Source organism: Aurantibacter sp. (genome assembly GCF_042094015.1).
Lineage (GTDB): Bacteria > Bacteroidota > Bacteroidia > Flavobacteriales > Flavobacteriaceae > Aurantibacter.
This window is the reverse complement of sequence record NZ_JBELDZ010000012.1, coordinates 1-43,509: the sequence shown is the minus strand read 5'-3', so window position 1 is coordinate 43,509 and position 43,509 is coordinate 1. Positions and strand designations below refer to the sequence as shown.

At 31.0% G+C, this 43,509-nt stretch carries 38 protein-coding genes and 1 pseudogene; 15 read left to right on the top strand and 24 right to left on the bottom strand.

The annotated features are described in order from the left end of the window. Nucleotides 1-42: 42 nt before the first annotated feature. Together dxs and fbp are read right to left on the bottom strand one after the other, a co-directional pair. Nucleotides 43-1,809 carry a 1-deoxy-D-xylulose-5-phosphate synthase gene (gene dxs, locus ACFDSN_RS03340; protein WP_375238409.1) on the bottom strand — a complete coding sequence of 589 codons (1,767 nt, stop codon included), beginning with the start codon at nucleotides 1,807-1,809 and terminating at the stop codon, nucleotides 43-45. Between the two features lie 34 nt (nucleotides 1,810-1,843). Then, nucleotides 1,844-2,839 carry a class 1 fructose-bisphosphatase gene (fbp, locus tag ACFDSN_RS03335; RefSeq protein ID WP_375238408.1) on the bottom strand — a complete coding sequence of 332 codons (996 nt, stop codon included), beginning with the start codon at nucleotides 2,837-2,839 and terminating at the stop codon, nucleotides 1,844-1,846. A gap of 119 nt (nucleotides 2,840-2,958) precedes the next feature. On the opposite strand from fbp, the gene ACFDSN_RS03330 reads away from it, so the two are divergent. Genes ACFDSN_RS03330 through ACFDSN_RS03315 form a run of 4 tightly spaced genes read left to right on the top strand, consistent with a single transcriptional unit; the run spans nucleotide 2,959 to nucleotide 7,537 of the window. Continuing rightward, entirely contained in the window at nucleotides 2,959-3,438 is a 480-nt protein-coding gene (locus ACFDSN_RS03330) for a GNAT family N-acetyltransferase (protein ID WP_375238407.1), read from the top strand. A gap of 2 nt (nucleotides 3,439-3,440) precedes the next feature. After that, nucleotides 3,441-4,691 carry an aspartate kinase gene (locus ACFDSN_RS03325; protein ID WP_375238406.1) on the top strand — a complete coding sequence of 417 codons (1,251 nt, stop codon included), beginning with the start codon at nucleotides 3,441-3,443 and terminating at the stop codon, nucleotides 4,689-4,691. Nucleotides 4,692-4,698: 7 nt separating this feature from the next. Beyond that, nucleotides 4,699-6,510 (top strand): GNAT family N-acyltransferase, encoded by a 1,812-nt coding sequence (locus ACFDSN_RS03320; protein ID WP_375238405.1) that lies wholly within the window; start codon nucleotides 4,699-4,701, stop codon nucleotides 6,508-6,510. After that, nucleotides 6,500-7,537, top strand: a complete 1,038-nt coding sequence (locus ACFDSN_RS03315; RefSeq protein WP_375238404.1) for a carboxypeptidase-like regulatory domain-containing protein — start codon at nucleotides 6,500-6,502, stop codon at nucleotides 7,535-7,537. Before ACFDSN_RS03320 ends, ACFDSN_RS03315 begins: the two co-directional genes overlap by 11 nt. Before the next feature lie 18 nt (nucleotides 7,538-7,555). Here the strand turns inward: ACFDSN_RS03315 and ACFDSN_RS03310 are convergent, their stop codons facing one another. The 11 genes from ACFDSN_RS03310 to ACFDSN_RS03260 form a co-directional block, all read right to left on the bottom strand. Next, nucleotides 7,556-7,969 carry a TM2 domain-containing protein gene (locus ACFDSN_RS03310; protein WP_375238403.1) on the bottom strand — a complete coding sequence of 138 codons (414 nt, stop codon included), beginning with the start codon at nucleotides 7,967-7,969 and terminating at the stop codon, nucleotides 7,556-7,558. A gap of 35 nt (nucleotides 7,970-8,004) precedes the next feature. Then, nucleotides 8,005-8,391 (bottom strand): VOC family protein, encoded by a 387-nt coding sequence (locus ACFDSN_RS03305; protein ID WP_375238402.1) that lies wholly within the window; start codon nucleotides 8,389-8,391, stop codon nucleotides 8,005-8,007. Between the two features lie 6 nt (nucleotides 8,392-8,397). Continuing rightward, entirely contained in the window at nucleotides 8,398-8,853 is a 456-nt protein-coding gene (locus ACFDSN_RS03300) for a DUF1801 domain-containing protein (protein ID WP_375238401.1), read from the bottom strand. A 26-nt stretch (nucleotides 8,854-8,879) separates the two neighbouring features. Further along, nucleotides 8,880-9,818 (bottom strand): 2-hydroxyacid dehydrogenase, encoded by a 939-nt coding sequence (locus tag ACFDSN_RS03295; RefSeq protein ID WP_375238400.1) that lies wholly within the window; start codon nucleotides 9,816-9,818, stop codon nucleotides 8,880-8,882. Between the two features lie 79 nt (nucleotides 9,819-9,897). Beyond that, nucleotides 9,898-11,268, bottom strand: a complete 1,371-nt coding sequence (gene mgtE / locus ACFDSN_RS03290; RefSeq protein WP_375238399.1) for a magnesium transporter — start codon at nucleotides 11,266-11,268, stop codon at nucleotides 9,898-9,900. A 3-nt stretch (nucleotides 11,269-11,271) separates the two neighbouring features. Then, complete coding sequence (gene rsmA / locus ACFDSN_RS03285) at nucleotides 11,272-12,108, bottom strand: 16S rRNA (adenine(1518)-N(6)/adenine(1519)-N(6))-dimethyltransferase RsmA (protein WP_375238398.1); 837 nt, start codon at nucleotides 12,106-12,108, stop codon at nucleotides 11,272-11,274. A gap of 40 nt (nucleotides 12,109-12,148) precedes the next feature. Continuing rightward, nucleotides 12,149-12,475 (bottom strand): DUF4286 family protein, encoded by a 327-nt coding sequence (locus tag ACFDSN_RS03280; RefSeq protein ID WP_375238397.1) that lies wholly within the window; start codon nucleotides 12,473-12,475, stop codon nucleotides 12,149-12,151. 100 nt (nucleotides 12,476-12,575) lie between these two features. Continuing rightward, nucleotides 12,576-14,372 (bottom strand): tetratricopeptide repeat protein, encoded by a 1,797-nt coding sequence (locus tag ACFDSN_RS03275; protein WP_375238396.1) that lies wholly within the window; start codon nucleotides 14,370-14,372, stop codon nucleotides 12,576-12,578. 124 nt (nucleotides 14,373-14,496) lie between these two features. Next, nucleotides 14,497-15,768, bottom strand: coding sequence for a serine--tRNA ligase (gene serS, locus ACFDSN_RS03270; RefSeq protein WP_375238395.1), 1,272 nt, complete (start codon nucleotides 15,766-15,768; stop codon nucleotides 14,497-14,499). A gap of 186 nt (nucleotides 15,769-15,954) precedes the next feature. Continuing rightward, complete coding sequence (locus tag ACFDSN_RS03265; protein WP_375238394.1) at nucleotides 15,955-17,271, bottom strand: HTTM domain-containing protein; 1,317 nt, start codon at nucleotides 17,269-17,271, stop codon at nucleotides 15,955-15,957. Beyond that, a complete protein-coding gene (locus ACFDSN_RS03260; protein ID WP_375238393.1) occupies nucleotides 17,261-18,178 on the bottom strand; it encodes a bifunctional riboflavin kinase/FAD synthetase in 918 nt (305 codons plus the stop codon). Before ACFDSN_RS03260 ends, ACFDSN_RS03265 begins: the two co-directional genes overlap by 11 nt. 121 nt (nucleotides 18,179-18,299) lie before the next feature. Here ACFDSN_RS03260 and ACFDSN_RS03255 point away from each other — a divergent pair, with 121 nt between their 5' ends. After that, nucleotides 18,300-21,338 carry a reprolysin-like metallopeptidase gene (locus ACFDSN_RS03255; RefSeq protein ID WP_375238392.1) on the top strand — a complete coding sequence of 1,013 codons (3,039 nt, stop codon included), beginning with the start codon at nucleotides 18,300-18,302 and terminating at the stop codon, nucleotides 21,336-21,338. A 51-nt stretch (nucleotides 21,339-21,389) separates the two neighbouring features. On the opposite strand, the gene ACFDSN_RS03250 is transcribed toward ACFDSN_RS03255, so the two are convergent. After that, on the bottom strand, nucleotides 21,390-21,839 hold the full coding sequence (locus ACFDSN_RS03250) for a hypothetical protein (protein ID WP_375238391.1): 450 nt from the start codon (nucleotides 21,837-21,839) through the stop codon (nucleotides 21,390-21,392). 138 nt (nucleotides 21,840-21,977) lie between these two features. Between ACFDSN_RS03250 and greA the strand changes: the two genes are divergently transcribed. Next, nucleotides 21,978-22,451 (top strand): transcription elongation factor GreA, encoded by a 474-nt coding sequence (gene greA / locus ACFDSN_RS03245; protein WP_375238390.1) that lies wholly within the window; start codon nucleotides 21,978-21,980, stop codon nucleotides 22,449-22,451. Nucleotides 22,452-22,483: 32 nt separating this feature from the next. Beyond that, on the top strand, nucleotides 22,484-22,873 hold the full coding sequence (locus ACFDSN_RS03240) for an HIT family protein (RefSeq protein WP_375238389.1): 390 nt from the start codon (nucleotides 22,484-22,486) through the stop codon (nucleotides 22,871-22,873). On the opposite strand, the gene ACFDSN_RS03235 is transcribed toward ACFDSN_RS03240, so the two are convergent. Continuing rightward, a complete protein-coding gene (locus tag ACFDSN_RS03235; RefSeq protein ID WP_375238388.1) occupies nucleotides 22,857-24,041 on the bottom strand; it encodes a sensor histidine kinase in 1,185 nt (394 codons plus the stop codon). The genes ACFDSN_RS03240 and ACFDSN_RS03235 overlap by 17 nt on opposite strands. A 119-nt stretch (nucleotides 24,042-24,160) precedes the next feature. Here ACFDSN_RS03235 and ACFDSN_RS03230 point away from each other — a divergent pair, with 119 nt between their 5' ends. The 3 genes from ACFDSN_RS03230 to aat all read left to right on the top strand — a co-directional run bounded on the left by ACFDSN_RS03230 (nucleotide 24,161) and on the right by aat (nucleotide 26,123). Then, nucleotides 24,161-25,003 (top strand): flavin reductase family protein, encoded by an 843-nt coding sequence (locus ACFDSN_RS03230; RefSeq protein WP_375238387.1) that lies wholly within the window; start codon nucleotides 24,161-24,163, stop codon nucleotides 25,001-25,003. A gap of 29 nt (nucleotides 25,004-25,032) precedes the next feature. Then, nucleotides 25,033-25,407: a DUF3127 domain-containing protein gene (locus ACFDSN_RS03225; RefSeq protein ID WP_375238386.1), complete on the top strand. Its 375-nt coding sequence runs from the start codon at nucleotides 25,033-25,035 to the stop codon at nucleotides 25,405-25,407. 89 nt (nucleotides 25,408-25,496) lie between these two features. Further along, nucleotides 25,497-26,123 carry a leucyl/phenylalanyl-tRNA--protein transferase gene (gene aat, locus ACFDSN_RS03220; protein ID WP_375238385.1) on the top strand — a complete coding sequence of 209 codons (627 nt, stop codon included), beginning with the start codon at nucleotides 25,497-25,499 and terminating at the stop codon, nucleotides 26,121-26,123. A gap of 12 nt (nucleotides 26,124-26,135) precedes the next feature. On the opposite strand, the gene ACFDSN_RS03215 is transcribed toward aat, so the two are convergent. Next, the gene (locus ACFDSN_RS03215) at nucleotides 26,136-26,699 is read right to left on the bottom strand and encodes a DNA-3-methyladenine glycosylase I (protein WP_375238384.1); all 564 of its coding nucleotides are present in this window, start codon (nucleotides 26,697-26,699) and stop codon (nucleotides 26,136-26,138) included. An 82-nt stretch (nucleotides 26,700-26,781) separates the two neighbouring features. Here ACFDSN_RS03215 and ACFDSN_RS03210 point away from each other — a divergent pair, with 82 nt between their 5' ends. Further along, entirely contained in the window at nucleotides 26,782-27,399 is a 618-nt protein-coding gene (locus ACFDSN_RS03210) for a thioredoxin family protein (RefSeq protein WP_375238383.1), read from the top strand. Nucleotides 27,400-27,418: 19 nt separating this feature from the next. Here ACFDSN_RS03210 and ACFDSN_RS03205 read toward each other — a convergent pair whose 3' ends face one another. From ACFDSN_RS03205 to ACFDSN_RS03180, 6 genes are all read right to left on the bottom strand, one after another. Then, nucleotides 27,419-28,099 carry an energy transducer TonB gene (locus tag ACFDSN_RS03205; protein ID WP_375238382.1) on the bottom strand — a complete coding sequence of 227 codons (681 nt, stop codon included), beginning with the start codon at nucleotides 28,097-28,099 and terminating at the stop codon, nucleotides 27,419-27,421. 37 nt (nucleotides 28,100-28,136) lie between these two features. After that, nucleotides 28,137-28,838 carry a tRNA pseudouridine(55) synthase TruB gene (truB, locus tag ACFDSN_RS03200; protein WP_375238381.1) on the bottom strand — a complete coding sequence of 234 codons (702 nt, stop codon included), beginning with the start codon at nucleotides 28,836-28,838 and terminating at the stop codon, nucleotides 28,137-28,139. 6 nt (nucleotides 28,839-28,844) lie between these two features. Next, nucleotides 28,845-29,639, bottom strand: a complete 795-nt coding sequence (locus ACFDSN_RS03195) for an undecaprenyl-diphosphate phosphatase (protein ID WP_375238380.1) — start codon at nucleotides 29,637-29,639, stop codon at nucleotides 28,845-28,847. A gap of 54 nt (nucleotides 29,640-29,693) precedes the next feature. Next, a complete protein-coding gene (locus ACFDSN_RS03190) occupies nucleotides 29,694-29,945 on the bottom strand; it encodes a DUF3098 domain-containing protein (protein ID WP_375238379.1) in 252 nt (83 codons plus the stop codon). A 69-nt stretch (nucleotides 29,946-30,014) separates the two neighbouring features. Further along, nucleotides 30,015-30,149, bottom strand: a complete 135-nt coding sequence (locus ACFDSN_RS03185; protein ID WP_375238378.1) for a hypothetical protein — start codon at nucleotides 30,147-30,149, stop codon at nucleotides 30,015-30,017. 108 nt (nucleotides 30,150-30,257) lie between these two features. After that, nucleotides 30,258-31,133 carry a cell division protein FtsX gene (locus ACFDSN_RS03180; protein ID WP_375238377.1) on the bottom strand — a complete coding sequence of 292 codons (876 nt, stop codon included), beginning with the start codon at nucleotides 31,131-31,133 and terminating at the stop codon, nucleotides 30,258-30,260. Between the two features lie 125 nt (nucleotides 31,134-31,258). On the opposite strand from ACFDSN_RS03180, the gene leuS reads away from it, so the two are divergent. The 4 genes and pseudogenes from leuS to ACFDSN_RS03160 all read left to right on the top strand — a co-directional run bounded on the left by leuS (nucleotide 31,259) and on the right by ACFDSN_RS03160 (nucleotide 36,241). Next, nucleotides 31,259-34,090: a leucine--tRNA ligase gene (gene leuS, locus ACFDSN_RS03175; protein WP_375238376.1), complete on the top strand. Its 2,832-nt coding sequence runs from the start codon at nucleotides 31,259-31,261 to the stop codon at nucleotides 34,088-34,090. A gap of 112 nt (nucleotides 34,091-34,202) precedes the next feature. Then, nucleotides 34,203-34,721, top strand: coding sequence for a hypothetical protein (locus tag ACFDSN_RS03170; RefSeq protein WP_375238375.1), 519 nt, complete (start codon nucleotides 34,203-34,205; stop codon nucleotides 34,719-34,721). Nucleotides 34,722-34,810: 89 nt separating this feature from the next. Then, nucleotides 34,811-35,509, top strand: a complete 699-nt coding sequence (locus ACFDSN_RS03165) for a zinc metallopeptidase (RefSeq protein ID WP_375238410.1) — start codon at nucleotides 34,811-34,813, stop codon at nucleotides 35,507-35,509. Nucleotides 35,510-35,528: 19 nt separating this feature from the next. Further along, nucleotides 35,529-36,241 (top strand): annotated as a pseudogene (locus ACFDSN_RS03160) (Bax inhibitor-1 family protein). A gap of 386 nt (nucleotides 36,242-36,627) precedes the next feature. Here ACFDSN_RS03160 and ACFDSN_RS03155 read toward each other — a convergent pair. Both ACFDSN_RS03155 and ACFDSN_RS03150 read right to left on the bottom strand, forming a co-directional pair. Beyond that, complete coding sequence (locus ACFDSN_RS03155; protein WP_375238374.1) at nucleotides 36,628-38,274, bottom strand: hypothetical protein; 1,647 nt, start codon at nucleotides 38,272-38,274, stop codon at nucleotides 36,628-36,630. Nucleotides 38,275-38,497: 223 nt separating this feature from the next. Then, nucleotides 38,498-43,509, bottom strand: a 5,012-nt coding sequence (locus tag ACFDSN_RS03150) for a GEVED domain-containing protein (protein ID WP_375238373.1), incomplete at its 5' end; no start/stop codon positions are given.

Here is a 43,509-nt window from a genome sequence, read left to right as displayed (position 1 = left end):
TCTGTATACTAAAAAAGCAACCCTAATATTAGGGTTGCTTTTTTAGTATACAGATTTAATTTTAGCAGCTATTTTTTCTGGGGATAATCCAATAAGATTCTGTAACTCTTCATTAGTTCCATGTTCAATAAAATCATCTGGGATTCCTAGTGAATGAATTATGTTTTTGTAATTGTTTTTACTCGCAAAAGAACTAATAGAAGTTGCTAATCCTCCAATTATTGAATTATCTTCTATAGTGATAATACTTTTAAAATCTTTAAATATTAGATGAAGTATGTCTTCGTCTAGAGGCTTTAAAAACTTTATGTCAAAATGCGCAATTTCAGATTGTCTGTTAGTTAAAATAATTGCATCATTCACATTTTTAGCAATTGTACCAATAGAGATTACAGCTATTTTGGAGCCTTTAGTTAGTTGTTCTCCTTTTCCAATGTGAATAGATTTGAAAGGCTGTTTCCAATCTAAAATCCTGCCTCTACCTCTTGGATATCTTATAGCAATTGGTTGGTTTAAACCTAATTGAGCTGTGTAGATTATATTTCTTAATTCAATCTCATCTCTAGGAGCAAAAATTATTAAGTTTGGAATACAATTAAGATAACTTAAATCGAATGCACCATGGTGTGTTGGTCCATCTTCACCTACCAATCCAGCACGATCAACACAGAAAATTACTGGTAGTTTTTGTAAAGCTACATCGTGAATAATCTGATCGAATGCACGTTGTAAAAAGGTAGAATAAATAGTACAAAAAGGAATTAAACCTTGAGAAGCCATTCCAGCAGATAAAGTAACAGCATGTTGCTCTGCAATTCCAACATCGAAAGCACGATTTGGAAAAGCATCCATCATATATTTTAAGGAGCTTCCAGTAGGCATTGCAGGAGTAATACCTACTATTTTTTCATTATGGTTAGCTAGCTCTAAAAGTGTTAATCCAAATACATCCTGAAATTTAGGCGGTAATTTTGCTGAGTTTTTTTTATCAATATCACCTGTTTTTGGATTGAACTTACCAGGAGCGTGATATGTAATTTGATTTTCTTCTGCTTGTTTTAATCCTTTTCCTTTTGTAGTAACTATATGAAGGAATTTAGGGCCTTTAATTTTTTTTAGTTTTTTTAAAGTAGAAATAACTAATTTTAAATTATGACCATCAATAGGACCAAAATATTTAAAATTAAGAGCTTCAAATATATTGTCTCTATCTGAACATTTATTTTTTACGTTAGTAAGATATTCTTTAAGCGCTCCAACACTTGGGTCTATACCGATAGCATTATCATTAAGTATTACAGTAATATTATTATCTGTTGCTCCAGCATGGTTTAAAGCTTCAAAAGCCATTCCGCTAGCAATAGATGCATCTCCAATTATTGCAATATGTTCTTTGATTTCTTTTTTTATTCTTGAAGCTATAGCCATTCCTAAAATGGCAGATATTGAGGTAGAAGAATGTCCAGTACCAAAGCTATCGTATTCTGATTCACTTATTTTAGGAAAACCACTAATACCACCAAACTGTCTGTTGGTATTAAAAATAGATTTTCTACCGGTTAAAATTTTATGAACATAGGCTTGATGGCCAACATCCCATAAAAGTATATCTTTAGGTGTATTATAGACATAGTGGAGCGCAATAGTAAGTTCTATTACACCTAAACTAGAACCTAAATGTCCAGTTTTTGTTGCAACAATATTTATTATAAAATGCCTAAGCTCTTTACTGAGTTGTATTAATTCTTCAGAATTACATTTTTTTAAATCCGAAGGAAATTCAATGGTATTTAAAATTTTGTAATTCATATTTTAAGTAATAGAATTTCTAATTATGTAATTTCTACATAAAAGTCTCTGCTTTTTCTACCATGTTTTTACTGCCACAGAAAAAAGGAACGCGCTCATGTAATTCTGTTGGTTTAATATCCATAATTCTCTGTTTTCCATTACTAGCTTTTCCGTTGGCTTGCTCTGCAATAAAAGCCATTGGGTTACATTCATAAAGCAATCTAAGTTTTCCGTTTTTATCTTTAGATGTTTGTGGATAAAAATAGATTCCACCTTTAATCATATTTCTATGAAAATCTGAAACTAAGCTACCAATATATCTAGATGTATATGGCCTATCTCCTTCTTCTTCTTGACAATATTTAATGTAATTTTTTACTCCTTGTGGAAAATGTGTATAATTACCTTCGTTTACAGAATAAATATTTCCATTTTCAGGAAACTCCATATTTGGGTGAGATAAATAGAACGTTCCAATTGCAGGATTTAAGGTAAATCCATTTACGCCATGTCCTGTAGTGTAAACAATCATAGTAGAAGTTCCATAAACCACATAACCAGCAGCAACTTGTTCGCTTCCTTTTTGTAAAAAATCATTTATTGTTACAGGTGTTCCAACTGGAGTAACTCTTCTATAAATAGAAAATATTGTTCCTACTGATACGTTTACATCTATATTGCTAGACCCATCCAATGGATCAATTAAAACTACATATTTATTTTGGTTATTTTTATCCTGACTGTTTATAGAAATAAAATCGTCCTCTTCCTCGCTTGCTATTCCACAAACTATATTTCGTTTTGTAAGAGTTTGAATAAATTTTTCGTTGGCATAGACGTCTAGTTTTTGCTGATCTTCGCCTTGAATATTAGTGTCTCCAGCATTTCCAATAATATCTACTAATCCTGCCTTATTAACTTCATGATTAACAACTTTTGCCGCTAAACGAATTGAATTAATTAAACGAGATAATTCTCCAGAAGTATATTTAAAAGATGATTGATTTTCTATAATAAATTCACCTAAGGTTTTTGGAGTAGAAGTCATAAATATTAATATTTCTTACAAATATCGTATAAATTTTGGCTTACTATATTGTTTTCATGAAATAATCTGTTTAAGAAACACTAACTTTAAATTATATTTGAAAAATTAAAGTACAACACATGGATTTTGAAATTAGAATGGCTTCTAAAAATGATATGCCTCAAGTTTTGGATTTAATTCAAGAATTAGCAGAATTTGAAAAAGAACCTAATGCCGTTTTTGTTTCTGTAGAAGAGTTACAACATAACGGATTTGGAGCTAATCCTATTTTTAAATGTTTTGTAGCAACATATAAAAAAAATATAATTGGAATTGCTTTAACTTATATTAGATACTCTACATGGAAAGGGAAAACACTTCATTTAGAAGATTTAGTTGTAAAAGAGGCGTATAGAGGTTCTGGTTTAGGTTCTAAATTATTAGATGAAGTTGTTAAATTAGGAAAACAATTAAAAGTAAGACGTGTAAGTTGGGAAGTTTTAGACTGGAATGCACCAGCAATTAATTTTTATAAAAGCAGAGGTGCTAAAATTTTAGAAGATTGGCATTTAGTGCAATTAGATGAACAAGGAATACAGAAATATTTAGAGAAGCTGTAGTTATGAGAATTTTTAAATTTGGTGGAGCTTCTGTAAAAGATGCAAATGGTATTAAGAATTTAGTTAAAGTGTTGCAATATGCGGGATATAAAAACACGTTAATTGTTGTTTCTGCAATGGGTAAAACCACTAATGATTTAGAACAAGTTATAGATTCTTATTTTAATAATAAAGTAGAATTATCTGCTGCTATTACTAAAGTAGAAAATTACCATTATTCAATTTTGTTAGATTTATTTAAAACAGATTCTCATGATGTTTTTAAAACAGTCAAATCTATTTTTAAAGATTTAAATCTATTTTTAAAAACTAACAAATCTCCCGACTATAATTTTGTTTATGATCAAATTATTGGATTTGGAGAGTTATTATCTACAAAGGTAATTAGCACTTATTTAAATACAGTTGATATAAATAATATATGGTTAGATGTTAGGTCGCTAATAAAAACAGATAATTATTATAGAAAAGCAAATGTTAATTGGGGAAAAACACAAGAACAAATTAAAACTGCAATTTCTAAAAACACATTATATATAACACAAGGGTTTTTAGGAAGCGATGCCAATAATTTCACTACTACTTTAGGTCGAGAAGGAAGCGATTACACTGCGGCCATTTTTGGGTACACATTAAATGCAGAAAGTGTAACAATCTGGAAAGATGTGCCAGGCGTTTTAAACGCAGATCCTAGATATTTTGAACAAACTAAACTGTTAGAAAACATATCTTATACAGAAGCTATTGAATTAGCTTTTTATGGTGCATCTGTAATACATCCAAAAACACTTCAACCACTACAACAAAAAGAAATTCCGTTACACGTAAAGTCTTTTTTAAATCCAGAAAACAATGGAACTATTGTAAATAAAACACAAGTAATATCTCCTTTAATGCCTTGTTTTATTTTAAAGAGGAATCAAATTTTAATTTCAATATCTACAATAGATTTTTCTTATATAGTTGAAGAAAATATTAGTGAAATTTTTACGTTATTAGCAACATATAAAATGAAAGTTGATGTTATTCAAAACTCAGCTATTAGTTTCTCAGTTTGCGTAGAAAATGTTTTTAATAATCTAGAGGCATTATTATTACACTTAAAAGCCAAATTTAAAGTAACTTGTCATCCAAATGTCAATTTATATACCATTCGTCATTTTAATGAGAATGTTATAAAAGATTTAGAATTAAATAAAAAGGTTTTATTGAAACAACAATTTCAAGAGACTGTACAAATTGTGACCAAATAAAGAACCAATGGGATTAGTATCAGCTAAAGAAGTTGCAAAAGCCATAAATCTAGGTAAATACGGATTTATAGGTACTTTCGTAGGTTGGTTACTTATGAAGGTTTTAAAAATATCTACATTAAATAAAGTCTACAACAAACATAAACACTTAAAAAACCTTACTTTTTTGAATAGTTTGTTGGATGAGTTTGAAATTAAATTTGAAATTCCAGACGAAGACTTAAAACGTTTACCAAAAGATGGAGCTTATGTTACAATTTCTAATCATCCGTTAGGAGGAATTGATGGCATATTGTTATTAAAATTAATGCTAGAACAACGAGAAGACTTTAAAATAATAGCTAATTTTTTATTACATAGAATAGAGCCTTTAAAGCCTTATATAATGCCGGTAAATCCTTTTGAAGAACATAAGGATGCAAAATCTAGTATTACAGGTTTTAAAAACGCAATTTTACATTTAAGAAATGGACATCCATTAGGGATTTTTCCAGCCGGAGAAGTATCAACTTATCGCGACGGAAAATTAGTAGTTGATAAACCTTGGGAAGAAGCCGCAATGAAATTAGTTCAAAAAGCAAAAGTTCCCGTAGTACCTATATACTTTCACGCTAAAAACAGTTCTCTTTTTTACAAGTTATCTAAAATCAGTGATATATTTAGAACAGCAAAAATACCTTCTGAACTTTTAACTCAAAAAAGGCGTGTTATTAAGGTTAGAATAGGGAAACCTATTTCTGTTAAGGCTCAAGATGAACATGGGAAACTAGCAGATTTTACAGAGTTTTTACGTAAAAAAACATACATGTTAGCTAATGCTTTTGAGCCTAAAGAAAAAATTATTTCCACACTATCACAAAGTTTAAAAACAGTAAAACCGCCTAAAAAAATTGTAACTCCAGTAAAAACGGAGGATATGATTAAAGAGGTAGAATTGTTAAAACAAAAAGATTGTAAATTACTAACAAGTAAAAATTACGATGTTTATTTAGCAGCAGCAGATGATATTCCCAAGATATTACATGAAATTGGTCGTTTACGTGAAATCACCTTTCGCGAGGTTGGAGAAGGAACAAACGAGGCAATAGATTTAGATAAGTTTGATAGTTATTATCACCATATGTTTTTATGGGACAACCAAGCTAATAAATTAGCTGGAGCATACAGAATGGGTTTAGGTGCTCAAATATTTAAACGTTTTGGAATAGATGGTTTTTATTTACAAGATTTATTTAGGTTTGAGCCAGAACTGTATAAAATGATGAGTGAGTCTTTAGAACTTGGTCGTGCATTTATTACTAAAGAATATCAGCAAAAACCAATGCCTTTATTTTTAATGTGGAAAGGTATTGTACACACTACATTACGTTATCCAGAACATAAATATTTAATTGGAGGCGTAAGTATAAGTAATCAGTTCTCTAATTTTTCTAAATCGTTAATGATTGAGTTTATGAAATCTCATTATTATGATCCATACATAGCACAATACGTTCATCCTAAAAAAGAATTTAAAGTTAAACTTAACGATGCAGATAAAGATTTTGTTTTTGATGCAACAGAAGCCGATTTAAATAAATTTGATAAAGTTATAGACGAAATAGAGCCAGGCGCATTAAGATTGCCTGTACTTCTTAAAAAGTATATTAAACAAAACTGTAGATTAGTTGGGTTTAATGTAGATCCATTATTTAATAATGCTGTAGACGGCTTAATGTATATTAAAGTAACAGACTTGCCAGAAAGTACAGTAAGACCAGTTATGGAAGAGTTTCAAGCGGAATTAGAGCGTAAATTTTCAGGGCAAAGTGAAGACTAGAGTTTTTGTATTTTTTTTAATTTTATTAAGTCAGTTTATTCAATCTCAGACCTATCAAGGTAAAGTTTTAGATGCAATTACAAGTGAGCCTTTAGAAACAGTTTCTGTATATTTTGATGGTACTACTATTGGAACAATAACAAATAGTGAAGGTTTTTTTTCGATAGAACTTCCAGATAATAAAAACACTAAAAGTTTATTAGTTATTAGTTTTGTGGGATACCAAACCCTAACTATAAATAGTACTTCTCTTAAACAAAATACTACATATAATTTAATTGAAAAAGAAACATCTTTAGATGAAGTTGTCTTATTTGATGATTGGTCTAGACAGAAAAAATTAAATATTTTTAGAAGACAATTTTTAGGTTCTGATAAAGCCACTTTAAAATGTGAAATTAAGAATGAAGATGTTATAAAACTAGTATATAGTAAATCTAACAATCAATTATATGCATCTACAAACGAACCAATAATTATTATAAATAAAGCTTTAGGATATAAAGTTTATTATGATTTAGTTGATTTTGAAGTAACATTTACAAACTGTTTAAATTGTTTTCGAGGCGTAAAAACTGTTTTTTATTCAGGAACTTCAAGGTTTGAAGAGCTTAGTGTTAAAAAAGTGAAATCTAAATATATAAAAGCAAGAGAGAAAAGTTATTTTGGATCGTTACTTCACTTTATGAGAGTATTATCTACAAATGAAACAGATAAATTTGGTTTTAAGTTTTTTATAAAAGCACCTGCAAGAGATTCTGAATTATATTTTAATACTAATGTAGAAACTGTTTTTGAAATTATAAAAAATGAAGATCTGGTTAAGGTTAAATTACTTCAAGAGAATAAAGTAGTGATTAGGTATAATATAATTGAGCAGTCCGCATTATTAATACAAGATGAAGATAAAACGTTTTTTATAGACGATTTTGGAATACATTCTCCTGTAGATAAAATTATTTTTGGAGGTAGATTTGGTAACAGTAGATTGTCTACAATGTTACCAAATAACTACTATCCTAACTAAGTCTTATAATAGAAAAGTTTAAAACCAGGCTTTTTTTCCTACTTGGTAGGTATTGTAAAACTCTTCATCTGATTTTGTTAAATATATAATGCCTTCAATTAATCCAATTAGTCCAGATAACGCAGAAGTTATTCCACAAGTTAAAAAGCCTAAAATGCATAAAATCACTAAAATTATACCTTCTTTGTTATAACCTAAAACAAACTTGTGAATTCCTAATCCACCAAATAAAATTCCTAAAACACCTGTTAAAACTTTTTTGTTTTCGGTAGAATTAAATGTTTCTTGTGCGCTTTTAGAAAACTCACTAGCTGATTCTTTTGCTTCGTTAGCAAATTCTGTAGCTTTATTTGCCGCTTTTTTTGCAGATTCTTTTGCATCTCCTAACATATCGTTAAGATCATCGCTTAAATTCTTATTATCGTTTGACATTTTGTTGTTTTTTATTTGTTTAAAAGTAAAGAATTTTATTTAAAAACTTTATCTATTGGTTCCCAAAGTTCTATTTTATTGCCTTCATTATCTAAAATCCATCCAAACTTACCGTAATCATATTCTTCCATTTTCCCCACAATAGTTACACCTTCATTCTTTAGTGTTTCTAATAGTTCTACTAAATTCTCTACACGATAATTAAACATAAATTCTTTTTTAGAAGGCTCAAAATATGTTGTGTCATCTTTAAAAGGGCTCCATTGTGTAGAGCAATCTTTGTCTTCTTTATCTTTCCACCAAAAGGTAGAGCCATAATCGTCTGTATTAAAACCTAAATGTTTGTTATACCATTCTTTTGATGCTTTTGGATCTTCGCTCTTAAAAAATAGTCCACCAATTCCTGTTACTCTTTTTTTCATAATGTATTATTTTTTTAAGGTCTTTTCATAAGTTTCAATCCAATCTTGAATAGATAGTTTTTGGCACAATTCAACTATCAATTCAAATGGGATTTCTTCTGGCTTTTTAAATCTAATACAACTTTTCCCCATATCTGGTTTGCGTTTGCAGTGTTTTGGGTATTCTGTAATAAACCAATCGTGAATTTCTGGAATAGCATAAATACCAGAATGATATAAATTTATTGAGTTTTTCTGAGATGCAAAACTCATAAATGGCAATGGCATTTCTGGATTACAATGGTAGCCGTCTGGATAAATACTATGAGGAACAACATAACCAATCATTCCGTATTGCATACATTCTTGGAAACCTTTTGGCAAGTTATTTTTTATAGTATTACGAAGCTTATTTAAAAAGAATTGTCTTTCTTGAGGCGCTTCTTTTATATAATCTTCTGGAGACGTTGCTTTAGATGTCATTTTGCTAGTTTTTAATAGCTATAAAGTTAACAAAATTCTGCTTTAATTTTATCTACTATAGTTTGTGCTAGTTTTTCTTTACTTTCTGAAGTCCAACCTGCAACATGAGGGGATAATAAGATGTTTTCTGCTTCTATTAAATATTTGAAAGCTTCTGGTATTTTATTAGTAACAAACAGGTTTTCAAACGAAGCTTGTTCATATTCTAAAACATCTAATCCTGCACCAAGAATTTTTTCTTTTTTTAAGGCCGAAACTAAATCTTTAGTTACTACACTTTTTCCACGAGCTGTATTTATTAACCAGAATGGTTTTTTAAATCCGTTAATAAAATCTTGATTTACCATATTTATGGTTAATTCAGTTTGTGGAGTATGTAGGCTTAAAATATCAACTTTTTCTTGCAGTTCTTTTAAAGAAACTTGTTTACAGTTAACATCGCTCATATTTGACTTTAAATCGTAACACAAAACCTCTACGTCGAAACCTCTTAGTTTTTTAGCAAAAGCTTTTCCCATATTGCCATAACCAATTAAACCGACTGTTTTTCCGTCTAATTCTATACCACGATTATTTTCGCGTAACCATTTTCCATTTCTAATTTCTTTATCTGCTTTATTAAGCTTGTTGAATAAACTTAATAACATTGCTAAACTGTGTTCTCCTACAGCATTACGATTTCCTTCTGGTGCAGCAATAAGTTTTATACCTTTAGACTCTGCATACTCACAATCTATATTCTCTAATCCTGCTCCAACACGACCAATAAACTTTAAGTTGATTGCTGCATCTAAAAAATCTTTATCTATACTAAAACGACTTCTTATAATTACACCTTGATAATTCTGAATTTTATTTAAAATAGCTTCTTTAGTTGAGGTATAATCTGTATGATTTGTAAACCCTAATGTATTTAATTGCTTTAGCATTAAATCGTGATTAGAATCTATATGAAGGATTTTCATTATTTAATTGAAATGTTTTGAAGGATAAATGTAGTTAAAAAAGTAACAGCTTTAAAACTAGTTGTTTTATGGCTGTGTTTTAGATGCCTAAAATTAATTTAGCAATCCAAAAGTAAAGAAGAATCCCTAAAATATCGTTACTTGTTGTAATAAATGGACCTGTTGCTATTGCAGGATCAATACCTCGTTTATTTAGAAAGAATGGTACAAATGTACCAATTAAACCAGCTATTATAATAACAGCAACTAAAGAGACAGATATAGCAATTGCTTTATCTATTTCTTTAATGTAAATCCAAACAAATAAAAATAAAAATACAGCTAAAATAATCCCATTTAAGGCTGCTAAAAGCATTTCTTTAATTAATCTACTATTTACACTTCCACGCACATCGTCATTAGCTAAACCTTGAACTATAATGGCACTAGATTGTACACCAACATTTCCTGCCATAGCAGCAATTAGTGGCGTGAAGAAAAATAATATAGCATATTGACTAAAAGATTCTTGAAAACCTTCCATAATTATAAAAGCACCAATTCCACCTAAAAGCCCTAAAAACAGCCAAGGTAATCGTGCTCTTGTTAATTCTAAAATACTATCATCTGCTTCTACATCTTGAGAAATACCAGCTGCTAGTTGGTAATCTTTATCAGCTTCTTCTTTTATAACATCTACAATATCATCAATGGTAATACGACCTAAAAGTGTTTTGTGGTTATCTACAACAGGAATAGCTTCTAAATCATATTTAGCCATTACTTTTGCAACGTCTTCGACATCATCTATTACGTTTACGCTATCTACGTTTGAGATGAATATTTCGGCAATTTTCTGCTCGCTTTTGGCTATAATTAAATCTTTTAAAGATAATCTACCTATTAAGCGCTCTTGTTTATCTACTACGTAAATGGAATGTACGCGTTTTACTTCTTGTGCTTGTCCACGAATTTTACGTAAGCAACCTGCAACTGTCCAAGTTTCGTAGACTTTTACTAATTCTTTTGCCATAAGTCCACCAGCAACATTATCATCATAAGTTAAAAGCTCTTCAATTTCGGCTTTATGCTCTTCATCTTCAATTTTATTTATGACTTGTTCTTGGCGTTCTTCAGATAGTTCGGCTAAAATATCAGCAGCATCATCTGTATCTAACTCTTCTATTTCTTCCGCAATTTCTTTTGCAGATAATCTTTCTAAAACTTTTTCACGAATGTCTTCATCTAATTCCATTAAGATATCCGAAGTTGTTTCAGAATCTAATAGTTTTATAATATAAATAGCATCGTCTAAGTTGGTTTCGTCTAAGATTTCTGCAATATCTGCGTAATGAAAATCAGACAATACTTCCTGAAGCGCTTTATCGTTTTTTGCAGCAACTAATGCTACAACTTGATTGATAAGCTCATCGGTTAATTGAAATTGTATGTTTTGATTTTCTGTAGTCACGATTTATGCTTGTTCTTGTAAATCTTTTTCTATAATAACGGTTAAGTCTATAAAGTCTTGAACGCTTAATTGTTCTGGACGCTTTGCAAATATAGTATCTTCTCTTAAATTATCTGATAATTCCAATGGTTTTAAACTGTTTCTTAGTGTTTTTCTTCTATGCATAAATGCAGATTTTACAACTCTAAAAAATAATTTTTCGCTACACGGCAAACTATAATCTTGTTTACGAGTTAAGCGTAGCACACCAGAATCTACTTTTGGTGGCGGATTAAAAACTTCTGGCGGCACAGTAAATAAATATTCGGCATCATAAAAAGCTTGAGCTAAAACCGATAAAATACCGTAAACTTTAGAACCTTCTTTACTACAAATACGTTGTGCTACTTCTTTTTGAAACATTCCAGAAAATTCAGGAATTTGTTGTCTTAATTCTAAAGTTTTAAATACAATTTGAGTTGAAATATTGTAAGGGAAATTCCCGCTTATTGCAAATTGTTCGTCGTTAAAAGTTTTAGAGACATCATACTTTAAAAAGTCTTCTTCAAGAATTCTTGAAGATAAGTTTAAGTAATTAGCTTTTAGGTAATCTACACTTTCTGTATCAATTTCTACAACATAGGTTGTAAAGTTTTTATTGTCTAATAAATATTTGGTTAAAACTCCCATTCCTGGGCCAATTTCTAAAACGTTTTTATAACCCTTTCCTGTTAAAGCTTCCGCAATACGTTGTGCTACAGTTTCGTCTTCTAAAAAATGTTGCCCAAGAAATTTTTTAGCTCTCACAGAATTTGGGTCGTGAGGCTTTTTAGTGTTCTTTTTAAATGTCTTCTTTGCCATTTCTTAAACCTTTAAATGGTTTTTTTAGATGAATTAAGATTTACTTAAAATCTACATTATATTCATCTACAACTTCTAGTTCTGTTCTAAAAGCTAACATTTTATCTGCAAAACGTTTTAATCCATCTGCTTTTAATCTATCTGCATCTTCTTTGTAGTAAGCATCTAAAGCTTCTCTAGAATAAGATCTGTATTGAATAGAATAAGTTTGTCCGCCTAAATCTTCTTCAACTAATACTTTAGTCATTGTGGCTTTTAAGAATTTACCAGTTCCTAAAACTTGTGGAATATGTTCTTTAATCCAGATTAACCACTCGTCATGAGCTTCGTCTGCAATATTTACCGTAACATTATATATAATTTGCATATGTAGTATTAAAAAGAATTATAATTGATGATGACTAATTACAAAGGTAAGCTTATTTTTTAGTTGAATTAGAAAACTATTATTCTATAACAGTAGATTTTTATTTAACATTATCTCCTCTTAAAAAACGATATTGTTTTCTGGCTTCAGATGTATAGCTACTATACGAATGTTCAAAAATAATGGTTTCGAAGCCTTTTTTTGCCTCTTCAGGTAAGTTTAAAAACTTTAAATCTATTAAAGCTAAATTATAAAGTGCATTGTCCATTAAAATACTATTCTTGAAATTATCTATTAAGAATTTGTAGTTATTTTTAGCATCTTGGTATTTTTTTGTTTTTTCAAACAATTGCGCTTGCTTTAATAGTGTTTGAGGAATGATACTTTTTGTTTTATGTACTATTTTAATTTGTTCAAGAATTGCAATAGCTTGTTCGGGTTTGTTTTGAAACGCAAGTAAATCAGCTTTTGCATATTGGTTTAGTGCTACTTGTAAGCTATCGTCTTGCTTGTTGTCACTAATTAATAATTTTAGGTCTAAAGCATCGTTTGCAGTTAATTGAGATACGGATGTTTTTAAAATTTTTAACTGACTTTCTGCCCAAATAAAATCGCCTTTATAATAACTTGTTTTTGCTACTTTAAAACGTGCTGTTTGAGATAATGTGCTATTTTTTAGAGATCGCTGAATTTGTGTATAGTAAATTAAGGCTTCGTTAAATTTTTCTTGAAACACTAGAATATCTCCTAACTCCATTTTTACTTTAGCATTTTTTTCTTTGCTTAATGGCTCTTTAAGAGCTTTTTTTAGCAGTTTAGTAGCTGTTTTTGTATCTTCTAAATAGAAGGCTAAAAAATGCGCATAGTTAATTTTAAGATCAGACATTTCGTTTGGAAACCTATTGTCTAAAAGAATAACTTCATAATCTTCTTTAATTTTTGGATAATCCTTTTTAGAAGCAATACTTGTTTTTAATTCCAGTATGTATTTATCTGCAGTAAGTTGTATAATTGGATCTTGTACGTTTTCTTTAATAAACGTGAAAATAGTAACAGCAATCTCTGGTTCATTTTGATTTTGAGTAATTAATCCTAACTCTATTAATCTGTTTAAAGGGTTTGTAGTAGCATCAGGATTATTTATGCTTCTCTTATAAATGGCTTTTTCTTGTGCAAACGCTTTTTTATAATCTTTTTGCTGAATAAATAACCAACTTAACATTTCGCTCCAAAATAAATGAGGCTTAGTTTGTAGATTTTTTAACAAGATTTTTTTTAATGAAACATTGTTTTTGTCTTCATTATTTTCTGTAATAAAATCTGAAATATATCGCTTTATTTGGTCTCTATAATTTGCCCTTTCTAACGCTAGGTTTAAGTAACTAGCAAACATCTTTTCAATATTGCCTTGCTCGCCATAAATACGTGCTAATTGCATATTATAGTCTTTAGCAGGATATAATTCCATTGCTCTTTCATATAATGTTTTAGCTTCTTCTAGTAAAGAAAATTTTTCAAATTTATTACCTAAAGTGTAAGCGTAAGCTCCTTTTTTTTCTATAGATTTTATTGCTTTTTGGTAATTTAGATTTGCATTAATTGTATCTTTTTGTAAATCGTAATTCCTTCCTAAATCTATAAAACTTGGCGGATAATAAGAACGTTGTAATCGTGCTAAAATAATAGTTTCAGCCTCTTTGTATTGTTTTAATTCTTGATGACAATTTACTAATTGCTCAATAATATAACTACTTGTTGGGCTTTTTTTATAAAGCTTTTTATAAATAATAATAGCCTTTTCAAATTCGCCAGTTTTTACATATTCTTTACCCAATGCATCATTTTGTGCTAATGTAGATATAGAAAAACTTAATAGTAAAAATAAAAGCCAACGCATATATTAAAATAGAATTTAATGTAAATATACTAATTGTTAGTGCAAAAAAAATGCCTGAATTTTTTCAGGCATTTTTTTAAATTTATTATTTAGTTCTCGACTACGCTCTAACGGACAATTCTAACTAGTTTATAATATCAAATCCAGTATAAGGAATTAGTGCTTTTGGTACTTTTATACCTTCTGGAGTTTGATAGTTTTCCAAAATACTCGCTAAAATTCTTGGTAAAGCTAAAGAGCTTCCATTTAAAGTATGAGCAAATTCGTTTTTACCATCTGTATTTTTGAAACGTAATTTTAATCTGTTGGCTTGATACGTTTCAAAGTTAGAAACACTAGAAACTTCTAGCCATTTTTCTTGTGCGGCAGAAAATACTTCAAAGTCCATAGTTAAAACCGATGTAAACGTTAAATCTCCGCCGCAAAGTCTTAAAATACGGTAAGGCAATTCTAATTCCTTTAAAATACCTTGAATATGTTCTACCATACTTTCTAGGGCTTTAAAAGAATTATCGGGATGTTCTACACGTATAATTTCAACCTTATCAAACTGATGTAATCTATTTAAACCTCTAACGTGTGCGCCATAACTACCAGCTTCACGTCTAAAACAAGGTGTATAACCTGTAATTGTAATAGGTAAATCTGCTTCGTTAACTAAAGTGTCTCTAAAAATGTTAGTTCCTGGAACTTCTGCAGTAGGAATTAAGTATAAATTATCTCCAGTTACGTGGTACATTTGCCCTTCTTTATCTGGTAATTGACCGGTTCCAAGACCAGAAGCTTCGTTAATTAAATGTGGTAATTGATATTCTGTATAACCAGCAGCTGTGTTTTTGTCTAAAAAATAAGCAATTAAAGCACGTTGTAATCTTGCGCCTTTACCTATATAAACTGGAAAACCAGCACCAGTAATTTTGTTACCTAATTCAAAATCAATAATGTTATAATCTTTAGCTAATTCCCAATGTGGTTTTGCTGCATTATGTAAAGTTGGAATATCTCCTTCTCTAAAAGTTTCCTCGTTATCTTCATCTGTTTTTCCTGTAGGAACAGAATCGTGTGGTACGTTTGGAATTTTATATAAAAGACTATTTAATTGGTCTGTCGTACTCGCTAAATCATCAGATAATGTTTTAGAAGTCTCCTTTAAAGCAACAGTTTGATCTTTAAGTACATTAGCTTCTACACCTTTACCAGACTTAAAAAGCATACCAATTTCTTTAGATAATTTATTAGATTCTGCTAATGTGTTATCTAATTCAGTTTGGATTGCTTTACGTTTTTCATCTAAAGTAATTACGCTTTCAATCATTTCCGTAGCATCTATATTTCTAACAGCTAGACGAGCAATAACTTTGTCTTTATTTTCTTTAATAAAAGGTACTTGTAACATTTCTTGTTATTTATAGCGTTACCATTTTGCGTTTAATGACAAAAAGGTCAGGTTTTCCGTTAAATCTTATTTATTGTAGAAAAAACAATAAATAAGGATAGCGTATCAATCCTTAACGCAAATGGTTTAGTTTATTTGCTGTAAAAATAGTAAGTTTTTTGTGTTTAGGAATAGTAATTCTCTAATTTAATTGGAGTTGTATGGTAATAGCCAACTTGCATGTCCAAAATAATTCCATTCTTGATTAGCAATATCAATATCAGGATTGGTAAATTTCTTATAGGCTTTTCTATTTACACTTAAAGAACTGGTTATATAAACTGAAATTGAATCACCTTTCTGTTTGTGTTCTTCTTTTAAATGTTGAGAAAACTGCCACATAACATCTGGTTTTGTACTTGCTAAGCGTTGTTGCTTTCTTGTTAAGTAATCATTTAAATTAACTCTAAAGGTAGAGTCTTTGGTGTGATTTTTAATTTTATAAAACGTAGCACCTTGTTTTGAGCGTAACATCATTCGCCAAGACAATCTGTGTCCTTCCTCGGTCCACAAAACATTGTCCTTTATAAAATGATGTCTAACAGGAAGTATTATTTGTATTGTAAAATAAACTAATCCTAAACCAATTAAAATTAGCTTGTAGGATTTTACAGAAATTTCGTTTCCAGTATAAAGAGTTTTCTTTTTCAAAAAGATATTTCTAATTTTTTTAGACTCAAAAAAGAATAAACTAAAAGCTAAAGCTAAAAAAGGAAATATTCCAACTTGAAAAACAATCGAGTTAAATAAATGAAAAAACAACGACCCATAAAAGGCAAGTTTCCTTGTTGGTTTAAATAGTAGTAATGGGATAATTAAACCATCATAAAGAATGCCGCCATAACCTACCAAGTAAGGCATAAAATCGTTTTGAAGAAACTCACCAATAATTGGTAGATGTCTTTTGCCTTCCATTAAAAGCTTAGGAGTTGTTAGGTCTAACCAATCTGGGTATATTTTAGCAACAGAAGCATAAGTGTAAACTATAAATAACTGAATTACAAAAATCCATTTACACCAACTTGGCATAGAAATAGACTTTAGGCTAGGTTTGGTTTTAACATCTATAGACGCGTATTTATTAGCCGGAAGAATAGCCATAATTCCACATAATAATATAAGTAAGTAATAATGGTTATTGTAAGAAGCTTTCTGCATAAAATACGTAGCAGACCACATAATAGTAAAGCTAATAATACTTAGTCTGTATTTGTAACCTAACATAATACCAAGTCCAAAAAGGCCCATAATTACATAATAGGCGTACATCCAGTTTCCTGGCAAAGGTTGCAAAAAATCTAATCCAATAAAGTTGAAAGTAAATTCGGGATCTATTAACGTTTTTTTTACCCAGCCAGTAAAAATAGCCCCAACAGATTCTAAAAAACATAATAATCCAAAAATTACTCTAAATACAATTAGAGAAGAATTATCTATTTGTTTAAATAAGAATTTATCTAACATTTTTAATAAATGTTTTAGCAGTTTTTTGATCTTTTTTTAATTGTGTTTTAAGTTCGTTTAAAGATTCATATTTCTTTTCGTCTCTTATACGTTTTAAAATTTCTATAGTAAGATCTTTACCGTATAAATCTTCATTTAAATCAAAAAAATGAACTTCAATACTTTTAGAGATGCCATTAACTGTTGGGTTATTGCCTATATTCATCATTCCAAAAACAGTTTTATTGTCTATGGTTGATTCTATAACATAAACACCATCTTTAGGAATTAACTTATAGGTTTCATAAATTTTAATATTTGCAGTAGGAAATTGTATGGTTTTACCAATACCTTTTCCTCTAATTACTGTTCCATTAAGCATGAAGTTGTAATTTAGATATTGGTTTGCAATATCAATATCTCCTTCTAAAAGTGCTTTTCTAATTTTTGTGGAACTTACTGAAACTTCATTAATGTCTTGAGCCGAAATTTCTTCAACTGTAAAGTTAAATTGTTCTCCAAAACGTTTTAAATCAGTTATGTTAGCACTTCGGTTTCTGCCAAAATGATGATCGTAACCAATAATAACGTGTTTAGCATTAAGTTGTTTTACTAAAATATCTTTCACGAAATCTTCAGCCGTTAATCTAGAAAAGTCTTTTGTGAATTTATTGACAACTAAGTTAGACAAGCCTAAACCTTTTAAAATATGGTCTTTTTCAGCTAAGGTGTTTATTAATTTAATATCAGAATCTTTTTGTAAAACCATTCGTGGATGCGGAAAGAATGTCAATAAAACTGATGCTAGATTTTTAGTTTTAGCAACAGAAATTAATCTACTAATAATTTTTTGATGTCCAAAATGAACACCATCAAAAGTACCAATGGTAACTACAGAAGGTTGAGGTATTTTAGTATTAAAATTCAAGTAAAACAGTTTAATGCAAAAGTAAAAAAGTAATATTGATTAAGAAGATTTTTTTAGATTCTATTTTATACTATGTTTTTTTGTATTTTTAAGAAATATTTAACGTAATCTACATAGTGTTATGAAAAAAATTACATTTTGGTTGGTTTCAGCCTTGTTTTGCTTTAATATTAATATAGCCCAAGATTATTCGGGTCGATTTTGGCAAAAAACTACAAAAGAAAAATTTCAAAATGAAGAACTGAAGTATAGAGCTTCTCACCCTAGTAAGTTTCAAGTATTTACTTTAAATATGGATGCTTTAAAAAGCGCCTTATCTAATGCACCTTTACGCGGAGTTAATACAGGTGTTTCAAACTTAATTATTGATTTTCCAAATTCAAATGGTGTTTTAGAACGTTTTAGAATTGCAGAAGCACCTATAATGGAAGCTGGACTAGCTGTCAAATTCCCAATGATTAAAACGTATAAAGCAACTGGAATAGATGACCCTACAGCTACAATGCGTTTTAGTATAACTCAATTTGGGTTAAATACTATTAAATTGTCAGGAAAATATAGTTCAACCTATATAGATCCTTATACAGCGAATAATTCTGCTTATATGGTTTACGATAGAGTAGCTTTGGGGCAAGACACACAGCAATTTGAATGCCTAACAGAAGATGGTATAAGATTAAAATCTTTAGAGAATGATACGTCTAGTTTTAGAGCAGATATTAACGACAGAGTATTAAGAACTTTTAGATTAGCTCAAACTTGTAATGGAGAGTACGGAGCAATCTTTGACGGAACTGGTACAGATGCTCAAAAGAAAGCTAATATTCAAGCACAAATGGCAATTACTGTAAATAGAGTAAATGAAGTTTATGAGCGCGATTTAGCAATTACGTTAATTTTTATTGCTCGAAATGATGAATTAATCTATTATAATGGAGGAACAGACCCTTGGAATGGAGAGTTTAACACACAAACTCAAAGAACAATTTCTACAACTTTGAACGACGAAAGTCTTTATGATATTGGTCATAATTTCAACACTTCTGGCGGAGGAAGTGCAGGTTGTTTAGGTTGTGTATGTTTAGATGGAGCGCCACCATATACTGGAAACCAAAAAGGTAGAGGTTATACAGGAAGAGCTAATCCTACAGGAGATCCTTTTGATATTGATTATGTTGCTCATGAAATGGGTCATCAATTAGACGGATATCATACTATGAATACTTGTAGTCGTTCTGGTAATGGAACAACTGAGGTAGAGCCAGCTTCAGGAAGTTCAATAATGGGTTATGCAGGGATTTGTGCTACTAATGTTCAAAACAATAGTGATGCACATTTTAACTATGTAAATATTAGAGATATATCTTCCAATATTCAACCAGGAGGAAATAGTGATTGTGCTGCACAAATGGCATTAACAAACCAACCGCCAGTAGCAAATGCGGGTTCAGACTTTAACATCCCTAAGAGTACAGCGTATGTTTTAAAAGGTTCTGCAACAGATCCAGATGGATTAGGAACACTAACTTATAATTGGTCACAAAACGACCCAGAACGTGCGCCTGGAGATGGTGCTCCAGAATCAACTTGGACTTCAGGACCGCTTTATCGTTCAATTTTACCAACAGCATCTTCGGATAGATATATGCCAACATTTAATAATGTATTAGCAGATAATTTAACTCCAACTTGGGAAGTAACACCTTCTGTTGCTAGAACAATGGAATTTGCATTATTAGTAAGAGATAATGGTAGTGGTTTTGCTAATGGAATTGGTCAAACACATGCAGATTTAATGACGGTTACTGTGGAAGATGTAGATCCTTTTACAGTAAATACACCTGCAGCTTGGGCTCCAAGCTCTACTCAAACCTTAACTTGGAATGTTGGAGCAACAACTAATGGAACAATAAACTGCCAATCAGTAAATATTAAAATATCAACAGATAATGGGGTTACCTTTACAGACTTAGCAGTTGCCACAGCAAATGACGGTACCGAAGATGTTTCTGTTCCAGCTTTAACAATAGGGTCTATGATTCGTGTTTTAGTAGAAGCTAATGATAACATATTTTATTCAGTAACACCTGAGTTTGAAATTTCAAATGCTCCTGTTTATGTTGTAAACAATGTTTCTTCTGGAAAAACAATTTGTTCAGAAGATAGTGTACAATTTGAATTTAATTTTGATGCTGTAAATGGCTATAACGAAAATACAACATTTGGTGCATCTGGTCAACCAGGAGGAACTAATGTAACTTTTACGCCAGCATCTAGAACAAGTAGTGGATTAGTTACTATGGAAATAACAGGTATGTCTGGTGTTGCTGCGGGAACATCTACCATTACAATGACAAGTACTGCTTCTACTGTAAGGACAAATCAGGTTGATTTAACAAAAATAGACGGAATATGTCCTTCTGTAGGTAATATGCTTTATGACACAAGTACAACTAGTGTTGTGTTTGCAACAATAAATAACCCGTCTGCAAAACCAGCAGGTTACAGTGATTACACAGGTGTAGATCCAAGTTCTATTACAGTAACAGAAGTTGAATTGAATGATACGCATAATTTATCCGTTAGAGTAAATACAGATGGAGATTATCCATTAGAGACTGCTGTTTGGATTGATTGGAATCAAAACTGTGTATTAGAAGCTTCTGAAGAATATTATCTTGGTGGAGCGCAGAACGTAATTAATGGGTTAACGAGTTTATCTCCTGTATCTGTAACAGTTCCTGCGGATGCAGTACTTGGAGCTACAATAATGAGAGTTTCCACACAATGGGATTCTAAGCCAGGCGCTTGTGATGATAACGGACCTGATCCATCACAAGATGTTTATGATGCAGAAGTAGAAGATTATACAGTAATAGTTACAAATTCATTATCTACTAATGAATTTAATAACTCTAATTTTAATGTTTACCCTAATCCTAATAATGGTAGTTTCTATGTGTCTTATGCAAATACTATAACATCAAAGTTTAAGGTAACTGTTTTTGATGTAAGAGGTAGAGCTATTTATAATTCTACTAATTCACCTAATAATAGTTTAAAGACTGAGGTGAATTTGAAAAGTGTTCAGTCTGGAATGTATTTGTTACAAATCCAATCTGGAAATAGTACTACAGTAAAAAAGATACTTATAAAATAATATATCTATTTTAGCTTAATTAAAAAATCACAGTCTTAGACTGTGATTTTTTTAGTTATTATACACTCTAATAACACTTCCATTAACTTCTACAAAATAGTGTTTTAAGGTATATTGAGATGAAGTGCCATTATAGGGTTGACCGGAAAGGATTTCAAATTCATTAAAATCATCACAACCACATGTTGCAATTACGCCTTCAACTGTAAGTTTAGAGCAATTTGATACAACATGACTCGGGTCGGTTAGTTCAAAAGCGCTATAATTTGTTCCACCAGCATAATATACGACTACACCATTTAAGCCATAATTGTTATTTAATATAATATGATTTCCTGGAAATTGAAGATCATTATATTGTGGTAAATCCGTGTTGATTAAAGTCTGTGTGTCAAAAGTAAAATTTGGAATAAATGGATTGTTTTGAAGCGCTAACTCATCATTTTTTTGACAGCTCAGTATAGTTATTGTAATTAGGGATATTAATATAAAATATTTCATAAGTCAACTATTTTTAGTGCAATGTAATATAAAAACTGTTTTCATTTTATATATTTGTATTACAATCTCGTGCAAACGGGATTTTTTTATTTGCTGAGTTTTTTCAGTATTTACAGTTATTTATTAAACGAAAAGATTATGAGTAAAGTATCTTACTATACTGCTGAAGGATTAAAAAAATTAAGAGCTGAACTTAGAGAGCTTAAAGATGTAGAACGCGTAAAAGCTTCTAGGGCTATTGCAGAAGCAAGAGATAAAGGCGATTTAAGTGAAAATGCTGAATATGATGCAGCTAAAGAAGCACAAGGAATGTTGGAGATGCGTATTGCAAAACTAGAAGATGCTTTAGCAGGAGCTCGTGTTATAGATGAGTCTCAATTAGACACAAGTAAAGCTTTAGTGTTATCTAAAGTCAAAATAAAAAATCAAACCAACGGAATGGAAATGGTTTACACACTGGTAGCAGATGGAGAAGCAGATTTAGCAACAGGAAAACTATCTGTAAACTCTCCAATTGGTAAAGGTTTGTTAGGTAAAAGTGTTGGTGAAATTGCAGAGATTAGTGTTCCAAGCGGAATTATTAAATTTGATATCATAGAGATTACAAGATAATTTTCGTAACTTATATTAAAACTCTTTTAATTATGGCTTCTATTTTTTCTAAAATTATTTCAGGTGAAATTCCTTCTTATAAAGTAGCAGAGACAGACGATTTTTTAGCGTTTTTAGATATCAATCCTAATGCTAAGGGACATACGCTTTGTATTCCAAAAAAAGAAGTTGATAAGATTTTTGATTTAGAAGAAACAAGTTATATAGAGTTACTTAAGTTTTCTCGCACTGTAGCTATTGCAATTGAAAAAGCTATAGATTGTAAACGTGTTGGAATGTCTGTTATTGGTTTAGAAGTACCACACGCACACGTACATTTAATTCCTTTATCAACAATGGAAGATGCTCGTTTTATCAGTAAGACTAAATTAACCTCTAAAGAGTTTGAGACTATTGCAGCTTCAATTAAAGCCCAATTATAGATTTATAACTCATTTTAAAAGTGGTGCCTTTATCAATTTCAGAGTGTTCTACTTTTATTTTCCCATTATGAAATTCTTCAACAATACGTTTTGTTAAAGATAAACCTAAACCCCAACCTCTTTTTTTAGTGGTGTAACCTGTTTCAAAAATGGTGTTAAACTTGTTTTTAGGAATCCCTTTACCAGTATCTGTAACGGTTATATAAACATTATCTTCAAGTTGCCATAACTTTAAATGTAATTCACCTTTACCTTTCATGGCATCTACACTATTTTTAAGTAAATTTTCAATAGTCCAGCTATATAATTGCTGATTTAAGTTAACCATAATATCATCTTCTGGAAGTTCTAGTTTAAAATCTACTAATTTAGAAAGCCTAGATGTTAAATAGTTGAAAGAAGACCTAGTTTCCTCAACAATATTTAAAGGCTTTAAAGTAGGAATAGAGCCTATTTTACTAAAGCGTTCAGTAATTGTTTGTAATCTGTCTATATCTTTTTCCATTTCTAAAATATAAGACTGATCCACATTTTCAGTCTTTAAGATTTCTATCCAGCCAATTAAAGAGCTTAAAGGGGTTCCAATTTGATGAGCAGTTTCTTTAGCCATTCCAGACCATAATTTGTTTTGCGAAGCCGTTTTAGAACTCTTATAAAAGAAAATGACCACAGCAGCAAAAAGAACTATAATTAAAAGTAAAGCTAAAGGGTAAAATTTCAATTTGTTGAGTAGTGGCGCATTTCCGTAGTATAATTTACTAACCATTATGCGCTCTTGAGTTTTACTATCTAGATACGAAATATCTATTGGTGTATTTTCGCCTTCAAATTGTTTAATAAGTTTAGTTTTATTTTTTTCTACGTATTTAGAAACGTCTTTACCACCAAAATCAATGTTATTAAAATTACTAATACTTCCGTCTACATTAATTACTAAAATTGGTGTTGTAGTGTTGCTGTTTAAAATCTTCACTAGAAAATCAAAATTTGGATTATCTTCTTGGCTAGAAAATATTTTTTGTGCGTTAGACCAAATTTCCATTTTTGCGCGTTCTTCTTCTTTGAACTTCTGAAAAAACGTGAATGTATTCCATAGAATTAAAGAAATTATAGCAAAAGAACTTATAATTATAACCCAACGTATTAATTGTCTATTAGTAGTAAACATTTAAATTTATTTTGGTATCAATATAATGCAAAACTGTTAATAATATTGCGTAGTAGCTAAAGAAATTAATTTTTTGAAGGTTTCAATAATTGCTATCTTTGCTATCTAAGATATTTAAAATGAAATCATTTAAACCTAACGAATTAACTACAGCTAAATTACACGGGTATTTATTAAGTGCGGTTGCACCAAGGCCAATTGCATTTGCAAGTACAATAGATGAAGATGGAAATTCAAACTTATCGCCATTTAGCTTTTTTAATGTGTTCAGTGCTAATCCGCCAATTTTAATATTTTCTCCAGCAAGACGTGTTAGAGATAACACAACTAAACATACATTGGAGAATGCAGAATTAACAAAAGAAGTGGTTATTAATGTGGTAAACTTTGATATTGTTCAACAAATGTCTTTAAGTAGTACAGAATACGGACAAGGCGTAAATGAGTTTGAAAAAGCGGGTTTAACAATGCTTAAAAGTGATGAGGTAAAACCATTTAGAGTAGCAGAAAGTCCAGTGCAAATGGAATGTAAGGTTAACGAGATTGTTAAATTAGGAACTGAAGGTGGCGCAGGAAACCTAATTATTTGTGAAGTAGTTAAAATGCATATAAATGAAGCTGTTTTAGATGAAAACGGAAGTATAGACCAAACCAAATTAGATTTAGTTTCTAGAGCTGGCGGTAGTTTTTATAGTAGAGCAAAAACAGGTTTTTTTGAAATACCAAAACCATTAACCACGTTAGGAATTGGAGTAGATGCTTTACCAGAATCTGTAAGAAACAGTAACATTTTATCAGGTAACGATTTAGGATTGTTAGCAAATGTTGAAAACTTACCTTTAGAAAGTGAAATAAAAGCCTTTAATTGCAGCCTCAAAAATAACGATGAAAAACATCAAAAAGCGAAAGCTTTTTTAGAAAACCAAGACGTTAAAAAAGCTTGGTTAACATTGTTATCTTAAATAAAGACGAATACAAATACACGAATATAATGGAAGTACAAGGAAAAGTAAAAATGATTGGAGAAACTCAAACTTTTGGAAGTAATGGGTTTAGAAAGAGAGAATTAGTTGTAACTACAGAAGAGCAATATCCGCAACATATTCTAGTGGAATTTGTTCAAGATAAAACAGATCTATTAAACAACTACCAAGTTGGACAAGACGTAAAAGTTAACATCAATTTAAGAGGTAGAGAATGGGTTAATCCACAAGGAGAAACTAAATATTTTAATTCTGTGCAAGGATGGAGAATTGAAGGCGCACAAGCGGCTGCACCACAAGGTATGCCAGAAGTTCCTCCTGCACAAGCTTTTGAGCCAGCAACAGATTTAAAACAAGAAGATCACGACGATTTACCTTTCTAATTAAAAGGTAAGTGTTAATCAAAATAATAACCTCAATAGTTTTAACTGTTGAGGTTTTTTTATAGTTTTATAATTCTACTTAATTACAAATGGTTCACTTTTTAAACCTAAATGACAATTTCCCTCCAGTTTCTCAAGCAACAGAAGATGGTTTATTGGCATTTGGTGGCGATTTATCTCCAAAACGATTATTGTCGGCTTATGAACAAGGCATTTTTCCTTGGTTTGAAAACGATGAACAAATTTTATGGTGGTCTCCAGATCCACGATTTGTATTGTATCCAAAAGATTTAAAAGTGTCTAAAAGTATGAGGCAATTTTTACGAAATTGCAATTTAACAGTTACCATAAATAAAGATTTTAAAGCAGTAATTACACAATGTGCTAAAGCAAAACGCATTGGGCAGGACGATACTTGGATTACAAAAGGAATGATTTCTGCTTATACAGAATTACACAAATTAGGTTATGCAAAATCTGTTGAGGTTTGGCAAGAAAACTTATTGGTTGGTGGATTCTATGGTGTAGATTTAAATAACGGAATGTTTTGTGGCGAAAGTATGTTTAGTAAAGTAAGTAACGCCAGTAAAGCGGCTTTAATTACCTTTGTCCAGAATACAAATTACAAACTAATAGATTGTCAAGACTACACCAATCATTTAGAAAGTCTTGGTGCTAAAGATATTTCAAGAAATGAGTTTTTAGCGTATTTGTGATTATATTAAAAACTAAACTTCATTATATCTAAAACAACCAATTTCATGGTCGTTTATCATTCCTGTAGCTTGCATATGAGCATAAATTACAGTAGAACCTACAAATTTAAATCCTCGCTTTTTTAAATCTTTACTAACAGCATCGCTTAAAGGCGTGTTTGCTGGTGTGTCTTTATAATTAGTCCAGTTGTTTTTTATAGGTTTTCCATCTACAAAAGCCCAAATATATTTAGAGAACGAACCAAATTCTTCTTGAATTTTAAGAAAGTTCTGAGCATTTGTAACTGCCGATTTTATCTTTAATTTATTCCTTATAATTCCTGCGTCGTTTCTAAGTTCTTCTAGCTTGTCTTCTTTATAATTAGCTATTTTTTTATAATCAAAATCATCAAAAGCAGTTCTAAAATTTTCTCGCTTTCTTAAAATGGTAATCCAACTTAAACCAGCTTGAAATGTTTCAAGTATTAAAAACTCAAATAAAGCAGCATCATCATAAATGGGTTTTCCCCATTCTTTATCATGGTAAGCTTCATATAAATCATCTCCAACACACCAACCGCATTTGTGTTTTTTCATAACTTTGTAAGGTTTTAAAAAATCTTCTACTAATGTAACAAATGTCACTTAATTAGAACTTATTTAGTATTAATTTTATCCTATGGAAACAGCAACTTTACAATTACAAGATATTATAAAATCTAGTTTAAATAAAAGTATAGATTATACTTCTTATAGAAATTTAGTACATCAATTAGTCGAAGAAAAAAGTAATTCTGGAAACGAAAAAACGGAAGCTTTAGCGGATTATACGATGTTAAATGACAGACGTATGAAGCGTTGGGATAAAACAATTAAAATAAGCGAATCAACACAACAATATTTAACTAATTATACTAAAAAAATCACTTTTTTAGTAATTACAGAAAGTTGGTGTGGAGATGCTGCACATGTAATTCCTGTGTTAAATAAAATAACTAACTCAAATCCTAACTTAGATTTAAAATTGGTGTTTCGAGATGAAAACGACGCTCTAATGGATAATTTCCTAACTAATGGCGGAAGAGCAATTGCTAAGCTTATTGCTTTAGACGAGCAAAATAAAGTTCTTTTTACTTTTGGACCAAGACCTAGTTTAGCAACTAAGCTAGTAAACGATTATAAATCTAAAAATGGTGCTTTAACACCAGAATTTAAAGAAGATTTACAACATTGGTATAATAAAGATAAAGGACAAAGTATTATAAACGATTTAGTAATGCTTTTAGGTAATAGTTAGTTTTAAGCAATTATCTTTTTTATTGAAACAGATACGTAATACTTCCAAGTTGATTAATTGTTTGACTTGAATTAAATCTAGCGCGCTTTGCATATTGTAAAGCGCGTTCTTGTAAACAGTTGTTTTTTACGGATACAGAAGAATTTATAGAAGCTTTAACTACTTTTCCGTTAGCATTAACAGTAATTGAAATATTTACTTTTCCTGAAGCATCACACAAGTACACAGGAACAGGAATACTAATAGCTTCTCTGTTTAATAATGAATAACTTACACTACTGTTCTTATTGTTGCTTTTAGAATCGTCTTTTGAAGCTTTTAAAATCTTGTTTATAGTTATAAATTGCTCCTTTTGTAAGTTTTTAGGTTTGTTTTCTAATTGCTTATAAATCTTATTTTCTTCTTTTTCATTAATATCAGAAGTAGTGCTAGAAATGTATTCAAAATCTTCGGCGGGCGGAATATAATTATAAGCTTTTGTATGTCTATTATTGGTTTTGTTACTATTAAACGCCAAGTTTGTTTCTAGTTTTACAATCTCTATTTCTTCAGCTTCTATAAGAATTTCAACAAATAAATCATCTTTAATATAAGTATACGGTTTTTCTTGCCCAATTGTAATTCCAATTAAGCTAATTAGAATTACAGCACTTATAAAAAGTGAAATAAGTAAAGCTTTTACAGAACCAGTTAAAATCATATAAAATATAACGTTTTAAATGAGCTTTTAGATGTTTTTATTGTGTTAAGTTTTTGATAAAATCATCAATAGAAACTGCATTTTCAACACTATAATCTCCAATTTTTGTACGACGTAAAGCCGATAAATGTCCTCCAGAATTTAAGGCTTTTCCAAAATCGTGAGCCAAAGACCTAATGTAAGTTCCTTTACTACAAACTACTCTAAAATCAACATTTATATTATCTATTGATGTTTCAATTTTAGTAATTTCAAAGGTATTAATTGTTATTTTTCGAGATGGAATATCTACAGTTTCACCAGCACGAGCAAACTCGTATAAACGCTTACCTTCTTTTTTTAATGCTGAAAAAATAGGTGGAAACTGGTTAATTTCACCTGTAAACTGTTTTGTAGTTTCGTGAATTAAATCTTCGGTAATATGAGCTATTTCAAACGTTTTGTCAACTTCAGTTTCTAAATCGTAAGATGGTGTTGTACTTCCTAAAACAATAGTTCCTGTGTATTCTTTTATCTGACCTTGAAATGTATCTATTTGTTTAGTCATTTTACCAGTACAAATTACTAATAAACCTGTTGCTAACGGATCTAAAGTTCCTGCATGACCAACTTTAATTTTTTTAATATTAAAGGCTTGACGTATTTCCCAACGTAATTTATTTACAGCTTGGAAAGAAGTCCACTCTAAAGGCTTATCAATTAATAAAACGTGTCCTGCTAAATAATCTTCTCCAGTCATAATTGCTTAGTTTAAAAGTGTAAATCCAATAGCAATAACTCCAACTATGGCGCAATAAATAGCAAAATAAGACAGTTTGCTTTTTTTAACTAAAGAAATCATCCAAGTACAAGCTACTAAACCAGATAAAAACGCAGCTATAAAGCCAGCAGAAAGCGCTATAGTATTGTGTCCGTCTAAAGATAAATCGCCACCAATAATGTCTTTAGCTATTTTTCCAAAGATTAAAGGAATGACCATTAAGAATGAAAATCGTGCAGCTTTAGTTTTATCGTTTCCTAATAAAACCGATGTAGAAATAGTTGCTCCAGACCTAGAAATTCCTGGCAACATAGCAATTGCTTGAGATATTCCTATTATAAATGCATTTTTAAAAGTTACGTTTTTGTTTGTGTCTTTAGCTTTATCTGCAAAGAATAAAAGTATTGCAGTAACTAAAAGCATAGCACCAACTAATAGTATATTTCCACCAAATAGTGCTTCTAACTGATCTTCAAATAAAAGTCCAACAATTACAGCAGGAAGCATAGATAAAGCAATTTTAGATACAAACTGAGTGTCTTCGCTCCAAGTAAAAGACAGTAAACCTTTTAAAATAGAAATAATATCTTTTCTAAAAACAACAATAGTACTTAATGCAGTTGCAAAGTGAAGTAAAACAGTGAAAAGCAAGCTTTCTTCTGGAACAGATTGATCGCCTAAAATGGCTTTACCAAGTTCTAAATGTCCGCTAGAAGATACAGGTAAAAACTCTGTTAAACCTTGAATAACTCCTAAAATAATTGAATCTAAAATATCCATAAAGCAAAAGTATTAAAAAGAACCTTTAATACTTCAAAATAAAAAGGAATAAAGCTATTCGGCTTTTTTATCTTCTTTACGAGTCAAAATAGCATAAACTTGGAAACCAAAACCAAGTATAATTAATGCAGGTGCTAAACGAATACGTCTCCAGTGAAAAATATCTGGATTAAACACATTTGGATCGTCGCTTCCGCCACCAGACATTAAAATAAACCCTAAAGCCATACAAGCTAATCCTATAAACATAAATTTATAGTTGCGTTTTCCGAAGATAAACTTATTCTCGTTAGATGCTTTAGACATAATAATTGGCGTTTAAGTGATGCAAAGTAAAATAAATATTTAAAATTTGAGGTTAATTTTAATAAATATTTAGTCAAAAACAGGAATAGGTTTTTCTATATGTTCTGCAACTTTATAAGTTTTTGTACTTTCTGTTTGTGATGATAAAAAAGTGTAAGCCAAAACAGTTAATAAGCCTACAACTACAAAAGTAATACGTTTCATAATTTAAAAGTTAGGATTTATAATAACTGGTTGAGTTAGTGTTTATATAAACCGAAATGTTTTAAAATTATTATATGTTGAATTGTAAAATGTTGTTAAAATATAATTTTAATACAACTGGTCTGTTTTTAAATTCAAGAAACGAGACGTTGCTAAAAATGTAGAAAACCACGTAATTATAATGCCTAATAAAAAGACAGCTACAAATAGGCTAACAATTAAAATTTGGTCTTTAAGAATCTCTAATTCTGGGAATGTTTTATTTCCGTAATAAACTACTACGGCTAATCCTACTAAAGCTATTATAGCTCCAATAACTCCTAAACGAATACTTTTAAAGATAAATGGTTTTCTAATAAAACGCTTTGTAGCTCCAACCATTTGCATTGTTTTAATGGTGAAACGTTTAGCGTAAACAGATAATCTAATAGAACTATTAATTAATAAAACGGCAATAAGCGTAAATACGGCGCTAAGAACTAAAACCCAAAAGCTTATTTTCTTTACGTTATTGTTCATTAAATTAACTAAGTCGTTATCGTAACTAACTTCAGCAACAAAGTTTTTACTTAATGCATCTTTAGATATGTCTTCTAATTTCTCAGTAGTAACAAAGTCAGCTTTTAAGTTTAAATCTATTGAGTTTTGAAGTGGATTAAATCCTAAAAACTGCATAAAATCTTCGCCATTTTCAGATTTTAAAACATCGGCGGCTTTTTCTTTAGAGACATAATTTGTCGATTTTACAAAGTCCGACATTGCTAAACTTTTTTCTAATTGCTTAATTTCAACATCTTTTGCCGTATCTTTTAAATAGATAGTTACAGTAACTTGTTCTTTAAAATGATCGGCTACTTTTTTAGCATTTATAATTAATAAACCTAAAACACCAAGTAAAAAAAGCACCAAAGCAATACTTAGTACTACAGAAAAGTAAGACGATATTAATTTTCGTTTTTGATATTTATCAAATGTATAACTCATAAATAGCTAATTAAGTGATAAAAATATAAAAGAATTTGCTTCTTCTTATGATTACAAGCCATTATCTTTTAATCTTCTTAGAATAAGCTTAAATTTGCACCTTTATTAAGCTGAAAAACATCAAAATGCATTATAATTTTAACGAGATTGAAGCAAAATGGCAAAAATATTGGTCAGATAACCAAACATTTAAAGCCTCAAACAATTCCGACAAGCCAAAATATTACGTTTTGGATATGTTTCCTTACCCAAGTGGCGCAGGATTACATGTTGGTCATCCGTTAGGTTATATTGCCAGCGATATTTATGCGCGTTACAAACGTCACCAAGGATTTAACGTATTGCATCCACAAGGTTATGATAGTTTTGGTTTGCCTGCAGAGCAATATGCAATCCAGACTGGACAACATCCAAAAATTACTACTAAAGATAATATTGCAACCTACAGAAGGCAATTAGATCAAATTGGTTTTAGTTTTGATTGGAGTAGAGAAGTACGTACAAGCGAACCAGAATATTACAAGTGGACACAGTGGATTTTCACAGAATTGTTTGCATCTTGGTATAATAACAATTCTAATAAAGCTGAACATATAGATACGTTAATTGCTATTTTTACTTCGGAAGGAAATGCTAACGTAAATGCAGTTTCAGACGAAGATATTGAAGTGTTTACAGCTGAAGAATGGCATACGTTTTCTTCTGAAAAACAACAAGATGTATTACTACAATACAGATTAACCTATTTAGCGGAAACTGAAGTAAATTGGTGTCCGGTTTTAGGAACTGTTTTAGCTAACGATGAGATTGTAAATGGCGTTTCAGAACGTGGCGGTCATCCTGTGGTTCGTAAAAAAATGACACAATGGTCTATGCGAATTTCAGCTTATGCAGAACGTTTGCTTCAAGGTTTAGAAACAGTAGATTTTACAGATTCGCTTAAAGAAACACAGCGTAATTGGATTGGAAAATCTCAAGGCGCAAGTGTGACGTTCAACTTAAAAGAACATACTGATACAATTGAAGTTTTTACCACAAGACCAGATACTATTTTTGGAGTTAGTTTTATGACTTTAGCTCCAGAACACGAGTTAGTAGCTAAAATAACAACAACAGAACAAAAAGATGCGGTTGAAGCTTATATAGAAAAAACCGCTAAACGTAGCGAACGCGATAGAATGGCAGATGTAAAAACCATTTCTGGTGTATTTACAGGTGCTTATACAGAACATCCGTTTACAAAAGAACCAATTCCGGTTTGGATTGGCGATTACGTTTTAGCAAGCTACGGAACAGGAGCTGTTATGGCAGTTCCATGTGGAGATCAACGTGATTACGATTTTGCAAAACATTTTAATATAGACATTCCTAATATTTTTGAAGGCATAGATATTTCTACTGAAGCTTTTGCAGGAAAAGACAACGTTAAGATTGCCAATAGTGATTTCTTAAATGGATTAAATGTAAATAAAGCTTCAAAATTAGCCATCTACAATTTAACGCAATTAAATCAAGGTAAAGGGCAAACTAATTACCGATTACGCGATGCTGTTTTTAGCAGACAACGTTATTGGGGAGAACCATTTCCTGTGTATTATGTAAATGGTAAACCACAAATGATTGAAACACAACATTTGCCAATTGCATTGCCAGAAGTAGAAAAATATTTACCAACCGAAGAAGGCGAATCGCCATTAGGTCGCGCAGATGTTTGGGCTTGGAATACGAATAAAAATGAAGTTGTTTCAAATGATTTAATTGATAATGAAACTGTTTTTCCATTAGAGCTAAACACAATGCCAGGTTGGGCTGGAAGTTCTTGGTACTTTTTCCGCTATATGGAAGAAAAAGCCAATAGAGGCGAAGATTTTGCTTCTAAAGAAGCGCTAAGCTATTGGGAAAATGTAGATTTATATATTGGTGGAAGCGAGCACGCAACAGGACATTTATTATATTCTCGTTTTTGGGTGAAATTTTTAAACGATAGAGGTTTTGTAAATGTAGACGAACCTTTTAAAAAGCTAATTAACCAAGGAATGATTTTGGGAACTAGTGCTTTTATTTATAGAGAAGAAAACACTAACACTTATTATTCTAAAGAATTAATTGGAGGAAAATCTATTTTACCTATTCACGTAAAAGTACAATATGTCAACGCTTCCGATGAATTAGATATTGAAGGTTTAAAGAACGACGCAGAGTTTGGGGCAGATTATAAAGATGCTGAATTTATTCTTGAAGATGGTGTTTATAAAGTAGGTTGCGAGGTCGAAAAAATGTCTAAATCTAAATATAACGTTGTAAGTCCAGATGCTATTTGTGAAGATTACGGTGCAGATAGTTTACGTTTATACGAAATGTTTTTAGGTCCATTAGAGCAATACAAACCTTGGAATACAGCAGGAATTACTGGAGTTCACGGATTCTTAAAAAAGCTTTGGAAATTATATGTAGACGATAATGGAAGTAGAGCAACAGATGCAGAACCAACTAAAGATAATTTAAAGACATTACATAAAACCATAAAGAAAGTACAAGAAGACATAGAAAATTTCTCTTTTAACACATCGGTTTCTACCTTTATGATTGCAGTTAACGAGTTAACTGCACAAAAATGTACAAGTAAAGAGATTCTTGAACCTTTATTGGTTTTAATATCGCCTTATGCGCCACATATTTCGGAAGAATTATACAGTCAGTTAGGTCATACAACATCTATTTCTACAGTTGCTTTTCCAGAATTTGATGGAAGTCATTTAGTAGAAAGTAGTAAAGTGTATCCGGTTTCATTTAACGGAAAAAAACGTTTTGAGTTAGAATTGTCTCTAGACTTATCTAAAGGTGAGATTGAAAAAATTGTTATGGCAGACGAAAGAACGCAGAAACAATTAGATGGTAAAACACCTAAAAAAGTAATTATTGTACCTGGTAAGATTATTAATTTAGCAGGGTTTTAAACTTTTAAAATGGGGTTATTGTTTTAAAAACGGGTTTGCTTAAATAAGCAAACCCGTTTTTAATTATAAGTAAAATCATTCAAAAAAAACTATCTTAGTAAAAACTACTATTATGAAATTTATTATTTGTTTCTTATTGTCATTTGTAGCCTTTTCTCAACAAGATAGTATTACAAAACAATTTCCAGAAGATTATTTGGGTATTTATAAAGGAAAATTAAAAATAGATAATCCAAGAGGACAACAAGAAATAGAGATGGAGTTTCATTTAAAAGCAACAGATGGTTCAAATGTTTTTAAATATACTTTGGTTTATGTTGTAAACGGAGAACCAAGTCCAAGAAATTATACCTTAAAAATTATAGATAAAGCTAAAGGCGAATATGTTGTAGATGAAAACAATGGTATTATTTTAGACGCCAAATATGTTAACAATTCACTAATTAGTGTTTTTGAAGTTCAAGGAAACTTATTAATTACAACCGAACGCTTTTTTGATGATTATATGTTTTTCGAAATTGTATTTTCTGGTAAAGACAGTAAAAAAACTACCATAGCTACTGAAGACCAAACTGAAGTTATTAGTTATCCTATAACAACTACTCAAACTGCAAAATTAATAAAACAATAAACTGACACATTTTCTTAGTTATTTGTTGGCTTACTTTTTGCTATCTTTAGATCAGAATAAAAAATAATAATAAAATGATGGGAAGCGGAATGACAGGATATTATATCCTTTTAGGAGCAATATCTATATTTAGTTGGCTAGCAAGTAGCCAGTTAAAACGCAAGTTTAAAAAATATTCTCAAATCCAATTAAGGAATGGGATGAGTGGCGCAGAAATAGCCGAGAAAATGCTAAAAGACAATGGTATTTTTGATGTTGAAGTAATTTCTACTCGTGGACAATTAACAGATCATTACAATCCACAAAACAAAACAGTAAACTTAAGCGAAGTTGTTTATAACGAACGTAATGCAGCAGCAGCAGCAGTTGCAGCTCATGAATGTGGTCATGCAGTACAACATGCTACTGCCTATAGTTATTTAACAATACGTTCTAAGTTGGTGCCAATTGTAAGTGTTACGTCTAATATGTCTCAATATTTAGTTTTTGGAGGCTTAGCTTTAGGAGCAGCAGCTGGTTTAGGTTTAGGTTGGTGGGTTGCGGTTGCAGGTCTTGGAATGATGGCTTTCGCAACTTTGTTTAGTGTTATTACATTACCTGTAGAATATGACGCTAGCAATAGAGCTTTAGCTTGGTTAAAGGCAAAAAATATAGTTACACCAGAAGAATATGCAGGTTCTAAAGATGCCTTAAAATGGGCTGCAAGAACGTATTTAGTAGCTGCTATTGGATCTATTGCGTCTTTATTATATTGGGCAATGCAGGTTTTTGGCGGGAATAAAAATTAATAAACAAAAGAGTTATATAATGGAAGAATTTCAAAATCAATCATCACAAAGACTTTTAGTAGGTCAAACAGATACAGAAGCACAAGTTGCTTTTTATAAAAAACGTATGCACACGTTGCTGCTGGTGTTTTAGTATTTATAATCTTTGAATATTTATTATTACAAAGTGATACAGTTGTTAATTTTATGTTATCTCTTACAGATGGCTATAAATGGTTATTACTTTTAGGTGGTTTTATGTTTATTACTACTTATGCTGAAAGTACTGCGCTAAAATCTCAGGATAAAAACTTACAATATTTAGCGTATGGAATCTATATTTTGGCTCAAGCAGTCATTTTTGTTCCTATGATCTACATTGCAGCATTCTATATGGATTCAGGTTTAGAAATATTGCAGCAAGCTGCAATTGTAACTTTAGCTTTATTTACAGGTTTAAGTGCTGTGGTATTATTAACTAAAAAAGATTTTTCATTTTTAAAAACAGGTTTAATTGTTGGTGGTTTTATTGCGATTGGTTTAATTATAGCAGGAACATTATTTGGTTTTGATTTAGGTTTATGGTTTTCTGTAGCTATGTGTTTATTAGCAGGAGGAAGTATTTTATATCAAACTTCTAATTTGATTCATAAATATAGCCAAGATCAATATATTCCTGCTGCATTAGGTTTATTTGCTAGTTTAATGTTGTTGTTCTGGTATATTTTAAGAATTTTTATGTCAAGAGATTAACCTAATAGTTTATAAATTTACAAAGCTCTAAATCTATTTTAGGGCTTTGTTGTTTTATTATGATACTAATATCAAAACATATACTTTTTAAAGGTTTTAGAGCTATTACGCTTTACCCTTTTGTTATTTTGAAGCATAAGCGTTTAAAGGAAGATAAAGTGCTTATCAACCACGAGAAAATTCATTTAAGACAACAATTAGAGTTGTTAGTTTTACCTTTTTATATTTTGTATCTCTTAGAGTTTTTAATCAGACTAATAATTTATAATAACTCAAACTTAGCTTACAAAAATATTTCTTTTGAACGAGAAGCTTACGCAAAAGAAAACGACCTTAATTATTTAAAATCAAGATCGTTTTGGAAGTTTATAAAGTATTTGAGATAATTAGAATTTTGTAGGCTTTCCTTTTTTACTATTATTTTCTTTTTTATAGGTTTTAGCTTTTATCTCGTCTTTTTTAAACATTGCTTTACTTTTATTTTGTCCCCAAGCTGTAGGATGATAATACTTCCCTTGTTCTTTATTTGTTTTTAATACTTCTGTTTCTCTTTGACCTGGGTTAGCTTGTAAAAATTTATCGTTTCTTTCTGCATAAACAACCCATGACACTTTCTTGTTAGCTTTTCCACCCGATACTCCAAAAGAGTTTCCGCTTACTTCTTTACTAACATGTAATTGTGGCATACTAGCGCCAACCGGTGTTAACTGGTAAGAAAAATTAATATTAATTTCTTTAAAATATTGAGGTAATTTTATAGTTACATTTCCACTAGCATCAAAACTAGCAGTTCCTCTATAAACATTTAGTACTTCATCAGATTCTACAGAGAAATGCTTTAATTTTTTGTTTTCAGGATCTAAAGGATGATCTATAGTAAATGCTTTTGTTCCTGTTGCAGTAAAGTTACCAAAACCAAATAAAGCTGTACCTGCTCCACCATTTGAAAAACCTAAAACTCCAATTCCAGCTGCATTAGGAACATAACCAACAGCTCCAAAAGCATTACCACTAAATATTCCACCTTCATCTCCACCAAAACCAACTAAGCCAGAACCATTTACTTCGGTAATTATACCAACTCCACCAGCATTATTAGCCTGTCCAAACACACCATAATTTGAGCCTGCAAAAGATCCACCAGAGCCAACTATAAAACTTGCACCTAAACCTGTAGCAGTACCTACTACACCAACGCCATTTGTTGCAGAAACACCTTCAACTCCAAAACCATCTGTTGAATCTGCTCCATAAACACCAACACCAGAAGTTGAGTACCCGTTAACGGCATGGTCATTTACAAAGTATGCATAAGATTGAAATGTATCTATTCCTGGAAATATAGGTGTTTGATTTCCTATTGAAACTAAATTGTCTGCTGCATCAATAAATAATACATCATCAAAATCGTTTCCTTCAATTCTAAAGTTTAAATCTAATTGCTGTTCATTTAAGACACTATCATCATTTCCATGAAATCTATGACTTGCACCATTGTTTTCATTAATTTGTATAACACCAGCATCTGCAGAGTCAAATAATCTTATTAAGGTATCTCCACTATCTACACTACCGTTTCTAGTTCTGATCTCATCTCTAAAAGTTGTGGTAGTATTTTGTAATCTAATCGTTCTTATGTTGTTTCTTTGAATGGATACATCTGTGTTATCTGTAGTTCCTATAAAATTTGTTCCATATGTTGTACCATTATTTCCTGTAATTGACCAATCGTTTGAAAGAGCTCCAGCACCTAAACGTATCCACAATGTTCCATTATTATAATACATACCTGGCGTTACATCTGCAATTGTTGCCTCATTATATATAGTCATACCTGCTACATGTGCTGTTAATGGTGCAGAGTTAACTGTACTAGAAAGATTTAATCTTGGTAATAATAAACCGCCTGTAGATATGGTTGCATCAATATCTAATAATGCATCTGAATTAGGCGTTGTTGTTCCGATTCCAACTTGAGAATAGATGTTTGTTGAAATTAAGAATAGTGCTATGCAAAGTAGTTTATTTACCATAATCTAAGTTTTTTTAATTATATATAAATATAATCATAATAATAAAGTTAAAAAAATGAACATATAAAATAAACCGAACGATTGTTCGTTTTGTATAATTTGTGTTTTTTTTTACTGATTAATGGTCATAAAAAAAGATTAGCCATTAAATAGTGAACCTATTTTTATGACTAATCTTTTATAGATACTCTGTGAATTACAGAATTTTAATTTTTAATGTTCTTTAATGAATAACTTTTTTTGTTAAAGTTGCTCCATTTGATAATTCTATAGTAATTAATAGCATTGTTTCTGTTTTTCTAAAGCCATTTAAACTTACTAAAGTTTTGTTTATATTATTTAAGTTGAATAATTTTTGACCCAACGTATTGAATACTTGAACATTTTTAATATCAAAATTATTTGATTTTATAGTTAAATCTCCATTACTAAATACTAAAACATTATTGTTAACAGAATCAAAATCAGTCGTTGATAATGCATTAGATCTATAAATAATTTCAAATCTATCATTAAATACTCCAACTTCTGTAGTAAAGATATATGGAGCTAATTTTAAATTATGCTCAACATCTAAATCTTTATCTCTAACATAAATATCAATAGTATCAAATAAATCATCAAAATGATCAATACCAATTCTTAATTGTCCTTGATTTACAGCTTTATAACCTAATGGAACAATATCTGTATCTGCAAAAGGTAATGGTTTAGCTTGAGTTTTCATTTCAATATCTGGTGTTACAAAGTAGAAAGTAACTGAGTTACCTCCATAATTTATAGCATCTAAACCTCTATCCCAACCATTGGTTGCTCCTTCTGCATAACCAAGTAAAACTTGACTAAACCCGCCATAATCAGAACTTAAATTAAACCATACTCTATGCTTTTCAAAGTCTGGTGTTATTGATTTAGAGTTTTGTTGTTCAGCAGTTTTAAAGAACGTATTATTATTATTGCTACCACGCATTGTATTATCAAATATTGCAGTTCCGTTACCAGTACCAAGAACTACAAATGATTGTCCAGAAGCAATATAAGCTATTGGTGTTGTTCCTCCAGACATAGCCGTAGTAGTTCCACCAAGACTATTTATAGAAGCATAATCGTTTAATGTATAATTAGCTACATAATCTGCATAAAATGGATCTGGCGTACCGGCGGTTGGTGCTGTGTTATGAGTCCATAAATATGCCGTACCATCTAAAATAGGACTATTTGTTGGGTGATTTAAAAATGTAGTAATATCAATAGCAGATGCATAAGGATTTCCTATAAGTTGCCATTGGTCATCATTTGGTCCTACTGTTGTATCTCCAATTGTAAGTCCTAATGTAGCATCCGTACCAATGGTAATGGCGGTATTAACATCTCCATTTGTTGGAGTTCCAACAAATGAACCATTATGAACTCCTGTTCCTGTAGAACGTATAGCGTAACCAGTACCTGGAGCCATACTGTCTCCTGCATTTAAGTAGTTCCAATTTCCATGACCGTTTGCAATGGTTGGCGTATAAGAAAGATAATATAAACTTCCTGGAACAAGTCCACCTAAAGTATAGGCTGTAATTGGAGAACTCCAGAAAGTATAGTCTAAAGCATTCATTGCTTGACTATTTCTTTCAATAGTTACAGTACCTGTATTAGCATCGTTATCAATTTGTATTAAACTGGCACTATCTCTAATGTCAAAAGTACCACCAGCATCAACAGTTACAAATTCTTGCACTGTAAGGTTGTTTTCAGATTGTAAATCTAAAACACCTGTAGGTCTTACTGTTAAGTTTCTTGCATAAGCATCATATCCTGTACCAGTTATTTCTGTATTGTCAGGTATAATAACACAATTATCTATAGTTGGTACACCAGCAGGTGCCCAATTAGTAGGGTCGTTCCATTCCGTATCAGTTGTTCCTTTCCAAAATTTAGTATTATTAGTAATTGCAATATTTGCACTAATTTCACAGCCATTATTCATAGTTGCTGTTGCCACAAACTCAAAAGAGTTTTGTTCTAACTGTACAGCAGTAGGTTTAACATAAACAATACCAACAGTAGTTCCTGTTGTGTAAGGAATAGTTGCTGCAGGATCTGTATAAGCATCTATAGGAGTTGGACTTGTCCAAGAAAAAGAAGAGTTTAATGGTCTTGACCCATATAGTTCTACATTATCTATTGCAACACCATCACACCAGTAATCTGCAAAATAACGAATTCTTACCTTTAAATTTGTTTCATTTACATAAGCAGATAAATCGATTGTTTGACTAGCAAACGCAGTTCCGTAGCCTATATCATTATCATAGGTTTGTAGTGTAGTCCATGCACCACCACCATTTGTAGATACTTCTACATTAACATTTTCCGGAATACCTGCACCAAATACATATCTAGAAAAATACATATCAAAGTCTAAAGTCAAATCTGTAAAAGTAGAAGAATCTAATACTCCAGACTCTATTGCGGTTTCTGTAATATTTGTTGTGCTTGAATCTGAATTTGCCATTGCAAAATTATTAGTTCCAAACCCAGAAGAAATTGCTGGAAACCAAACAGCTTCTGCTGGTACAAATGTACTAGTTCTAGGTTGCCACTGTGTTATAGCTGTTTCAGCTGCAGTATAAGTTCTAAGGTTATTTACAACTAATGTTCCTAATGTCCCTGTTTCAAAATCTTCCTCTATTAAATAAGCAATTTCATTAGTTCCAGCAGCAGATATTGCTATAATATCATCTTCTCCACAAACTTCTGGTGTAGATGGTGTAAAAGTAAGTACTGCAACAGGATTAACCCTTACGCTTATTTTAGTTTTAACTAAGGACTCACAAGTTCCATTATCTGCAGTAACATAATAATCTGTTGAAGTTGTAAGTACTGGTGTAGTCCAGTTTCCAACATTGGTAGTTACAATTGGCACGGTATCACCTTCATTTGCGTACCAGTGGTATTCAATTGTACTTGCACTTCCTGTAGCAGCCAAATTAGCAGTACCATCTCCGCAAATAGAAGGCTCAACAATATTATCTATAGTTGCATCACAACTAGAAATAACAGTAAATAAATAATCTTCAGTTTCACCATATTCTGTAAAATTAAATCCAAAATGTACTTGTGGACCAAAATCCTCACAAGCATCAAAATCATAAGCAGCATATTCAGCTCCATCTGAGTTTCTAAATGAATTATAATATCTAATTCTAATTCTATAATCTCCAATAGCTTGAGCTGGAGGAATCACAAAACCAAACGTTGTACTTGTTGTGGCAATTCCTTCAGAATCATAAACTTCTTCTGTTACAAAATCGAATGCACCATTTCTATCCCAATCTACCCAAGCTTTTATGTGCCCACGTCCAATTTCTCCTTCAACAAAAACATTAATTCCTTCTCCTTGTGCTTGAATAGAATTTGTTAAACCTGTCCAGTCTTGGTAACCAGGTGTGGCTCCTCCAGTGAATCCATTTCCAAAATTAGAGACATCATTTAATGTTCCAATAAATTCAAGATCGTTAATATATTTAACACTTTCATCGACTGTAGCTTCACCTTCACAATAAGCCGAAGCCACAGGTGTAATTGTATTACCTAAAAGTGGTAAAACAGTATTATATAAAGGCCCACCAGAACATATTAAATTATTATAAGAATATATAAAGAAAAAATAGGTTGTTGTTGGTAATAATGGTGTTGCAGTAAATATTGTGTCTGAATCTGTATCAATAACCGTACTTGTACCAATAGTATCTCCAACTAAATAGGTTGTTCCGTCTACAATTGTTGGAGCTACACCAGTTGTATTCATAACAACCAAATAATTATCTGCCGCAGGAGCCGCAGCTGTAAAAGAAGCTGTTATAGCACTAGCTGTAACACTATCAAACGACAACGCTGTTGGCTGTGCTATTGGTGTAGTACAAGGTGCTGGACTCGTAACGGTTAATGTATAATCTTCAGCTTCACCTCTATCTGCGCTAAATAAACATGGGTCTGGAGTAGTATCTAACCAGTCAATTAAAAGACGCATTCTATAACTTCCTGCAGGGGTTGCAGGAGGAATTATAAAACTTGCTGTAACACCTCCAACATAAGCTCCAGATGTATAAACTTGTTCTCCTGGATCAAATGTAGAATCACTATTAAAATCTACCCAAATAGAAGCTCCAAAAGTATTGTTTGCTTGACCAAAGTCAGCTACAAAATTTACGGTAGCTCCTTGAAGATTTGTTACAACCTGAGCTGTATAGTCTGTATAACCAGTTCCGGTATAGCCCGTATTTAAGTTTGTTATATCGGTTACGTTTCCAACCGTACTAAAGTCATTTATATAAAATCTATTTTCTGTATTTGAAGGTTCACAATAAGTAAATGCTACTGTAGTTTCTGTTCCATTTAATGGTGCTGTAGTATTATAAAGTGGTCCTCCAGCACACGTAGAATCGTTAAATGCAAAAACAAAGAAATAATAGGTTGTTGTACTTGTTAACCCACTTGCTAAAAAACTAGTATCTGCATCGTTATCTACTACGGTACTAGCTCCAATAGTATCTCCAGGATTATAAGATGTTCCATTTGTTAAAGTAGGTGCTACATTAGTTGTGTTATATACAACAAGATAGTTGTCTACAGCAGGAACAGCAGCAGTAAAAGTTGCTGCAATTGTACTACCAGTTACTGTACCAAAAGTTAAAGCTGTTGGTTGAGTTGCTGGCGTAACACATGGTGTTGGTGTTACTGTAGCCTGAGAATTATTTAATGGGCCAGTTGTATTATATAAAGGTCCGCCAGAGCAAGCTGTATTATTATAAGAGAATACAAAGAAATAATAGGTTGTAGAGTCTGTTAATCCAGCCGCTGTAAAAGTTGTATTAGCATCATTATCTATAACAGTGTTTCCACCAGCTATTGCATCTCCTGGATTATATGTTGTACCATCTACAAGTGTTGGCGCTACGTTAGTTGTATTCATAACAACTAAATAATTATCAGCTCCAGGAGCTCCTGCAGCAGTAAAAGATCCATCTATTTGTGTTGTTGTAACACCACTAAACGTTAAGGCTGTTGGTTGTGTTGTTGGCGTTACACATGGTGTAGATGGATTTGGATCCCAAGCACAAATACCAAAAGTACCATCGTTATTAGAACCATATTCCCAAAATCTTATGGTGACTGTAGCTCCAGGTGTACCTGTTAAAACTAAAGTAGGCATAGTACCTGTACCTGAATCATCATCACATA

Coding starts and splice junctions, on each gene's coding strand:
- ACFDSN_RS03215 (WP_375238384.1), bottom strand. CDS start 26,699: ATGAAAAAACACAAATGCGGTTGGTGTGTTGGAGATGATTTATATGAA.
- ACFDSN_RS03190 (WP_375238379.1), bottom strand. CDS start 29,945: ATGTCTAAAGCATCTAACGAGAATAAGTTTATCTTCGGAAAACGCAAC.
- ACFDSN_RS03320 (WP_375238405.1), top strand. CDS start 4,699: ATGGGATTAGTATCAGCTAAAGAAGTTGCAAAAGCCATAAATCTAGGT.
- serS (WP_375238395.1), bottom strand. CDS start 15,768: ATGTTACAAGTACCTTTTATTAAAGAAAATAAAGACAAAGTTATTGCT.
- ACFDSN_RS03325 (WP_375238406.1), top strand. CDS start 3,441: ATGAGAATTTTTAAATTTGGTGGAGCTTCTGTAAAAGATGCAAATGGT.
- truB (WP_375238381.1), bottom strand. CDS start 28,838: ATGACTGGAGAAGATTATTTAGCAGGACACGTTTTATTAATTGATAAG.
- dxs (WP_375238409.1), bottom strand. CDS start 1,809: ATGAATTACAAAATTTTAAATACCATTGAATTTCCTTCGGATTTAAAA.
- ACFDSN_RS03195 (WP_375238380.1), bottom strand. CDS start 29,639: ATGGATATTTTAGATTCAATTATTTTAGGAGTTATTCAAGGTTTAACA.
- ACFDSN_RS03180 (WP_375238377.1), bottom strand. CDS start 31,133: ATGAGTTATACATTTGATAAATATCAAAAACGAAAATTAATATCGTCT.
- aat (WP_375238385.1), top strand. CDS start 25,497: ATGGTTCACTTTTTAAACCTAAATGACAATTTCCCTCCAGTTTCTCAA.
- fbp (WP_375238408.1), bottom strand. CDS start 2,839: ATGACTTCTACTCCAAAAACCTTAGGTGAATTTATTATAGAAAATCAA.
- ACFDSN_RS03165 (WP_375238410.1), top strand. CDS start 34,811: ATGACAGGATATTATATCCTTTTAGGAGCAATATCTATATTTAGTTGG.
- ACFDSN_RS03230 (WP_375238387.1), top strand. CDS start 24,161: ATGAAATCATTTAAACCTAACGAATTAACTACAGCTAAATTACACGGG.
- ACFDSN_RS03225 (WP_375238386.1), top strand. CDS start 25,033: ATGGAAGTACAAGGAAAAGTAAAAATGATTGGAGAAACTCAAACTTTT.
- ACFDSN_RS03210 (WP_375238383.1), top strand. CDS start 26,782: ATGGAAACAGCAACTTTACAATTACAAGATATTATAAAATCTAGTTTA.
- ACFDSN_RS03240 (WP_375238389.1), top strand. CDS start 22,484: ATGGCTTCTATTTTTTCTAAAATTATTTCAGGTGAAATTCCTTCTTAT.
- ACFDSN_RS03155 (WP_375238374.1), bottom strand. CDS start 38,274: ATGGTAAATAAACTACTTTGCATAGCACTATTCTTAATTTCAACAAAC.
- ACFDSN_RS03255 (WP_375238392.1), top strand. CDS start 18,300: ATGAAAAAAATTACATTTTGGTTGGTTTCAGCCTTGTTTTGCTTTAAT.
- ACFDSN_RS03280 (WP_375238397.1), bottom strand. CDS start 12,475: ATGCAAATTATATATAATGTTACGGTAAATATTGCAGACGAAGCTCAT.
- rsmA (WP_375238398.1), bottom strand. CDS start 12,108: ATGGCAAAGAAGACATTTAAAAAGAACACTAAAAAGCCTCACGACCCA.
- ACFDSN_RS03205 (WP_375238382.1), bottom strand. CDS start 28,099: ATGATTTTAACTGGTTCTGTAAAAGCTTTACTTATTTCACTTTTTATA.
- ACFDSN_RS03300 (WP_375238401.1), bottom strand. CDS start 8,853: ATGACATCTAAAGCAACGTCTCCAGAAGATTATATAAAAGAAGCGCCT.
- ACFDSN_RS03170 (WP_375238375.1), top strand. CDS start 34,203: ATGAAATTTATTATTTGTTTCTTATTGTCATTTGTAGCCTTTTCTCAA.
- greA (WP_375238390.1), top strand. CDS start 21,978: ATGAGTAAAGTATCTTACTATACTGCTGAAGGATTAAAAAAATTAAGA.
- ACFDSN_RS03310 (WP_375238403.1), bottom strand. CDS start 7,969: ATGTCAAACGATAATAAGAATTTAAGCGATGATCTTAACGATATGTTA.
- leuS (WP_375238376.1), top strand. CDS start 31,259: ATGCATTATAATTTTAACGAGATTGAAGCAAAATGGCAAAAATATTGG.
- ACFDSN_RS03265 (WP_375238394.1), bottom strand. CDS start 17,271: ATGTTAGATAAATTCTTATTTAAACAAATAGATAATTCTTCTCTAATT.
- ACFDSN_RS03235 (WP_375238388.1), bottom strand. CDS start 24,041: ATGTTTACTACTAATAGACAATTAATACGTTGGGTTATAATTATAAGT.
- ACFDSN_RS03305 (WP_375238402.1), bottom strand. CDS start 8,391: ATGAAAAAAAGAGTAACAGGAATTGGTGGACTATTTTTTAAGAGCGAA.
- ACFDSN_RS03275 (WP_375238396.1), bottom strand. CDS start 14,372: ATGCGTTGGCTTTTATTTTTACTATTAAGTTTTTCTATATCTACATTA.
- ACFDSN_RS03295 (WP_375238400.1), bottom strand. CDS start 9,818: ATGAAAATCCTTCATATAGATTCTAATCACGATTTAATGCTAAAGCAA.
- ACFDSN_RS03185 (WP_375238378.1), bottom strand. CDS start 30,149: ATGAAACGTATTACTTTTGTAGTTGTAGGCTTATTAACTGTTTTGGCT.
- ACFDSN_RS03250 (WP_375238391.1), bottom strand. CDS start 21,839: ATGAAATATTTTATATTAATATCCCTAATTACAATAACTATACTGAGC.
- ACFDSN_RS03330 (WP_375238407.1), top strand. CDS start 2,959: ATGGATTTTGAAATTAGAATGGCTTCTAAAAATGATATGCCTCAAGTT.